59 protein-coding genes and 2 pseudogenes (2 of these 61 only partly in view) are annotated in these 55,161 nt (G+C 72.2%); 33 read left to right on the forward strand and 28 right to left on the reverse strand.

Annotated elements, in window-relative coordinates:
• The 10 genes from ABD993_RS11865 to ABD993_RS11910 form a co-directional block, all read left to right on the forward strand.
• On the forward strand, nt 1-1,250 hold the 3' portion of the coding sequence (locus ABD993_RS11865; protein WP_345415949.1) for an FHA domain-containing protein. Its footprint begins 31 nt before the window's first position; only the last 1,250 of its 1,281 coding nucleotides appear in the window; its start codon lies off the left edge, out of view; its stop codon occupies nt 1,248-1,250.
• Nucleotides 1,251-1,347: 97 nt separating this feature from the next.
• The gene (locus ABD993_RS11870) at nt 1,348-1,806 is read left to right on the forward strand and encodes an FHA domain-containing protein FhaB/FipA (RefSeq protein WP_345415952.1); all 459 of its coding nucleotides are present in this window, start codon (nt 1,348-1,350) and stop codon (nt 1,804-1,806) included.
• The gene (locus ABD993_RS11875) at nt 1,803-3,146 is read left to right on the forward strand and encodes a PP2C family protein-serine/threonine phosphatase (RefSeq protein ID WP_345415955.1); all 1,344 of its coding nucleotides are present in this window, start codon (nt 1,803-1,805) and stop codon (nt 3,144-3,146) included. The genes ABD993_RS11870 and ABD993_RS11875 overlap by 4 nt, the downstream gene beginning before the upstream one ends.
• Nucleotides 3,146-4,594 (forward strand): FtsW/RodA/SpoVE family cell cycle protein, encoded by a 1,449-nt coding sequence (locus ABD993_RS11880; RefSeq protein WP_345415958.1) that lies wholly within the window; start codon nt 3,146-3,148, stop codon nt 4,592-4,594. Before ABD993_RS11875 ends, ABD993_RS11880 begins: the two co-directional genes overlap by 1 nt.
• Nucleotides 4,591-6,060 carry a peptidoglycan D,D-transpeptidase FtsI family protein gene (locus ABD993_RS11885; RefSeq protein WP_345415961.1) on the forward strand — a complete coding sequence of 490 codons (1,470 nt, stop codon included), beginning with the start codon at nt 4,591-4,593 and terminating at the stop codon, nt 6,058-6,060. Before ABD993_RS11880 ends, ABD993_RS11885 begins: the two co-directional genes overlap by 4 nt.
• Nucleotides 6,057-7,916, forward strand: coding sequence for a serine/threonine-protein kinase (locus ABD993_RS36685; protein ID WP_425568965.1), 1,860 nt, complete (start codon nt 6,057-6,059; stop codon nt 7,914-7,916). Before ABD993_RS11885 ends, ABD993_RS36685 begins: the two co-directional genes overlap by 4 nt.
• 127 nt (nt 7,917-8,043) lie before the next feature.
• Complete coding sequence (gene pknB / locus ABD993_RS11895) at nt 8,044-9,978, forward strand: Stk1 family PASTA domain-containing Ser/Thr kinase (protein ID WP_345415964.1); 1,935 nt, start codon at nt 8,044-8,046, stop codon at nt 9,976-9,978.
• Complete coding sequence (locus tag ABD993_RS11900; protein WP_345415967.1) at nt 9,978-10,619, forward strand: aminodeoxychorismate/anthranilate synthase component II; 642 nt, start codon at nt 9,978-9,980, stop codon at nt 10,617-10,619. Before pknB ends, ABD993_RS11900 begins: the two co-directional genes overlap by 1 nt.
• A 113-nt stretch (nt 10,620-10,732) precedes the next feature.
• Nucleotides 10,733-10,993 (forward strand): cell division protein CrgA, encoded by a 261-nt coding sequence (gene crgA / locus ABD993_RS11905; RefSeq protein ID WP_345415970.1) that lies wholly within the window; start codon nt 10,733-10,735, stop codon nt 10,991-10,993.
• A 129-nt stretch (nt 10,994-11,122) separates the two neighbouring features.
• Nucleotides 11,123-11,560 (forward strand): PH domain-containing protein, encoded by a 438-nt coding sequence (locus ABD993_RS11910; RefSeq protein ID WP_345415973.1) that lies wholly within the window; start codon nt 11,123-11,125, stop codon nt 11,558-11,560.
• A gap of 226 nt (nt 11,561-11,786) precedes the next feature.
• Here ABD993_RS11910 and ABD993_RS11915 read toward each other — a convergent pair whose 3' ends face one another.
• The gene (locus ABD993_RS11915; RefSeq protein WP_345415976.1) at nt 11,787-12,644 is read right to left on the reverse strand and encodes a rhomboid family intramembrane serine protease; all 858 of its coding nucleotides are present in this window, start codon (nt 12,642-12,644) and stop codon (nt 11,787-11,789) included.
• Nucleotides 12,645-12,655: 11 nt separating this feature from the next.
• Nucleotides 12,656-13,195, reverse strand: coding sequence for a peptidylprolyl isomerase (locus ABD993_RS11920; RefSeq protein ID WP_345415979.1), 540 nt, complete (start codon nt 13,193-13,195; stop codon nt 12,656-12,658).
• Nucleotides 13,196-13,248: 53 nt separating this feature from the next.
• Here ABD993_RS11920 and ABD993_RS11925 point away from each other — a divergent pair, with 53 nt between their 5' ends.
• A complete protein-coding gene (locus tag ABD993_RS11925; RefSeq protein WP_345415982.1) occupies nt 13,249-13,752 on the forward strand; it encodes a hypothetical protein in 504 nt (167 codons plus the stop codon).
• Here ABD993_RS11925 and ABD993_RS11930 read toward each other — a convergent pair.
• Nucleotides 13,743-14,852 carry an alpha/beta hydrolase gene (locus ABD993_RS11930; RefSeq protein ID WP_345415985.1) on the reverse strand — a complete coding sequence of 370 codons (1,110 nt, stop codon included), beginning with the start codon at nt 14,850-14,852 and terminating at the stop codon, nt 13,743-13,745. The two genes, ABD993_RS11925 and ABD993_RS11930, sit on opposite strands and share 10 nt — an antisense overlap.
• Nucleotides 14,853-15,140: 288 nt before the next feature.
• Here ABD993_RS11930 and ABD993_RS11935 point away from each other — a divergent pair, with 288 nt between their 5' ends.
• Nucleotides 15,141-15,839: a hypothetical protein gene (locus ABD993_RS11935; protein WP_345415988.1), complete on the forward strand. Its 699-nt coding sequence runs from the start codon at nt 15,141-15,143 to the stop codon at nt 15,837-15,839.
• Nucleotides 15,840-15,940: 101 nt separating this feature from the next.
• Here the strand turns inward: ABD993_RS11935 and ABD993_RS11940 are convergent, their stop codons facing one another.
• The 3 genes from ABD993_RS11940 to ABD993_RS11950 form a co-directional block, all read right to left on the reverse strand.
• On the reverse strand, nt 15,941-16,588 hold the full coding sequence (locus ABD993_RS11940) for a metal-dependent transcriptional regulator (RefSeq protein ID WP_345415991.1): 648 nt from the start codon (nt 16,586-16,588) through the stop codon (nt 15,941-15,943).
• Between the two features lie 19 nt (nt 16,589-16,607).
• Nucleotides 16,608-17,087 carry a DUF4188 domain-containing protein gene (locus ABD993_RS11945; protein ID WP_345415994.1) on the reverse strand — a complete coding sequence of 160 codons (480 nt, stop codon included), beginning with the start codon at nt 17,085-17,087 and terminating at the stop codon, nt 16,608-16,610.
• A 99-nt stretch (nt 17,088-17,186) separates the two neighbouring features.
• Nucleotides 17,187-17,786, reverse strand: a complete 600-nt coding sequence (locus ABD993_RS11950) for a L,D-transpeptidase (RefSeq protein WP_345415997.1) — start codon at nt 17,784-17,786, stop codon at nt 17,187-17,189.
• Between the two features lie 362 nt (nt 17,787-18,148).
• Here ABD993_RS11950 and ABD993_RS11955 point away from each other — a divergent pair, with 362 nt between their 5' ends.
• Nucleotides 18,149-18,799 carry a maleylpyruvate isomerase family mycothiol-dependent enzyme gene (locus ABD993_RS11955; protein WP_345415999.1) on the forward strand — a complete coding sequence of 217 codons (651 nt, stop codon included), beginning with the start codon at nt 18,149-18,151 and terminating at the stop codon, nt 18,797-18,799.
• On the opposite strand, the gene ABD993_RS11960 is transcribed toward ABD993_RS11955, so the two are convergent.
• From ABD993_RS11960 to ABD993_RS11970, 3 genes are all read right to left on the reverse strand, one after another.
• Nucleotides 18,794-19,021, reverse strand: coding sequence for a hypothetical protein (locus ABD993_RS11960; RefSeq protein ID WP_345416000.1), 228 nt, complete (start codon nt 19,019-19,021; stop codon nt 18,794-18,796). The two genes, ABD993_RS11955 and ABD993_RS11960, sit on opposite strands and share 6 nt — an antisense overlap.
• 75 nt (nt 19,022-19,096) lie before the next feature.
• On the reverse strand, nt 19,097-19,492 hold the full coding sequence (locus ABD993_RS11965; protein WP_345416003.1) for a hypothetical protein: 396 nt from the start codon (nt 19,490-19,492) through the stop codon (nt 19,097-19,099).
• Between the two features lie 9 nt (nt 19,493-19,501).
• Complete coding sequence (locus ABD993_RS11970) at nt 19,502-20,827, reverse strand: APC family permease (protein ID WP_345416005.1); 1,326 nt, start codon at nt 20,825-20,827, stop codon at nt 19,502-19,504.
• A 142-nt stretch (nt 20,828-20,969) separates the two neighbouring features.
• Between ABD993_RS11970 and ABD993_RS11975 the strand changes: the two genes are divergently transcribed.
• The 4 genes from ABD993_RS11975 to ABD993_RS11990 all read left to right on the forward strand — a co-directional run bounded on the left by ABD993_RS11975 (nt 20,970) and on the right by ABD993_RS11990 (nt 23,794).
• On the forward strand, nt 20,970-21,176 hold the full coding sequence (locus ABD993_RS11975) for a hypothetical protein (protein WP_345416008.1): 207 nt from the start codon (nt 20,970-20,972) through the stop codon (nt 21,174-21,176).
• Complete coding sequence (locus ABD993_RS11980; RefSeq protein ID WP_345416011.1) at nt 21,173-22,195, forward strand: alpha/beta fold hydrolase; 1,023 nt, start codon at nt 21,173-21,175, stop codon at nt 22,193-22,195. Before ABD993_RS11975 ends, ABD993_RS11980 begins: the two co-directional genes overlap by 4 nt.
• Before the next feature lie 79 nt (nt 22,196-22,274).
• Nucleotides 22,275-22,910 carry a class I SAM-dependent methyltransferase gene (locus tag ABD993_RS11985; protein WP_345416014.1) on the forward strand — a complete coding sequence of 212 codons (636 nt, stop codon included), beginning with the start codon at nt 22,275-22,277 and terminating at the stop codon, nt 22,908-22,910.
• 95 nt (nt 22,911-23,005) lie between these two features.
• Nucleotides 23,006-23,794: a TauD/TfdA dioxygenase family protein gene (locus tag ABD993_RS11990; protein ID WP_345416017.1), complete on the forward strand. Its 789-nt coding sequence runs from the start codon at nt 23,006-23,008 to the stop codon at nt 23,792-23,794.
• Here ABD993_RS11990 and ABD993_RS11995 read toward each other — a convergent pair.
• From ABD993_RS11995 to ABD993_RS12015, 5 genes are read right to left on the reverse strand one after another with little or no spacing between them, the layout of a single operon-like run.
• Complete coding sequence (locus tag ABD993_RS11995; protein WP_345416020.1) at nt 23,791-24,813, reverse strand: D-alanine--D-alanine ligase family protein; 1,023 nt, start codon at nt 24,811-24,813, stop codon at nt 23,791-23,793. The two genes, ABD993_RS11990 and ABD993_RS11995, sit on opposite strands and share 4 nt — an antisense overlap.
• On the reverse strand, nt 24,813-26,162 hold the full coding sequence (locus tag ABD993_RS12000) for an ATP-grasp domain-containing protein (protein WP_345416023.1): 1,350 nt from the start codon (nt 26,160-26,162) through the stop codon (nt 24,813-24,815). Before ABD993_RS12000 ends, ABD993_RS11995 begins: the two co-directional genes overlap by 1 nt.
• Nucleotides 26,159-26,941 carry an O-methyltransferase gene (locus ABD993_RS12005; protein WP_345416026.1) on the reverse strand — a complete coding sequence of 261 codons (783 nt, stop codon included), beginning with the start codon at nt 26,939-26,941 and terminating at the stop codon, nt 26,159-26,161. Before ABD993_RS12005 ends, ABD993_RS12000 begins: the two co-directional genes overlap by 4 nt.
• Nucleotides 26,938-28,140: a sedoheptulose 7-phosphate cyclase gene (locus ABD993_RS12010; protein WP_345416029.1), complete on the reverse strand. Its 1,203-nt coding sequence runs from the start codon at nt 28,138-28,140 to the stop codon at nt 26,938-26,940. Before ABD993_RS12010 ends, ABD993_RS12005 begins: the two co-directional genes overlap by 4 nt.
• A 41-nt stretch (nt 28,141-28,181) precedes the next feature.
• Nucleotides 28,182-28,844, reverse strand: a complete 663-nt coding sequence (locus tag ABD993_RS12015; RefSeq protein ID WP_345416031.1) for an HAD family hydrolase — start codon at nt 28,842-28,844, stop codon at nt 28,182-28,184.
• A 661-nt stretch (nt 28,845-29,505) separates the two neighbouring features.
• Between ABD993_RS12015 and ABD993_RS12020 the strand changes: the two genes are divergently transcribed.
• Together ABD993_RS12020 and ABD993_RS12025 are read left to right on the forward strand one after the other, a co-directional pair.
• The gene (locus tag ABD993_RS12020; protein WP_345416033.1) at nt 29,506-29,859 is read left to right on the forward strand and encodes a sporulation protein; all 354 of its coding nucleotides are present in this window, start codon (nt 29,506-29,508) and stop codon (nt 29,857-29,859) included.
• Nucleotides 29,859-30,104 carry an SHOCT domain-containing protein gene (locus ABD993_RS12025; RefSeq protein ID WP_345416036.1) on the forward strand — a complete coding sequence of 82 codons (246 nt, stop codon included), beginning with the start codon at nt 29,859-29,861 and terminating at the stop codon, nt 30,102-30,104. Before ABD993_RS12020 ends, ABD993_RS12025 begins: the two co-directional genes overlap by 1 nt.
• 4 nt (nt 30,105-30,108) lie before the next feature.
• Here ABD993_RS12025 and ABD993_RS12030 read toward each other — a convergent pair whose 3' ends face one another.
• From ABD993_RS12030 to ABD993_RS12050, 5 genes are all read right to left on the reverse strand, one after another.
• On the reverse strand, nt 30,109-30,423 hold the full coding sequence (locus ABD993_RS12030; protein ID WP_345416039.1) for a histidine kinase: 315 nt from the start codon (nt 30,421-30,423) through the stop codon (nt 30,109-30,111).
• A 510-nt stretch (nt 30,424-30,933) separates the two neighbouring features.
• A complete protein-coding gene (locus ABD993_RS12035; protein ID WP_345416041.1) occupies nt 30,934-31,203 on the reverse strand; it encodes an ANTAR domain-containing protein in 270 nt (89 codons plus the stop codon).
• 88 nt (nt 31,204-31,291) lie between these two features.
• Nucleotides 31,292-31,693, reverse strand: coding sequence for a hypothetical protein (locus ABD993_RS12040; protein ID WP_345416044.1), 402 nt, complete (start codon nt 31,691-31,693; stop codon nt 31,292-31,294).
• Nucleotides 31,690-32,040 (reverse strand): hypothetical protein, encoded by a 351-nt coding sequence (locus ABD993_RS12045; RefSeq protein ID WP_345416047.1) that lies wholly within the window; start codon nt 32,038-32,040, stop codon nt 31,690-31,692. Before ABD993_RS12045 ends, ABD993_RS12040 begins: the two co-directional genes overlap by 4 nt.
• A 33-nt stretch (nt 32,041-32,073) precedes the next feature.
• Complete coding sequence (locus tag ABD993_RS12050; RefSeq protein WP_345416050.1) at nt 32,074-32,349, reverse strand: hypothetical protein; 276 nt, start codon at nt 32,347-32,349, stop codon at nt 32,074-32,076.
• Nucleotides 32,350-32,605: 256 nt separating this feature from the next.
• On the opposite strand from ABD993_RS12050, the gene ABD993_RS12055 reads away from it, so the two are divergent.
• Complete coding sequence (locus ABD993_RS12055) at nt 32,606-34,231, forward strand: SulP family inorganic anion transporter (protein ID WP_345416053.1); 1,626 nt, start codon at nt 32,606-32,608, stop codon at nt 34,229-34,231.
• A gap of 48 nt (nt 34,232-34,279) precedes the next feature.
• On the opposite strand, the gene ABD993_RS12060 is transcribed toward ABD993_RS12055, so the two are convergent.
• The 4 genes from ABD993_RS12060 to ABD993_RS12075 all read right to left on the reverse strand — a co-directional run bounded on the left by ABD993_RS12060 (nt 34,280) and on the right by ABD993_RS12075 (nt 37,797).
• On the reverse strand, nt 34,280-35,200 hold the full coding sequence (locus tag ABD993_RS12060; protein ID WP_345416056.1) for an NAD-dependent epimerase/dehydratase family protein: 921 nt from the start codon (nt 35,198-35,200) through the stop codon (nt 34,280-34,282).
• A 10-nt stretch (nt 35,201-35,210) separates the two neighbouring features.
• Nucleotides 35,211-36,053 carry a DUF6597 domain-containing transcriptional factor gene (locus ABD993_RS12065; protein WP_345416059.1) on the reverse strand — a complete coding sequence of 281 codons (843 nt, stop codon included), beginning with the start codon at nt 36,051-36,053 and terminating at the stop codon, nt 35,211-35,213.
• Nucleotides 36,054-36,244: 191 nt separating this feature from the next.
• Nucleotides 36,245-36,913: a class I SAM-dependent DNA methyltransferase gene (locus ABD993_RS12070; RefSeq protein ID WP_345416062.1), complete on the reverse strand. Its 669-nt coding sequence runs from the start codon at nt 36,911-36,913 to the stop codon at nt 36,245-36,247.
• A 104-nt stretch (nt 36,914-37,017) separates the two neighbouring features.
• Nucleotides 37,018-37,797: a methylenetetrahydrofolate reductase gene (locus tag ABD993_RS12075; protein ID WP_345416065.1), complete on the reverse strand. Its 780-nt coding sequence runs from the start codon at nt 37,795-37,797 to the stop codon at nt 37,018-37,020.
• 796 nt (nt 37,798-38,593) lie between these two features.
• Here ABD993_RS12075 and ABD993_RS36690 point away from each other — a divergent pair.
• The 3 genes and pseudogenes from ABD993_RS36690 to ABD993_RS12090 form a co-directional block, all read left to right on the forward strand.
• Nucleotides 38,594-38,743 (forward strand): annotated as a pseudogene (locus tag ABD993_RS36690) (SDR family NAD(P)-dependent oxidoreductase); the annotation flags it as partial.
• A gap of 106 nt (nt 38,744-38,849) precedes the next feature.
• Nucleotides 38,850-39,140, forward strand: coding sequence for a hypothetical protein (locus tag ABD993_RS12085; protein ID WP_345416070.1), 291 nt, complete (start codon nt 38,850-38,852; stop codon nt 39,138-39,140).
• A gap of 114 nt (nt 39,141-39,254) precedes the next feature.
• Complete coding sequence (locus ABD993_RS12090; RefSeq protein WP_345416072.1) at nt 39,255-41,147, forward strand: helix-turn-helix domain-containing protein; 1,893 nt, start codon at nt 39,255-39,257, stop codon at nt 41,145-41,147.
• A 17-nt stretch (nt 41,148-41,164) separates the two neighbouring features.
• On the opposite strand, the gene ABD993_RS12095 is transcribed toward ABD993_RS12090, so the two are convergent.
• Both ABD993_RS12095 and ABD993_RS12100 read right to left on the reverse strand, forming a co-directional pair.
• On the reverse strand, nt 41,165-41,569 hold the full coding sequence (locus ABD993_RS12095; RefSeq protein ID WP_345416075.1) for a nuclear transport factor 2 family protein: 405 nt from the start codon (nt 41,567-41,569) through the stop codon (nt 41,165-41,167).
• On the reverse strand, nt 41,553-43,343 hold the full coding sequence (locus ABD993_RS12100) for a CocE/NonD family hydrolase (RefSeq protein ID WP_345416078.1): 1,791 nt from the start codon (nt 43,341-43,343) through the stop codon (nt 41,553-41,555). The genes ABD993_RS12095 and ABD993_RS12100 overlap by 17 nt, the downstream gene beginning before the upstream one ends.
• A 248-nt stretch (nt 43,344-43,591) precedes the next feature.
• Between ABD993_RS12100 and ABD993_RS12105 the strand changes: the two genes are divergently transcribed.
• The 10 genes from ABD993_RS12105 to ABD993_RS12150 all read left to right on the forward strand — a co-directional run bounded on the left by ABD993_RS12105 (nt 43,592) and on the right by ABD993_RS12150 (nt 53,638).
• Entirely contained in the window at nt 43,592-44,374 is a 783-nt protein-coding gene (locus ABD993_RS12105; RefSeq protein WP_345416081.1) for an SDR family NAD(P)-dependent oxidoreductase, read from the forward strand.
• 82 nt (nt 44,375-44,456) lie between these two features.
• A complete protein-coding gene (locus tag ABD993_RS12110; protein WP_345416083.1) occupies nt 44,457-45,413 on the forward strand; it encodes a cyclase family protein in 957 nt (318 codons plus the stop codon).
• Nucleotides 45,410-47,101 carry a class I adenylate-forming enzyme family protein gene (locus ABD993_RS12115; RefSeq protein ID WP_345416085.1) on the forward strand — a complete coding sequence of 564 codons (1,692 nt, stop codon included), beginning with the start codon at nt 45,410-45,412 and terminating at the stop codon, nt 47,099-47,101. Before ABD993_RS12110 ends, ABD993_RS12115 begins: the two co-directional genes overlap by 4 nt.
• An 8-nt stretch (nt 47,102-47,109) precedes the next feature.
• A complete protein-coding gene (locus ABD993_RS12120; RefSeq protein ID WP_345416087.1) occupies nt 47,110-48,144 on the forward strand; it encodes an NADPH:quinone oxidoreductase family protein in 1,035 nt (344 codons plus the stop codon).
• Between the two features lie 145 nt (nt 48,145-48,289).
• Nucleotides 48,290-49,522 carry an MFS transporter gene (locus tag ABD993_RS12125; RefSeq protein ID WP_345416090.1) on the forward strand — a complete coding sequence of 411 codons (1,233 nt, stop codon included), beginning with the start codon at nt 48,290-48,292 and terminating at the stop codon, nt 49,520-49,522.
• Between the two features lie 157 nt (nt 49,523-49,679).
• Entirely contained in the window at nt 49,680-50,714 is a 1,035-nt protein-coding gene (locus tag ABD993_RS12130; protein WP_345416093.1) for an ABC transporter substrate-binding protein, read from the forward strand.
• A 41-nt stretch (nt 50,715-50,755) separates the two neighbouring features.
• Nucleotides 50,756-51,490 (forward strand): ABC transporter permease, encoded by a 735-nt coding sequence (locus ABD993_RS12135; RefSeq protein ID WP_345416096.1) that lies wholly within the window; start codon nt 50,756-50,758, stop codon nt 51,488-51,490.
• A complete protein-coding gene (locus tag ABD993_RS12140; RefSeq protein ID WP_345416099.1) occupies nt 51,487-52,266 on the forward strand; it encodes an ABC transporter permease in 780 nt (259 codons plus the stop codon). Before ABD993_RS12135 ends, ABD993_RS12140 begins: the two co-directional genes overlap by 4 nt.
• 142 nt (nt 52,267-52,408) lie before the next feature.
• Nucleotides 52,409-53,170: an ABC transporter ATP-binding protein gene (locus ABD993_RS12145; protein ID WP_345416102.1), complete on the forward strand. Its 762-nt coding sequence runs from the start codon at nt 52,409-52,411 to the stop codon at nt 53,168-53,170.
• A 54-nt stretch (nt 53,171-53,224) separates the two neighbouring features.
• Nucleotides 53,225-53,638 (forward strand): cupin domain-containing protein, encoded by a 414-nt coding sequence (locus tag ABD993_RS12150; RefSeq protein ID WP_345416105.1) that lies wholly within the window; start codon nt 53,225-53,227, stop codon nt 53,636-53,638.
• A gap of 224 nt (nt 53,639-53,862) precedes the next feature.
• Here ABD993_RS12150 and ABD993_RS12155 read toward each other — a convergent pair.
• The 3 genes and pseudogenes from ABD993_RS12155 to ABD993_RS36695 form a co-directional block, all read right to left on the reverse strand.
• Nucleotides 53,863-54,270: pseudogene (locus ABD993_RS12155) on the reverse strand (cytochrome P450); the annotation flags it as partial.
• Between the two features lie 142 nt (nt 54,271-54,412).
• On the reverse strand, nt 54,413-54,841 hold the full coding sequence (locus tag ABD993_RS12160; protein ID WP_345416108.1) for a tyrosine-type recombinase/integrase: 429 nt from the start codon (nt 54,839-54,841) through the stop codon (nt 54,413-54,415).
• Between the two features lie 251 nt (nt 54,842-55,092).
• Nucleotides 55,093-55,161: the 3' end of a cold-shock protein gene (locus tag ABD993_RS36695; protein ID WP_425568970.1), read on the reverse strand. 867 nt of this gene lie beyond the right edge of the window; the window shows 69 of its 936 coding nt (coding positions 868-936); its start codon lies off the right edge, out of view; it ends in the stop codon at nt 55,093-55,095.

Consider the following 55,161-nt stretch of genomic DNA (forward strand, 5'->3'; position numbering starts at 1 on the left):
TGCAAGGGATGGTGGGAGACGCATTCGCACGGGTCTTCGGCGGCAGCGTCGTTCCCCAGGAGGTCGCACAGGCGCTGCTGAGGGAGGCCGAGGACCATCTCCGGCAGCTGGCGGGGGGTCGGGTGCTCGCACCCAACCGCTACACCGTCCAGCTCAGCCCCGCCGATCTGGACCGCATGGCGGGCGACACCGCGGGGGTCACCGACTCGTTGTCCGCACACGTCGCCGCACAACTCGCCGACCAGGGCTGGGACACCTACGGCGAGGTCGTAGTCTTCCTGGAGCGCTCCGAAGCGCTGCACACGGGACAGTTCCGCACCCGCTCGGCCGTCGACCCCGACGCCTCCCGTCGGATCGCCGTACCAGAACGCAACGCAGAGGATGCACCCATGAGCCAGCAACCGGGCCACCCCGAGGAGAACGGGCAGTACGGCTACGACCGTGGCGCCGCCCCCTACGGCCAGCAGACCTACGCCCCCCAGCAGGGTGAGCAGGGTCAGCAGGGCTGGAACGGCCAGGGCCAGCAGCCCGGCTACGACCAGCAGGGCTACGGCCAGCAGCAGCCCGGGTACGACCAGCAGGGCTACGGCCAGCAGGGCGGCTACCCGCAGCAGGGCGGCTACGACCAGCAGGGCTACCAGGGCGGCCAGCAGCCCGGCTACGGCCAGCAGGGCTACGACCAGCAGGGCTACCAGCAGGGCGGCTACCAGCAGCCCGGCTACGGCCAGCAGGGGTACGACCAGGGCTACGACGGCGGGCAGCAGCAGTACGGCCAGCCCCAGGGCTACGCGCAGCCCGGCTACGGCCAGCCGCAGTACGGCCAGCCCGGCTACGACCAGGGCTACCAGCAGCCGGGCTACGGCCAGCAGCAGTACGACCAGGGCTACGACGGCGGCTACGACCAGCAGCAGGGCTACGGCCAGCAGCAGGGGTGGGGCGGCCAGCCCGGCTACGGCCAGCAGCTGCAGGCCTCGCTGACCCTGGACGACGGCTCCGGCCGCAGCTACCAGCTCACCGAGGGCACCCACGTCATCGGCCGCGGCCAGGACTCCAACTTCCGCCTCCCGGACACCGGCGTGTCCCGGCGGCACCTGGAGATCTCCTGGGACGGGCGCGGCGCCACGCTGTCGGACCTCGGCTCCACCAACGGGACCACGGTCAACGGCAACCCGGTGCAGCAGTGGCAGCTGACGGACGGCGACGTCGTCCGCGTCGGCCACTCGAGCCTGGTCTTCCGCACCCAGGGCTGACACCCCGGGAAGACGCCTGCACGGGGTCGGTACTCTCGACCGACCCTGTCGTCGTCCTGCCCGGAAACCCGCCCGACCGAGAAGGAGTGCCCGGCACGTGCCCGAGTTGGTGCTGCAGCTGACCAGAGCGGGATTCCTCGCCCTGCTCTGGCTGTTCGTGCTGGTCGCCCTGCGGGTCGTGCGGTCGGACCTCTACGCGGCCTCCGGGCTGCGCGCGGTGCTGCCGGGAGGCGGGCGGGTGACCGCCAGGGCCGGGCGCAGCCGCACGGCACGGCAGCTGATCGTCACGCAGGGCCCGCTCGCGGGTACCCGGATCACGCTGGACGCGCGGCCGATCCTGATCGGCAGGGCGGACGACTCGACCCTCAAGCTGGACGACGACTACGCCTCCACCAGGCACGCACGGATCAGCCAGCAGGGCGAGGAGTGGTACGTCGAGGACCTCGGGTCGACGAACGGCACCTACCTGGACCGGGCTAAGGTCACCGGACCCACGCGGGTGCCGCTGGGAGCCCCTGTCCGTATCGGCAAGACGGTGATCGAGCTGCGCTCATGACGCTTGTCCTGCGCTACTCCGCCCGCAGTGATCGCGGGCTCGTCCGGCAGAACAACCAGGACGCGGTCTACGCCGGGCCGCGGTTGCTCGCGCTCGCCGACGGCATGGGCGGCCACGCCGCGGGCGAGGTCGCCTCGTCCCTGGTGATCTCCGCGCTGGCCCCGTTGGACGAGGACCAGCCCGGGGACGACCTGCTCGCCGAGCTGCGCGAGGCCACGTTCGAGGGCAACGCCGCCATCACCCGGCACGTCGCCCAGTCACCGGACCTCGAGGGCATGGGCACCACGCTCACCGCGGTGCTGTTCGCGGGCACCCGGCTCGGCCTGGTGCACGTCGGCGACTCCCGCTGCTACCAGCTGCGGGACGGGCGCTTCACCCAGATCACGAAGGACGACACGTTCGTCCAGTCGCTGATCGACGAGGGTCGCATCACCGAGGACGAGGCCCACACCCACCCGCAGCGCTCGCTGCTGCTGCGCGCCATCACCGGCGCCGAGGTCGAGCCGTCGCTCACCATCCGCGAGTCCCGCGCCGGGGACCGCTACCTGCTCTGTTCGGACGGGCTGTCCGGGCCGGTCAGCGACGAGACCCTCGCCGAGACCCTGCGGACCTACCACGATCCCCGCGAGTGTGCGGACCGGCTGATCGAGCTGGCCCTGCGCGGCGGCGGGCCGGACAACATCACCTGCATCGTGGCGGACGTGCTGGACGTCGACTACGGCGACGACGCCCCGATCATCGGCGGCGCGGCCGGGGACGGCAGCGACGACGGCTACGTCAGCCCGGACACCTCCGCGGGCCGCGCGTCGGCCACCACGCTGCCGCGGGCGCTGCCCCGCCGCGTCGAACCCGTCTCCCCCGGCGAGCCGGACGGGCCCCATCGCCGCACCGCCGTGCGGATCGGCCTGGCCGTGGCCGCGTTGCTCGTGGTGCTGGTCGTCGGAGGGTTCCTGGCCCGCAGCTGGGTCATGCAGCAGTACTACGTCGGCACCGAGAACGAGTCGGTGGTGATCTACCAGGGGGTGCGCGGCAGCGTGCTGGGCGTCCCGCTGCAGACCGTCGCCGAGCGCTCGGACATCGTGCTCTCCGACCTCCCCGAGGACGCCCGCAACAACGTCCGCGCCGGCATCCCCGCCAGCGACGGGCTGGACGGCGCGCACGCCACGATGCAGCGCCTCGAGGCCCGCCTGCTCCCCTTCTGCCCGGACCCCGCCGCCGTCGCCCCCGCCACCCCGGTCGACCCGAACGCACCGGTGGACCCGAACGCTCCCCCCGTCGACAGCACGCCGCTCCCGACCGTGACCCCCGAGCCGGGGATCACCTGCCGGCCGGCGAGCTGATGGCGGCGCCCGAGATCAGCCGGACGACCGGCGGGAAGGACGCCCCCACACTCCCCACGGGGCGCACCATCGAGCTCCTGCTGCTGGTGTTCTCGGTCGTCATCGTGACCGGCGCGCTGGTGTTGGTGGAGGCGAACCAGGAGCAGGAGCTCACGCCCACGCTGCTCTACGTCGGGCTGGCGTACCTCGTGGCGCTGAGCCTGGCGCACCTCGCCGTGCGCCGGTTCGCGCCCTACGCGGACCCGCTGATCCTGCCCTCGGTCGGCCTGCTCAACGGGCTGGGCCTGGTGATGATCCACCGGCTGGACCTCGCCGACCAGGACCGGGCCGCGCTGCTGGGCCAGGAGACGCCGGACTCGCTGGTGTTCCGGCAGATCCTCTGGACCGGGCTGGGCATCGCGCTGTTCATCGCGGTGCTGTGGTGGGTCTCCGACCACCGCACGCTGGCGCGCTACGGCTTCACCTGCGGGCTCGCGGGACTCGTGCTGCTGGCCCTGCCGGGCGTGCTGCCGTCCTCGATCTCCGAGGTCAACGGGGCCAAGCTGTGGATCCGGATCGGCGGGGCGGGCATCCAGCCCGGGGAGTTCGCCAAGATCCTGCTGATCATCTTCTTCGCGGCGTTCCTCGTGCAGAAGCGGGACCTGTTCTCCACCGCGGGCCGCCGGTTCCTCGGCATGGAGCTGCCGCGCGCCCGCGACCTCGCCCCGCTCATCGTGGCGTGGGGCCTGTCGGTGGCGATCCTGGTGTTCGAGCGGGACCTCGGTTCGTCGCTGCTGATCTTCGGCATGGTGCTGGTGCTGCTCTACGCGGCCACCGAGCGGGTGTCGTGGATGCTCATCGGCATCGCCTTCTTCATCGGCGGCGCGTTCATCGCCTACCAGCTCTTCGGGCACGTCCAGGTGCGTGTGCAGGTGTGGCTGGACCCCTTCAGCGACTACGAGAACCGCGGCTACCAGATCGCGCAGGCCCTGTTCGGGCTCGGCACCGGCGGCGTCGGCGGCACGGGGCTGGGCGCGGGCCGCCCGGACCTGGTGCCCTTCGCCGAGAGCGACTTCATCTTCTCCTCACTCGGCGAGGAGCTCGGGCTGATCGGGCTGGCCGCGATCCTGGTGATCTACCTGGTGCTGATCACCCGCGGTCTGCGCAGCGCGCTCGCGGTGCGGGACAGCTTCGGCAAGCTGCTGGCCACCGGGCTGGCGTTCTCGGTGGCGCTGCAGATCTTCGTGGTCATCGGCGGGGTCACCAAGCTGATCCCGCTGACCGGCCTGACGCTGCCGTTCCTGTCCTACGGCGGGTCGTCGCTGCTGGCGAACTACGCGCTCGTCGCGCTGTTGCTGCGGATCTCCAACGCGGCGCGCGCGCCGTTGACCCGGCGCCCCGCAGCTCCGGCCGTGCCGATCGCGGACGCAGGCACCGAGCTCGTCGAGCGGCCGGTGGTGAAGCCGTGAACACCCCGATCCGGCGCATCGCCGTCGCGGTGATGGCGCTCATCCTGCTGCTGCTGGGCAACCTGACCTACGTGCAGGTCGTCCAGGCCGGGCAGTACCGAGACGATCCCCGCAACCAGCGCGTGCTGCTCGCCGAGTACGCCCGCAAGCGGGGCCAGATCTCCGCGGACGGGCAGGTGCTGGCGCAGAGCGTCGAGACGGACGACCGGCTCCGCTACCAGCGCCAGTACTCCGACGGGCCCGCCTACTCGCCGCTGACCGGCTACTACTCGGTGATCTACAGCTCCAGCGGGATCGAGCGCTACGCCGATCCGGTGCTCAACGGCAGCGACGACCGGCTGTTCGCGCGCAGGCTCTCCGACCTGATCACCGGGCGGGACCCGGCGGGCGGGAACGTGGTGCTGACCGTGAAGCCCGCGGTGCAGGAGCGGGCCTACAAGGCCATGACGGACAAGGGCTTCCAGGGCTCGGTGGTGGCCATCGCACCGAAGACCGGGGAGATCCTGGCGATGGTCTCCACGCCGTCGTTCGACCCGAACCCGTTGGCCAGCCACAGCTCCAGCACCCAGCAGCAGGCCTGGCGCGAGGCCAACGCCGCCGAGCCGCCCACGCTGACCAACCGCGCGATCAACGAGACCTACCCGCCCGGCTCCACGTTCAAGCTGGTGGACACCGCGGCCGCGCTCCAGAACGGATACACCCCGGACAGCCAGCTCACCGCGGCCCCGAACATCACGCTGACCAACACGAACACCACGCTGGAGAACTACGCGGGCACCCAGTGCGGCACGGGGCAGACGGCGTCGCTGCGCGAGGCGCTCGCCCGCTCGTGCAACACGGCGTTCGCGCAGCTCGGCGGGGAGCTCGGGGCGGACAAGATCCGCGCCCAGGCGGACGCCTTCGGCATCGGCCGCTCGGACCTCGCGGTGCCCATGCCGGTCACCGCCTCCGGGGTGGGCGACATGCCGGACACGGCCTCGGTGCAGCAGTCCTCCATCGGGCAGCGGGACGTGCGGCTCACCCCGCTGCAGAACGCGATGATCGTCGCCTCCATCGCCAACGGCGGCCAGACCATGGCCCCGCACCTGGTCAAGGAGGTGCAGGGTCCGGACCTGGACGTCATCGACACTACCGAGCCGGACCGGATCGGGCAGTCCATGCCCGCAGGCGTCGCGGCCACGCTGACGGACCTGATGTTGGGCTCCGAGGCCCGCACCTCCGGCGGCGGCAAGATCACCGGGGTGCAGATCGCGTCCAAGACGGGCACGGCCGAGCACGGCACCGATCCGAAGAACACCCCGCCGCACGCCTGGTACGTGGCGTTCGCGCCCGCGGAGAACCCGCAGGTGGCGGTGGCGGTGCTCGTCGAGAACGGCGGCGACCGGGCCCTCGAGGCCACCGGCGGCTCGGTGGCGGCCCCGATCGGCCGAGCGGTCATCGCGGAGGCGCTGCGGGGCGGGCGATGACGGCAGGCGGACCGGGCGGGCGGGCGGGCTCGGTGCCGGGCGGCCTGGCGGCGGGCGGCCGGATCGCCGGGCGCTACGAGCTGGAGCGCCGGATCGCCGTCGGCGGTATGGGCGAGGTGTGGGAGGCCGTCGACGAACGGCTGGGTCGCAACGTCGCCGTCAAGGTGCTGCGGGCCGAGCTCTCGGACGACGACGAGTTCCTGCACCGCTTCCGGATCGAGGCGCGCACGGTCGCCTCGCTGAACCACTCCGGCGTCGCCGCGATCCACGACTACGGCGAGGACGAGGTCTCCGCGGACGGGCGGCGCACCGCGTACCTCGTCATGGAGCTGGTGCGCGGCGAGCCGCTGTCCGCGGTGATCGCCCGCGGCCCGCTGGAGCCCGCCGAGACGCTGCGGATCATGGAGCAGGCGGCGCACTCGCTGTACGCGGCCCACGAGCGCGGGTTCGTGCACCGGGACGTGAAGCCCGGCAACATCCTGATCCGGGTCGACGGCACGGTGAAGCTGACCGACTTCGGCATCGCCAAGGCCGCCAACGCCGTTCCCGTCACCCGGACGGGAATGGTGATGGGCACCGCCCACTACATCGCTCCCGAGCAGGCCAGCGGCGGGGAGGCGGGCCCGGAGGGGGACGTCTACTCGCTCGGCATCGTCGGCTACGAGTGCCTGGCCGGGCACCGGCCGTTCCGCGCCGAGAACGCCGTCGCGGTCGCGATGATGCAGGTCCGGGACGCACCGCCGCCGCTGCCGAACACCGTGCCGCCGAAGATCCGGCAGCTGATCGAGACGATTCTGGTCAAGGACCCGGCGCAGCGCTACGCGGACGGCGCCGAGCTCGCCGCCGCCGTCGCCGCGATCCGCCGGGACCTGGCCGTGCCCACCCCCGCCCGGATGGCGGCCCAGGGGCTGCGCCTGCCCGGCACGGAGGACTCCGCCGAGCCGGAGCCCGGCCCGACCGGGCACCGCCGCAGTCGCAGGGAGCGGCGCCGCAAGGGGCGCTCGGACAGCCGCGGGACCGCGCGCACCACGACCCCCGGCTCCGGGTCGGGTGCATCGCCGGTCGCCGCCTCCGGGGCACCGGGCGCCGCCGCGCCCGCCACCGAGGCGCCGGAGACCGGTCCGCGCCCCGGCGGGCCCGGCACCGGCGGTTCGGCCGCGACCGGACCGCGCACCGGCGGCACCGGGCCGCGCCCGGAGACCGACAGCGGCCGGTCCGCCCGCACGGCCCGCCCGCGCACCGGCCCCTCCGCCGCCGCCCCGTCGACCCCGGTCGACGGGTCGCCGGAGCGGGGCGGACCCGCACCCCGCGTGCCGGACGGTGCGGGGCCCGGCGGCACCCCGTCCGGCGGCTCGGCAGGCCCCTCGAGCCCCGGCGGCACCGGACCCGGCGGCACGGCCCCCGGTGGCACGGGGTCCCGGCGTGGGCTCGTCTCCGACCCGAACGGCCCCGACCGCCCCCCGCGCCCCGTCCGCCCGGCCTTTCACGACGCCCCGCCCGCGCCCCCGACCGAACCCCTGCGACTGGTGGCCAAGCCGGCCCGCAGCACCGGCGGCACGGCGCTGCTGGTGGCGTTCGTCCTGCTCATCGTGGCCGCGATCGTGGTGGCGGCGTTGACGGTCCCCCGCCTGTTCGGGGACCGGCCCGCCACCACCGACACCGTGACGACCACCACACCGACCCCGGCCGCCGCCGCGCTGGAGCCGGCTCCGGAATCGGCGGCACACCCGGGCGCCGCGGCGGGTACCGTGACGCGCCGGATGGTCGTCCTCGCCCGTTCGGCGGAACCGGGCGAGCCGGACGGTCGCATGATCACGATCGACAACACGCCCCACACCACGGAGGAGGTCCGGTGAGCCCTCGGAGCCGCCGAGTCGGCGCAGCGCGGGGGTGGGTGCGGCGCACGGGCGTCCCCCAGCCGGGCATGATGGGCGCTGTCCACCGCCTCCCCAGGGCCCCCCGCACCCACAGGAACCGGACCCGATGACCACCCCCAAGCTGCTCTCCGAGCGCTACCAGCTGGGCGACACGCTCGGCTACGGCGGCATGTCCGAGGTCCACTTCGGGACGGACACCCGGCTCGGCCGGGACGTGGCCATCAAGGTCCTGCGCGCCGACCTCGCGCGGGACCCGCAGTTCCAGCTCCGGTTCCGCCGCGAGGCGCAGAACGCCGCGGCGCTCAACCACCCGGCGATCGTCGCGGTGTACGACACCGGTGAGACCCAGAGCGAGTTCGGCCCGCTGCCGTACATCGTCATGGAGTACGTGGACGGGCAGACCCTGCGCGAGATCGTGAAGGGCTCCGGGCCGCTCTCGCAGCAGCGCGTCATCGAGGTCATGGCGGACGTGTGCGCGGCGCTGGACTTCAGCCACCGGCACAACATCATCCACCGGGACGTCAAGCCCGCGAACATCATGATCACTCGCGGCGGCGCCGTGAAGGTGATGGACTTCGGCATCGCCCGCGCCCTGGGCGAGGGGCAGAACGTCACGCAGACCGCGGCCGTGATCGGCACCGCGCAGTACCTCTCCCCGGAGCAGGCTCGCGGCGAGGCCGTGGACGCCCGGTCGGACGTCTACGCCGCGGGCTGCGTCGTCTTCGAGCTGCTCACGGGCGAGCCGCCGTTCACCGGGGACACCCCGGTCGCGGTGGCCTACCAGCACGTGCGGGAGGACCCGCGGCGCCCGTCGGACGTCAACCCGAACATCCCCCCGGCACTGGACGCCGTGGTGCTCAAGGCACTGAGCAAGAACCCGGCCAACCGGTACCAGTCCGCCGCCGAGATGCGGGCGGACCTGATCCGGGTGCGCAACGGGCAGCAGCCCCTCGCGCCGATGGTGATGAGCGAGGACGAGCGCACGGCGCTGCTCGCCGAGCAGACCGCGGCCACCCGCCGGATCTCCGGTGGCGGTGGCAGGCACGCGGGCGGGCCGCCCGTGCAGTCCTGGGAGGACGAGGAGCCGCCGAAGCGCACCGGTCGCACGATCGGGATCGTGGTCGCCGTGCTCGCCGTGCTGGGCCTGCTCGGTTTCGTGGGGTACCAGATGTTCGGCGGGCCCGCCCAGCCGCAGCAGGTCGCGGTGCCGAACGTCGCAGGCCAGGACCCCGACGCCGCGCGCGCCGCCATCTCGAACGCGGGCCTGCTGGTCGACCTGCGCCAGGAGCCGTCCGAGGTCGCGCAGACCAACAAGGTCACCCGCACCGACCCCGGCGCGGGCGCCTCGGTCGCCGAGCGCAGCCGGGTCACGATCTACGTCGGCACCGGGCCCGCGTCGGCCACCGTCCCCGCGTTGACCGGCAAGACGGTCCAGGAGGCGCAGGCGCTGCTGGAGACCCGCGGCCTCAAGCTGGGCGAGCAGACCACCCAGGAGACCTCGGACTCCAGCCAGGTCGGCAAGATCATCCAGTCGACCCCGGCCGCGGGTGTGGACGCGCCGGGCGGCAGCGCGGTCGCCGTCGTCGTCGGCACGAAACAGACCACGGTCTCCGTGCCGGACGTGACCGGCCAGACCGAGGACCAAGCCAAGCAGACGCTGTCGCAGTCCGGGTTCACCCAGGTCCAGACCCAGAACGTGGACGGCGGTGGCCAGGAGGGCACCGTGGTCGGGACGAACCCGTCCCCGGGCACCAAGGTCGCGCCCGGCACCACGGTCACCCTGCAGATCAGCCGGGGCAACCAGATCCAGGTGCCGAACGTCGTGGGCAAGTCCGCGTCGGACGCCGTGCAGCAGCTGAACGCGGCGGGCATCCGGAACTACAACCTGCAGGCTCAGCAGGTCCAGGACTCCTCGCAGAACAACACGGTGCTGTCGACCAGCCCCTCGGCGGGCCAGTCCATGGACCCGGAGGACGAGATCACCGTGGTCGTCGGCCGGACGAACGGCGGCGGCTCCGGCGGATTCCTGGGGAACAACTGATGCGCGTCCTGGTCGTCGACAACTACGACAGCTTCGTCTACAACCTCGTCCAGTACCTCGCGCAGCTCGGCGTGGAGCCGGTCGTGGTGCGCAACGACGAGCTCACCGAGGACCTCACCGAGCTCGGCGAGGTGGGCGCGGTGCTGGTCAGCCCCGGTCCGGGCACGCCGGAGGAGGCGGGCCGAAGCATCGAGGTGATCAAGGCCGCGGGCGAGCGCAACCTCCCGCTGCTCGGCGTGTGCCTCGGCCACCAGGCGATCGGCGTGGCCTGGGGCGGGATCGTGGAGCGGGCGCCCGAGCTGTTGCACGGCAAGACGTCGAAGGTCCAGCACGAGGGTGTCGGCGTGCTGCGCGGGCTGCCCACGCCGTTCACGGCGACCCGGTACCACTCGCTGTCCATCCGCCCGGGCTCGCTGCCGGTGGAGCTCGAGGTCACCGGCCGCACCGACTCGGGCCTGATCATGGCCGTGCGGCACAAGGACCTGCCCATCGAGGGCGTGCAGTTCCATCCGGAGTCGGTCCTCACCGAGGGCGGTCACCGGATGCTGGCGAACTGGCTGGCCACCGCGGGCCACGAGGTGCCCGAGGAGATCGTGGCGCGCCTCGGCGCCGAGGTGGCAGTCCTCACCGAGCGGGTCTAGACCCCCCGATCCGCACGAACGGCACTCTTGTGCGGACCTAGCGCACAAGAGTGCCGTTCGTGCATTGGTACGGTGGGCGGGTCCCTCGTCCGCCTGCGTTCCCCGAGGTCCCGATGCCCAAGTCGAAGGTCCGCAAGAAGGCCGCCTACATCCCGCCGTCCACGGACCGGCGTCCGGTGAAGGTCAAGGGGCCGACCCATCCCGCCTACGTGGCGATCATGCTCGGCGTCGGCCTGCTGGGTCTGGCCTGGCTGATCACGGACTATCTGGGCCGGGACGCGATCCCGTTCATGGGCACGCTCGGCGGGTTCAACTTCCTCATCGGCTTCGGCTTGATCGTCGTCGCCCTGTTGATGTCGATGCGCTGGCGCTGATTCGATCTTGATGTCACTCAGGGTGATCCTGGGGAAACGCCCCTCCGGATCGCGCTGACCAGCACTAATCACAAGCATGTGATTCATCCCCACTGTGGACAAGGCCTGTGGACAACTCTCACAGCTACGATGGGTGACCACCAGTGGGCGCCCGCGCGCGGACTCGTCGCGCTCGCCTGGATCCTCTTCGCCGGGGCCCTCGCCTGGTTCGTGCTGCTGCTGAGCAGCGGCGCGGACCCCACCGGGAGGCTGCTGGCCGGGGTCGCGGCCCTCGGGCTCGGGTTCCTGGCCCTGCACGGGACCGTGGTCCGGCCGCGGCTCGCCGTGCACCGGCACGGCCTCGAGATCCGCGGGATCACCGGGACGCGGACGGTGGACTGGCCCGCGGTCCGTCGGGTGCGGGTGCTGCGCTACCGCCGGTTCGGCCGCGAGTCGAGCCAGCTGGAGGTGGACGTGCTCGTCGGCGGCGAGGAGCGGCTGGCGGTGTTCGGCAGGCTCGACCTGAACGCCGACCCGGAGGACGTCGCGGCGATCGTGCAGCCCTACCTCCCGACCCGCTCTCCCTGATCGGCCCAACGGGTTCTCACCCAACGCACACACGTGGGCACCGACCGGGGTATCGCCGCACGCCCGATCCGCTTCCTAGGCTCGGTGGGCCACCAGGAGAAGGAGCTCACCATGATCGCCAGGACGCCGATGCGCGGGACCGACGGCTGCTCGACCGGATGCGGCTGCAGCAAGCCGGAGTGAGCGTGCTCCGGGGACCGACGATGCTCCCCGGGACGCAGCTCCGCTAGACGAACGAGACCGCCGCGGCGCGGGTCGCGATCACGCCGACCACGACGACGGCCAGCAACACCAGCGCGGAGACCTGCAGCAGGGTGCGATTGCGCACCGCGGGGACGTGCACGAGCCCGGCGGTGGCGGCGGCACCGAGCACGAGCCCGCCCAGGTGCCCGACGAGCGAGATCCCCGGCACCACCACGCTGATCACGAGGTTCACCGCGACCAGGCCCACGATCTGCCCCATCGGGGCGCGGAGCCTGCGCGCGACCACGAACAGCGCGCCCATCAGCCCGAACACCGCGCCGGACGCACCCGCCACGGCGGAGTTCGGGGCGGAGAACAGCATCGCCGCGGCCGAGCCGCCCAGCAGCGAGACCAGGTACACGGCCAGGAACCGCCCGCGGCCGAGGATCGGTTCGAGCTCCCGGCCGAGCCACCACAGCGCCATCATGTTGAAGACGAGGTGCAGCGGTCCGTAGTGCAGGAAACCCGCGGTCAGCGGGCGCCACCAGTCCCCGCTCGCGACCAGGCCAGGCACCAGCACCCACTCGCGGAACAGCGCGGAGCGGTCGTTGGAGCCGATGCTGCCCGCCTGGGCGGCGGTGAGCACGAACAGCGCCACGTTCAGCGCGACGAGCACCGGGACGACGACCGGTCGCCGCCCGGGTTCGGCCCCCGCCACCGTCGTGCCCCGCCGGAACCCCTGTCGGCCCGCGTGGACGCAGTCCACGCACTGGTAGCCGACCGAGGCGTCCCGCAGGCACTCCGGACAGGCGGGTCGACCGCAGCGGGTGCAGCTCAGACCGGTCGGCCGGTCCGGGTGCCGCACACAGCCCGGCGGCCCCGCCTGGTCGGGGTGGGTCACGTTCTCGAGCCTCAGTCGACGTCGATGTGCTGGATCACGATGTCCGTCAGCGGCCGGTCGGTCCGGTCCGTGGACGTGGCCGCGATCGCGTCGACCACCGCGCGGGACTCCGCGTCGGCGACCTCACCGAAGATGGTGTGGCGGCGGTTGAGGTGGGGGGTGGGGCCCACGGTGATGAAGAACTGGGAGCCGTTGGTGCCGGGCCCCGCGTTCGCCATCGCCAGCAGGTACGGGCGGTCGAACTTGAGCTCGGGGTGGAACTCGTCCCCGAACTGGTAGCCCGGGCCGCCGCGGCCGGTGCCGGTGGGGTCCCCGCCCTGGAGCATGAACCCGCCGATGACGCGGTGGAAGACCGAGCCGTCGTAGAACGGCCCGGAGTCGCCGCCGGAGGCGTTGGGCTGCGAGTACTCCTTCTTGCCGGTCGCGAGACCGACGAAGTTCTCCACCGTCTTGGGGGCGTGGTCCGGGAAGAGGTTGATCCGGATGTCGCCCTCGGACGTCCGCAGCGTCGCGGTCTGCTTCGAGTTGCCTGGTGCAGTCACGTACCCCATCGTGCCAGGGTCGAAGGTGGACGCCACCCGGCACACACCACTTCGGAGGCAGCATGAGCACCACCAGCGCCCTGACCCGCGCCCGCGACCACGCCGGAGCGGCCTTGAGCTCGCTCGGCGAGGCGGCCGAGGAGCTGGCCCACGAGGCGAAGGACCTGCTCGACCGCGAGCTGCCGGTGATCGCCGAGAAGGCGGCGGGCACGGCCGGGGCTCTCGCGGGCCGGGCCGAGGTCGTCGCGGGCGAGCTCGCGAGCCGCGCCGGCAGCACCGCGGGCGAGCTCGCGAGCCGCGCCGAGGATCTGCACGTGGCGGACCGGATCACCGAGGTCCGCCGCGAGCTGGCCGCCCGGATCGACCCCGACGGGCCGTCGACGAGGCGCTGGTGGTGGATCGGGGCGGGCGTGCTGGTCACGATCGCGTCGGTGGTCGGCTGGCTCGTGCTCTCCCGGCGCCCCCAGGAGGTCCCGGTCGCCGAGCCGCCCGCCACCACCCCGCCCGGCGTCGTCGACCTGGAGGCGGAGACCCCCGAGCACGCGGCGCGCAACGGTCACAGCTGAGCGGTCAGGAACTCCGTGACGAGCTGCTCGTAGCGCTCGGGATCGGCGTTCCACGAGGCCGTGTGCTCCACCCCGGCCACCTCCACGAGCCGGATCGGCCAGTCCAGGGCGGGTCCGGCGGCGGCGAGGGCCCGGGTGGGCCCGATCGGCACCGCCGTGTCCGGGGTGCTGTGCACGATCAGCGTGGGCGGGCGCCGGGCGGGCGGGTGGCGGAGCAGGTCGAAGTCGTCGAAGTCGATGCCGATGCGACGGCGGGCGGAGACCGTCGCGATCGGCACCAGCTGCGGCGGGAGCAGCCGGTTGCGGGCCTGCCTGCGCAGCGTCGCCCGCCAGTCGACGAGCGGGGCGTCCCACACCTGCGCGACGACGAGGTCCGCGGCGGCTGAGCGGTCCAGGAAGGCCCCCGTGATGGCCGCGCCCATGGACCACGCCGCGACCACGACACGTCGCGCACCGTGCTCCTGGGCCCACCGCACGGCGGCCTCCATGTCCTCCCACTCGGAGTCGCCGAGATGGAAGTGGCCGTCCGGGCTGGCCGGGGCGTCGTCGTCGTTGCGGTAGCTGATGACCAGGGTCGGCAGACCGAGGGCGTGGAGGACGGGCAGCACCCGCAGGGCCTCGCGCCGCCTGCCCCCGCGGCCGTGCACCGCGATCACCCAGGTGTCCCGGTCGCCGGGGACGTGCCAGGCCGGGGCGGGTCCCAGCGGCGTGGGGATCGCGACCTCGGTGAAGGGCAGGCCCCGGGACGCGGGATCCGGGTCGAACGGCCCGGCGTCGACGACGGCGGGTCCCTCCGGTGGCACCGGCCCCTGCAGCAGGGTGCGGTGCACGCCGCGGCGGTCCTCGCGCACGATCGGGCCCACGACCGCGAGCCCCTGGTCCCACCGCAGGCCCCAGACGCCCGGCTGCCGGACGAGCCTGCTCGTGGCGAGCGTGACGCCGCCGCGGTCGGCGTGCAGCACCCGCTCCGGGTAGGCGGCCACGCGGGCGGGGTCCAACAGGACCGTCGCGTAGTGGCGGCCGACCCCCAGCGCCCCGGCGGCGCCCAGCATGCCCAACCCCGCGCCCACACCGGCCGCGGCCAGTCCCCGTCCCCGCACACGCCGATCATCCGGGAGGCGGGGGCCCGCGTCGAGTGCCCGGCACCGTCCGTGGGACGGGGTGCGCCGCCCCGACGGGGCCTTCGTGACACGACCGTGATCGTGCGCGCGTCAAGCACCACGTGGTCGCCCGTCCCGGTGAACCCGGTGTGACCTGCATCTTCTTTCCTACCGCATCGGGTGAACACCCCGCCCGGGGCACAACCGGGGTGCCACACCCTCGTTCAACCCCCAGATCGTCTCCCCAGCTTCACACGATCTCCCCCGATCGAGAGGACCTTCCCAGTCATGAGCAGTCTCGCGAGGCGCACTGTGCGCACCTCGGTCACCGTCGCCGGGATCGCCGCCCTGGGCGCGGGCTTCGCAGGCCAGGCGTTCGCCGCCGACCTGCCCGAGCTCCCCGCCACCCCCGAGCTGCCCACCGAGCTCCCCGCCGCGCCGGACGCCTCCGCGCTGCAGAACCCCGCGCTGCCCGAGGCCCCGGCCCTGCCGGAGGCCGTCGACGTCCCGGGGATCATCACCTTCGAGGCGCCGAACATGACCTTCGACAACACCTCCGAGGTCCCGGCGACCGCCACCCCGGCGGACGCGGCCCCGGCGCGGGGTGTCGCCGAGGGTGCGGGGGCCAAGGCCCTGTCGACCCCGTCCTCGGTGCCGACCGCCTCGCACGAGGCCGCCGAGGCCCCGGCGCTGCCCGGCCTGCCTGCGCTGCCCACCGCCCCCGAGCTGCCCACGGCCCCCGAGCTGCCCGGAGCCCCCGAGGTGAACGGCGACTTCGCGAGCCCCCTCGGCTCGATTCCGCTGGCGGGTCCTGAGCTGCCCGCCGCCCCGGCCGCGCCGGAGCTGCCCGGAGCCCCGGGGCTGCCCGCGCTGCCGACCGAGCTGCCCTCGACCACCGGTCAGGACATCGACACCACCCACGAGGCGGCGCCCGACGCCGCCACCCCCGTCGACCTCGCGTCGGCGATCGCGTCGCTCGCCGGCTGACGCACCCCGGACCTCGTCCGCTCCCCGCGCCCCGGTCCCCGACACCGGGCGCACCCATTCCGAGACGCCGGTCGCCCCCAGGGCGGCCGGCGTCTCGGCGTCTACCGCACGATGCGGCCGTGTACCAGCCCGGTGAGCAGGGGCGCGAGCGCGACCCGTTCGCCCGCGATGCTGATCCACCGCGAGCCGCCGTAGGGCTCCTGCTCCCCCACCTCGATCACGACGCCGGGGCGCAGGCCGCGGTCGCCGAGGTAGCGCAGCGCGTCGCTCCGCCGGTCCGAGACGCGCTCGATCCGGAACCGGCAGTCCTGCGGCGCCGACGCCAGCGGCTGGCCCCAGCTCTCGTCGTGGGAGCCCGCGGGGGACGGGATCGGGTCGCCGTGCGGGTCGTGCGTGGGGTGGCCGAGGGCCGCGTCGATCCGGGCCTCGAGGCGGTCGCTGAGCGCGTGCTCGAGCTGCTCGGCCTCCTCGTGCACCTCGTCCCACGGCATGTCCAGGGCGTTGACCAGGAACGTCTCCAGCAGCCGGTGCCTGCGGACGACGCGCAGCGCGGCCCGCTCACCGGCCTCGGTCAGGGTGAGCGTGCGGCCGCGGTGGACCAGCTCGCCGTCCGCCAGCCGCTTGACCATCGCGGAGACCGACGGCGAGGACACCTGCAGCTCCTTCGCGAGCAGCCCGGTGGTGACGGTCTCCCCGCGGGTGGACAGCAGGAAGATCGTCTTGAGGTAGTCCTCGACTGCGGGTGTCATGGTCCCCACGAGGACGATGTTAGCCCGGCCTCACCGCGTCGGCCTCGATGCGCAGGCGCGCGGCCTCCGTCCGTGCGGTGACCGGTACCCGTTCGGTGGCCGCGGCCAGTCCCATCGCCGGGGTCCCGACGTAGATGCTCTCGGCCCGGTCCACCCGGAAGGTCTCGTGCCACACCCCGACGACGCCGGGCGCCCTGCGGGCCCGCCGGTTGAACGCGGTCCACGCGGGCCGGTGCAGCGCGTCGCGGTCCGACGCGTAGGCGTAGAGCTCGTCCACCGAGTCCCAGTACTGGATCACCGTGGGCCCGTTCGAGCCCAGGACCACCCGGAACCCCAGCATCCCCGACTCCGGGTCCGTCGCCGGCTCCCGCAGCATCCCCGGCATCGCGAGGAACGTGGGCAGCCACTGGTCGATCCGCCACCACCGGTTGATCGTCATGCCGATGAGGAAGACCACGAGCTCGCCCTCGTGCCGATGGGTCGTCCGTCCGCCGTCCATGTCGCTCCCATCAGTGGGTACTTTGACTCTCCAATAGTGGGGAGTGTCGCTATCCACTGTCAAGAGCGGACGACCCCGCCGGATCGCGGCGGGCTCGTCTCAGGCGGCAGGGGCGGGGGCGGGGGCGGGCTGCGGGTTGCGCGCGGCCATCTCCTCCGACGCCCGAACGACCTGCACCTTGTCGCCGATCTGCAGGAAGTTGAACCAGGCCTCGGCGTCGACGGGCTCGAGGTGGATGCAGCCCGCGGACGACCGGTTCGGGCTGCCGGAGTGGAACGCGATGCCGCCGTCTTCGAAGAACACCGACCACGGCATCGGCGCGGGGTCGCCGTTGGGCAGCCGGGACTCCTGGCTGAGGTGGTCCTTCTCCTTGCGGTAGACGCGTAGCGAGTGGCCGATCGGGGTCTCCTGGCCGTTGCCCCCGGAGGCGATCTTCACCGGGCCCCGGACGACCGCGCCGTTCTCGATCAGCCAGGCCTGCTGCGACTCGAGGTCCACGCACGACCGCGCGGACACCGAGCACGGCGTGCCCGCCACCAGCGGCTCGGCCCACGCGGCCGTCGCGGCGGGCGAGGGGCCGGGCGCCTGGGCGAGCGCGGGGCCCGCCACCAGTGCCGCCCCCACGCCGGCGGCCGCGACCACGATCGCGGCGACCGTCCTGCGGGTGCCCGTCCGGGTCCCGAACCGCCGTGTACCCACAGCCCACTCCCTGCGTCGTTCCGTGATCGCTTGGTCACTTTACGTGAGATACCGCGCGTGACCGCGCACCCCTCCAACGCCCACACGGGGAGCGAGGGAACGGGGCGGCCGTCACCGGTCGTCGTCGAGCGCCGAACGGAGCCACGAAACGGTCCGATCAGGCGAAAGCGGCGCGATCCGCCCAGTGGCCGGGCAGTCCCTCGCCACCCCGGGACTCGGCGACGGCGGGGCGTCGGTCAGACCGGGGAGACCTCGCGCACGAGCTGCGCGGTCTGCCTGACGATCTCGGTGCGGTGCTCGTCGACGTGCATCCCCCGGTCGGAGCCGGGCACCCGTTCTCGACATGTGGTTCGCTCCCCGTCATGGACCCCATCGCCGAGTGGACCCACGCGCACGAGCGCGTGATCGAGCTCGTCTCGGCCGCGCCGGACCCGTCGGTGCGGGTGCCCGCCTGTCCCGACTGGACCGTGCGGGACTTGTTCTCCCACATGGTCGGCCTGGGCGCGGACGTCGTGGCCGGGGACGAGCCGGACGATCACAACGAGCGTTGGACCGCCGCTCAGGTCGCGACCCGGCGGGACCGCACGGTCGCCGAGCTGGTCGCGGAGTGGCGCGCGGTCGCGGACCCGTTGCGGGGGTGGATGCGCGACCACGGCCCGCGCCCGCTGGCGGACGTGATCATCCACGAGCAGGACCTGCGCGGCGCCCTGGGTGTGCCCGGCGCACAGGACACGCCGGGCTTGCACGCGATCCGGGAGCGCTTCGTCGGGCGGCTGACGCTGCCCACGGACGAGCCGTCCGTGGCGCTGGTGGGCGACACGTGGTCGTGGACGCCCGTCGGCGGGGTCGACGACGCCCCGGTCCTGCTGCGCGCGAGCGACTTCGACCTGACCCGGGCCCTGATGAGCAGGCGCTCGGCGGCCCAGCTGAAGTCCTGGACCGAGCGCGGCGACCTCACGCCCCACCTTTCGGCCTTCACCTCGCTGGGCCCGCTCCCGGACACCGACCTATGAGCCGTCCCGCAGGCTGAGCACCACGCGCATGACGTGCTCCACCGCGGCCTCGAACAACGCCCCGCGCAGCTCCCCGCGGTCCGCCAGGTTCTGCGAGGCGAACTGCAGCATGTGCTCCGGCCCCACCCGCCGCACGACCAGCGCCGCGAGCTCGTCGAGGTCCAGACCCGGGTTGTCCAGTCGGGTCAGGGCGAACTCGACGATCAGCTCCTCCTCCGTCACACGCCCTCCCCTCGGTCCCGCCCAGTCTCCCGTGCCCCGCCCCGGTGGGGAAGCGATCTGCGCGACACTCCGGGATCACCGCGCGCGGAGCAGCCACCGGGCGCCCGCCCGACCCAGCAGCAGGACGACGATCAGCAGCGAGACCGAGAAGAAGCCGCCCAGGCTGACCCGGTCGGAGAAGACCAGGTCCACGGCTTCGAGCACCAGGAACTTGCTCCCGAACGCCACGGCCCACAGCCCGACCCCCGCCACCACCTTGCCCAGCGGAGTCTCCGCCGCCGTGAAGCGCGCCTTCACCCGGTCCTTCGCGAGCACGACGACCGCCAGGATCCCGGTGAGCAGCGCGGCCGTGAGCAGCGAGACGCTGAACGACTCGGTGATCACCTGCGGCAGGTACTGCGCGAACAGGTTGAGCACCACCACGGCGACCAGCAGGTCCAGCACCACCGCCGCGACCCGCTGATCGACCATGCGTGAAGACTAGGAGACCCGCCGCCTGCTGAACCGGGCGATCAGGTACAGCACCGACCCGACGACGACGTACGCGCCGCCCAGCAGCCAGATGTCGCCCGTCTGCTGGGTCAGCAGCACGATGCTGGCCAGGATCGCGATGACCGGCACGACGAGCGGCACGGAGAAGTGCTCGTGCCCAACCCGGTCCTTCTTCAGCACGATGCAGGACACGTTCGTCGCGATGAACACGACCAGCAACAACAGCACCGTGGTATCCGCCAGCTGCCCGATGTTGCCCACGAAGCTCATCCCGATGGTCGCCGCGCCCACGAAGAGGATGGCCACCCACGGCGTGCGTCGGGTCGGCGCCACGTTGCCGAAGAAGGAGGGCAGCAGACCCTCCTCGGCCAGGCCGTAGGTCGCCCGACTGGCCATCACCATGAACAGCAGCGCGCCGTTCGCGATCGCGACCAGCGCGACCAGCGAGAACAGCCACTCGGGGATCGGCAGGCCGGAGGCGTTGACGACCTCGAGGAGCGGGCCGCTGGAGCTCGCCATCGTGGTGGGGTCGACGACGATCGCCGCCCCGAGCGCGATGAGCAGGTAGACCACGCCCGCCGTGATGATCGCGCCGAACAGCGCCCGCGGGTAGGCCCTCGACGGCTCCTCGACCTCCTCCGCCATGTTGGCGGCGGCCTCGAACCCCAGGAAGGAGAAGAACGCGACGACCGACGCCGCGAACGCGCCCATCAGGATCGGCTCGTCCGGCGAGGGCGTGAGGATGCGCGCGGGGTCGCCGTCGCCGTTGCCGAACACGATGGCCGCCACCACGATCACCAGGATCAGCCCGCTGACCTCGATGCACGTCATGACCACGTTGGCGGACAGCGACTCGCGTACGCCGCGGATGTTGATCGCGATGAGCAGCAGCAGGAAGGCGATCGTCACGGGCACGGACGGGACGTCGACGAGCGCGGCGAGGTAGTCGCCCGCGAAGGCGTTGGCCAACAGCGCGGCCGTGGTGATCCCCGACGCCGCCATCATGAACCCGATGACGAACGTCGGATAAGACTTGTCGAAGGCGCGCTGCACGTACCGGGCCGCCCCGCCCGCCTGCGGGTACTTGGTGATCATCTCCGCGTACGTGCCCGCGGTGAGCAGCGCGACCACCAGCGCGATGACCAGCGGCAGCCACAGCATGCCGCCGACGTCCGCGGCCATCGTCCCGACCAGGGTGTAGATCCCCGCCCCGAGGGTGTCCCCGACGATGAAGAAGAACAGCAGAGTGACGCCGACGGTCCGCTTGAGCTTCGTGTCCTGCGCGGTTCCACCTGTATCGGTCACTTCGGCCATTCGGCATGGTGACACGGATCAGCGCCGCATTCCGGACGAAGCGGGACAGCCGACACGGGCCGCGCGGGCAGGTCGGTGGCCCGCGGAGACAGAGGCGGGGCCTGCCCTACCTCAGAACGCCGGGACACCCCAGGATCGAGGCATGCGATCCGCGCTGTTCCCGCCCCCGGTCCGCGTGCTCGCCGATCCCTGGATCGCGCCGGCGGGCAGGGCCGTCGCCCTCCCGGCGGACGCCGATCTCGCCGCCTACGAGGCCGCGGGGGCGACGGGGTGGCTCGCGGAGGTCGACCTGGGCGACGGGCGGGCGGACGTGCGCGCGGTGATCCGCAACGGCCCGTGGGCCCGATGATCCGGTTCCTGACCGTGCGGGGGCGCCGCGTCGCGTACGAGGTGCGCGGCGCGGGTCCCCCGCTGGTCTGCCCGGCGTGGTGGGTCGGCCACCTGGAGCGGGACCGCGAGGACGCGGCCGCCGCGCGGTTCTGGGCGGCGGTGGGCGAGGGCCGCACCCTCGTCCGCTACGACCGCCCGGGCGTCGGGGTGTCGGACCGGGGCGAGCCCGCGGACCCCAGCCTGGAGGGCGAGGTCGAGGTCCTCGGCGCGGTGGTGGACGAGCTCGGCGCCGAGCGGGTGACGCTGCTCGGCGGCTCGTCCGGCGGCTGCGCGGCGATCGCCTACGCGGCGCGCTCCCCCGAGCGGGTCGAGCGCCTGCTGCTCTACGGCGCCTACGCCGACGGCCCCGCGATCACCCGCCCCGAGGTGCGCGACGCGATCCTGGCGACGGTCCGCTCCCACTGGGGCCTCGGCTCCCGGCTCCTGTCGGACGTCTTCCTCGGCGCGGCCTCCGCGGAGGAGCAGGAACGGTTCGCCCGCTTCCAACGCGCGGCGGCGAGCGCGCAGACCGCGGCGCTGCTGCTCGACCAGGTCTACCGGCACGACGTCCGCACGCTGCTCCCCCAGGTGCAGGCGCCGACGCTGGTCGTCCACCGCCGCGAGGACCGCGCGATCCCCTACCGGCTCGGGCGCGAGGTCGCCGCCGGGATCCCGGGGGCCGCCCTGGTCCCGCTCCCGGGCAGCGCCCACTTCCCCTGGGCGGGGGACGCCGACGCCGTGGTCCGGGCGCTCCGCACGGTCCTGGACGGACCGCGGCCGGACGTGCCGGCCGCCGAGCCCGCAGCCGCACTGCTGTCGCACCGCGAGCGCGAGGTGCTCACGCTGGTCGCCCGGGGTCTGAGCGACCGCGAGATCGCCGAGCAGATGGTCGTCAGCCCGCACACCGTGCACCGGCACGTGGCGAACATCCGCCGCAAGCTCGGCCGGGGATCCCGGACGGCGGCGGTCGCGGAGGCCGCGCGGTTGGGGCTGCTCTGATGGCCGGTCCGGGCCATCTTGCACGCGTGATGGTTTCGGGCGATGCCCGGTCGACGGCCCGCTCCCTACCGTCCTCCCCATGACGACCGCCACCGAGAACCGCACGTGGGCCCGCACCTTCGCGGCGATCTACGACCCGCTCCTGTGGGTCGGGGAGGTCGCGGGCCTGCGCCGTCACCGCCACGACCTCCTCACCCGGGTCCGCGGCCACACCCTGGAGATCGGCGCGGGCACCGGCCTGAACCTCGCCCACTACCCGGCGGACGTCGACCTCGTCGCGGCCGAACCCGATCCCTCGATGCGCGCCCGCCTCCGGGACGCGGCGCGCCGCCACCGGCCCCAGGCGGTGGTGGTCGACGCCAGGGCCGAGGACCTGCCCCTCGCGGACGCGAGCGTCGACACCGTCGTCTCGACCCTGGTCCTCTGCACGGTCGATGCGCCGGACCGGGCGCTGCACGAGATCGCCCGCGTGCTGCGGCCCGGCGGGCAGCTGCTGTTCCTCGAGCACGTGCGGTCGGAGTCGCCGCGGCTCGCACGCAGGCAGGACCGGCTCGCCGGGCCGTGGCAGCGGTTCGCCGTGGGCTGCCGCTGCAACCGCGCGACCCCGGAGCTGATGGAGGCCTGCGGGTTCCGGCTCGACGCCCGCCCCGCCGTGTGGCGGGCGATGCCGGGGATCGTGCACCCGCTCGTGGTCGGGCGGGCCACCGTGGCCTAGAGACCCGGGCGAGGAAGGCGCATGCGGACTCGATCTCCGTCCGGAGCGCACCCGTTCGCCGCGCGAGGTGCGCACCACCGGCTCAGACTGGTGGCGTGCGACTCGAGGTGAGACGACCGATCGGCGCGACCGTCCGCGACCTGGCCGTCGCCGATGCCGGACCCGCGGACCTGGTGGGCCCGCTCGCCGAGCACGGGGTGCTCGTGCTGCCGGACCAGACCGCGGACGACGCGGAGTTCCTCGCGTTCCTGCGCCGGTTCGGCGCCCTGGCCTTCACCGCGGGCGAGACCCCCGTGCCGGACTTCCCGGACCTCAACGTGATCAGCAACGTGATCAGCAACGTCGGGCGGACCACGCCCCCGCGCAGCTCGTTCCACGTGGACACCAGCTACGTCGCCGCGCCGCCCGCGTACACCGCGCTGCGGGCCGTCGCGATCCCCGATGTCGGCGGCGCCACGCAGTTCACCAACCAGTACCGCGCCTACGAGACCCTGCCGGACGGGTGGCGGGCGCGACTGGCGGGCCGCACGATCCGGCACGTCGTCACGGGGGTGGCGCCGCAGGACGCGGGCAGCGAGACCGAGGCCGAGCACCCGGTGTTCCGCAGGCACCCGGTCTCCGGTCGGATCGCGCTCTACCTCTCGACCCCGGCCCGCTGCGTCGCGGTGAGCGGGATGTCCGAGGGGGAGGCCCGCGAGACCGTCGAGTTCCTGTTCGCGCACTCGACCCGCGAGGACAACGTGCTGCAGCACGCCTGGGCGCCCGGCGACGTCGTGATCTGGGACAACGCGGCCGTGCTGCACCGGGCCGACCACTCCGGCGTGGTCGGGGACCGGGTCATGCACCGCGGGATGGTGGCCGGGAGCGTGCCGGTCCCGGCCTAACCCAGCGTGTCGGCCCGAGTGTCGGCCACGAACCCGTCGAAGAGCTCCCGGACGCCGATCCCCGCCGCCGCGGCCATCGTCGCGACCACCGAGGTGCGGGCGAACGAGCAGTACAGCCCCGCCTCCAGGAAGAACGGCTCGCCCTGCGGGTCGATCCGGAAGTCGAGCAGGCCGTAGTGCCGACAGCCCAGGGCCCGGTAGCACGCGCGGGCCGCCGCCCAGACGGCCTCGGTGACCGGGTCGGTCGGGTCGACGATCCACGCGTGGGTCGGGTCCTTCGCGACGAGCCGCAGGTCGCCGCCGTCGTCACGGGCGAGCTTGTCCGCGGCGAGCCGGACGGGCTTGTCCGCCGGGTCCATCGCGTACTCCTCCAGCGGCAGGCAGACCAGCTCCCCGCCGCGGTCGAGCACCCCGCACCGCACCTCGCGCCCGAGCGGCACGAACTCCTCGACCAGCGCCGCGGGCGAGTGGGCGAACGCCTCCTCCAGCGCCTGCCCGAGCTCGGCCGGGTCGCGCACGAACGTCAGGCCCACGGAGTTGTCGGCGTCGACCGGCTTGACGACCAGGGGCAGCCCGATCGAGGTCTCCTCGCCGGGGCGCAGCACCTCCCCCGCCGGGACCGCGACGCCCGCGGCGGCGACCACCGCGCGCGCCCTGGCCTTGTCCGCTCCCAGCGCCATGACGTCCGGTGGGTTGCCGAGGTAGGGGATGCCGAGCAGGTCGAACAGGCCGCGGTAGCGGGTCATGCCCGGCAGGCAGAACATCTGCGGCACGACGACGTCGATGCCGGCCCGGCTGAGGAATGCGACGGCGTCGGCGAGCGGCACGGCCCGCGCCGCCGCGATCGCCGACGGGCTCAGGTCGGCGGGGAACCGCCAGGTCCCGTCCGGCGCCACGACGGCGACAAGGGCCTCGTGACCACCGGATGTCACCTCCAGGCAGTCCGCGGCGTAGAGCCGGGACAGGTCGGCGAAGAACTCGTCGACGGCCGAGCCGACGAGGTGCAGTACGCGCGCCATCAGTCCCCCGCCGGTTCGACGAGCTTGCCGATGTTGAAGTCGATCTTCACCCAGCGCCTCCCGCGGCGCAGCGCACCCAGCAGCAGCGTGGTGATCTGCAGGTGCGGGAGCAGCAGGAACGGCAGCGGGTCCCACGCCTCCAGCAGCGCCTCCTTGCCTCGCCACACGATCCGCGCCCGTTCGACCACCGTGGTCGGATGCCGGACCAGCAGCGCCAGCTCGTGGTGCAGCCAGTAGGTCGGGCGGCTGCGCGCCGTCGGCAGCACGGTGGGGACGTCGGCGTCCAGGTAGGCCGCCGCGACCCCGGGGTGGTCGTAGAACATGGTGATCGCGGAGTGCGTGCGCGGGTTGCACTCCAGGGCGTAGAGGCGCCCGTCGGGTGTCTCCATGAGATCGAAGGAGAGCTGCCCGGTGGCGCCGATCGCCCCGACGAACCGCCGCACCCACTCCTCGATCGCCGGGTGCTCGACCATCGCGTAGTTGAGCTGGAAGCCGGACGACGGGCAGCAGCAGTGGAGCTGCACGCGCCCGTCGCGCACGGTGCTGTGCGTGCAGTACTCCGTGCCCTCGACGTACTCCTGCAGGATCCAGGGGGTGTCCTCGGAGATCGGCAGCGACCACGCGAACCGCTCGGTCTCCTCGCGGGTGGGCCGCGGCAGCCGGGTGAGGTCCATCCGGCGCACCGGGTCGTAGGCGATGCTCTTGGCCACGTAGTGGCGCCCGGGCGGGCAGGCGAAGTCGACGATCTGCCGCGGGTCGGTGATCCGGTGCGTGTCCGGCACGGACAGCCCGAGCCCGGCAGCGGTCTCGGCGAAGCGGTGCTTGTCGTCCAGCATCGCCACCGTCTCCGCGTCCGGGTGCACCACCTCGCAGAAGGGCTCCAGCGCGCGTCTGGCTTCGGCGTCGAACCGGCTGGCCAGTGGGCTGCAGACGGGGACGTAGACGTCCGCCCCCTCCGCCTCGGCGATCTCGACGAGGCGTTCCACGTAGTCCGGCGCGTCCGGGGCGGGGACCGTGTGGAAGGCCGCGACGGCCCGGGAGAAGCGGTGCGCGCCGAACCGGTACCTGGCCTGCTCCACGAGCACGACGCGGTGCCCCGCCTTGTGGAAGGCCCGTGCCAACGCGAGCGCCTTCGTCATCTTGCCGCCGCTGACCAGCACCGTCAGCGGCCGCTCCGGGGTCTCCCGCCGTTCCCGCCGCACCGCGCCGACCAGCGCCGCCGCGCCGGTGACCAGCAGGTCCACCGGCAGGGCGGCGGTGAGCAGGGCGAGCGCGCCGAGCGTGCGGGCGGTGGCCCGGGCGGCGGGTGCCGTGGGCCTGGCGCGGGTGTCCTCCAGCAGCCTGGTCACGTCGCCCTCCGGATCAGCGTGACGCCGTCGCGCAGCGGGACGATCACCTGCTCGACGCGGGGGTCCTCGGCGACGGTCCGGTTGAACGCCGCGATGGCCTCGCCGTTCGCAGTGGCCTCGCCGGTCCACGGCTGCCCCTGCATGAGCGTGTTGTCCACGCACACCGTGCCGCCCTCGGCCAAGAGCCCGGTGCTCAGCACCGTGTCGAGGTAGTCCGCGTACCCGGCCTTGTCCGCGTCGATGAACACCAGGTCGAAGGACTCACCCGCCAGCGCGGCGAGGGTGGTCGCGGCCGGGCCGACCCGCACGTCGATCCGGGCGCCCGCCGCGGAGGCGGCGAAGCACTCCCGAGCCACGCGGGCCGGGAAGGGATCGAGCTCGCAGGCCACCAGCACGCCGTCCGCGGGCAGGGCCTCGGCCATCGCCAACGCCGAGTACCCGGTGAACATGCCGATCTCCAGCACCCGCCGCGCGCCGGTCATCTGCACCAGGAACCGCAGGAAACCGCCCTCGACGTGCCCGGACAGCATCTCCTGCTCCAGCGGCACTCCCCCCGCGAGCGCCGCCCAGTCCTCCTCCCGGGTCCGGCGCTCCAGGGCGTCGAGCGCCGCGGACGCCGGGGTCGTGCACCGGTCGAGGTAGGGATCGAGGCCCGCGGCGAGGTCGCGGGCCCGGCGCAGGTCCGGGTCGTCGTGCCGTCCCACGAGCTCGTCGAGCAGGCCGGCCAGGATCGTCGTGGGGGTGACGGGGCGGGCCGGGCGGATCTCGGTCGAGCTCATCGCGACCACATCGCGACGCCCTCGGTCGCCGTCGGGTAGCCGGCCACGATCTCGCGGTGCGCGGCGAGGGTCTCGTGCAGCTCCTCCGACGTCACGTCGTTGAGGAAGACGCACGTACCGATCGGGTGCGGGACCGCCGCGCGCAGCAGACCGCCACGGGTCTGCACGATCGAGGCGGTGGCCGCATCGAGCAGCTCGGGGGTGAGGTACGGGCTGTCGACGGACAGGCCGAGCCCACTGAACAGCGTGTGGACACGGTCCCGCTCGCCCTGGGTGAGCAGCCCGCGGCGCTCGGCGAGGGTGGCCGAGAACGCCATGTCGACGCTGATCGCGTGGCCGTGCAACATCGGGGTCGGCGGCGCCAGCTCCAACGTCGGGCTCCAGGTGTGCCCGTAGGCGATGACCCGGTCGAGGTCGAGCTCGTGCAGGTTCGTGTGCTCGAGCTCCAGCATCGTGCGGATCGCGTCGTAGGTGCCGCGGTGGGCGACCTCGCGCAGCTCCGGGCCGCCGTCGCGGTGGCCGAAGCCCGTGGCCAGCAGGTCCTCGCCGTACTTCTCCAGCAGGTCGAACAGGCCGGCGTTCGCCACCGTGGCGATCTTGACCAGCTCCGCCATGCCGTTGCGCACCTGCGGCTCGGGCAGCGTCCCGAGGAAGGAGAAGTCCAACAACACCTCACGCGAGGCGTGGAAGGCGCCGAGCCGGTTCTTGTGCTTGCCGTGGTTGACCGCGACCTTCATCGCGACGCTGGCGTCGATCAGGCCGATCAGCGTCGTCGGGATGCGGACGTACGGCGTCCCGCGCTTGTAGGAGGCGCAGGCGAACCCGGTGACGTCGGTGGTCAGCCCACCCCCGACGACGAGCACCGGCTCGGTCCGCAGCAGCCCGAACTCGGCGAAGCCGTCGACGATCCGTTCGAGGGTGCGCAGGCTCTTCGCGGTCTCGGCGATCGTCAGCGCGATGGTGGTGAGCGCGATCCCGTGGTGGTCGAAGTAGGCGCGCATCCGATCGCCGTAGATCTCGTGGACGGTCTCGTCGACGACCATCAGGCAACGGCCCCGCTCCCGGTACAGGTCTGCGAGCTGCGGGTTCTCCGGCGCGAAGACGCCGTCGACGTAGCGCAGGGTGAAGTCGATCGGCTCCCAGCTCTGGACGCGGAAGTCCGTCTCGGTCGCGGTCAGCACGGCACGGGGGGTGGTCACAGGCTTCTCCGGTTCGATGAGGGGGACGGGAACGGACCGACTCACCGGCCGCTCACCCGATCGACGAGGTCCCCGGCGTCCAGCCGGTCGACGCGGCCGGTCGCGGCCGGGAAGTCGTGTCCCTCGGTGTTGGCGTTGGGGAACGCGATGCAGGCCAGGCCTGCGGCGGTCGCGGACTCGACCCCGCCGCGGTTGTCCTCGATCGCCACGCACGCGCCGGGTTCCTCGCCGAGCACGGACAACGCGTGCCGGTAGGCGGCGGGATCGGGCTTGACCTCGTCGACGGTCGTGTTGTCCACGACCAGGTCGAAGTTCTCCCGGTCCAGCTTCAGCCCGGTGAGCAGCGCCTCGACGTTCTCCGGCGAGGTGGTGGTGACCAGCCCGACGCGCACCCCGGCGGAGCGCGCGGCCTCGACGGTCTCGACGACGCCGGGCCGCGGGGTCAGCGCGGCGGTCGCCAGGGTCTGCTGGAACAGCTCGGACTTGGTCCGGTGCACGGCGTCCGCGTCGACCTCGACGCCGGCGCGCTCGGCCTGGTCGGCGATGCGCTGCCGACCGCCGCTGGACTCGAGGAGGGTCGCGTACTCGTCGCGGGACCAGGACCAGTCGAGGCCGTGCTGGGCGAAGGCGCGGTTGAAGGCGTCGCGTTGGAGCTCGGAGGTGTCGGCGAGCGTGCTGATCGAGCCGAACAGGACTGCGGGCATGACGGAACCTCTCACGGTGACGTGATGGAAGGGGTGCGCAGAGGGCGCGAGGATCGGTCCGTCGAACGGGGGCGAGCGGAACCGGGGCGACCCGCACGGCGGGCCGGCGATGCAGGCGCGCGGACGCTGATGGGAGCAGCGGCGCGGCAGGGGTCCGGGACTCCGGAATCCGGGTCAGATCAGCGCCGACCTCCCTCGGGTGACCTCGTGCCCGCCCCGGCGGGGCGGCGACACCGTGATCCCAGTATCGGGCTTCGGTGGGAGGCGGCAACTCGACTCCGCACCCGCGGCCGATCGGAGACGGCGGGTCCTCCGGCCCTACGACGGGTGACGGCGGCCGGGCACGGTGCCGCGGGCGTCGGGCGGTCGCTGACCGGGCCGGGAGAGGTACACATGGCGGAGCGGACTCCTCCGTGGAGCCGGCGGCGGCTGTTCCGGTCGGAGCACCGAGGGACGCTGCGCCGGGGGGGTGCCGTCACGGCGCCCGTCGTTCCGCCGCGGACCGGCACGTCCGATGGTCGCGCGGTGAGCCCGTTCCGGCCGCGGGCGGCGTCCACCGTGGATCCGGGCACGTCGGCGGTCCCGGCCGGGCCCTCCGACCCTGCCCCCGTGGCGCGGGCGGTGTGACCGTCGACGAGGCAGGCCGAGGGAAGGGGTCGAGATGGACATCGCCGAGATGACCGAGGACGCGGAGCGGCTCATGCTCGCCAACCGGGTGTTCGCCGAGCCGGTGACCGTCGACGGGACGACGATCATCACCGCGGCCCGGGTCGGCGGCGGCGGGGGGTCGGGCTCCGGACCGGCGGAGGACGGCGGACAGGGCGAGGGCAACGGCGGCGGGCTGGGCTTCACCGGCAGGCCCGCAGGCGCGTACGTCATCGCCGACGGCGTGGTGAGCTGGAAGCCCGCCGTCGACGTGAACCGAGCGGTGACGGTCGCGGGCGTCGTGCTGGTGGCGGCGCTGGCCACGGTCCGGGCGCTGTGGGCGCGGCGCGGGCTGGGCAGGCGGTCGTGATGCCCTGGTGGGGCGGCCCGATGGGCGGCTGGGGGTACGCCCTGATGGGCTTCGGTTCCCTGGCGCTGTGGGCACTGTTGCTCATCGCGGTCGTGGTGGGCGTCCGCGCGGTGCGCCGCGACCGGCCCGCTGCGGACGAGCGGACGTCGCCCCAGCAACTCCTCGCCGAGCGCTACGCCCGCGGTGAGATCGACGAGGACGAGTACCACCGCCGACTGGACACCCTGACCCACGGGCACACGTAGCCGCTCAGTGCTCGTCCTCGCGGCTCCGCCACAGGCCGAAGACGGCGCTGCGGACCGCGGCGATGATGCCGTCGACCTCGCACGCCAGGGTGGCGAGGCGCCGGGCCTCCGCATCCCCGACCCGCGCGGCCACGCCGTGCAGGTCCAGCCCCAGGCCGAACAGGGGTTGGATGACCCGGTCGTTGAGCTCGTCGGCGATCCGGGCGCGCTCGTCGAGCACGGCGCCGAGGACGTCCTCGCCGTACCGCTCGGTCGGGTCGGTGACCCGGACGCCGCGGTGAGGAGCAGAACCGGGTGAGACCCTGCCGTCGTTGTCCATTGCGACTCAGCACTCCGAAGATGTGTATGACTTCGCGACGGGGAAGCGTCGGCCTGGGATGGGTTCGCCTGCCACCTCTCGGTGGCCGCGGCGACGGTCGGACCCGGACAGCGCCGGGCACGGGCGGTCCACGAGCACCGGGAGACGGACGTCGATCAGCCGCACCCCTCCACGCGGCTGTGGCGACGAGTCCGCACACCGGTCGCCCGTGCGATACCGACGCGGCCTCGTGAACGATCACCGTGGCGGAGCCCGGCCCCGGTAGCGACTGCAGCTGGGCCAGTGGGTGCCGTCGACGGCTCCGCACTCCTCACATTCCTCACGGTCCCGGTGTCGGCGCGAGGGGGCTGCGTTCTCGATCGTGTGCGAAGACACCACAGTCGCCCTCCCGGAGGCACGCCCGCCGTGGCGGGGGCGTCACCGGGGCTTTGGGGTGACTGGCTTATCGGCGCCGACGACTGTAGTGCCGGCCAGCCCGGCCGGTCCATCCCTTTCCCTGCCGCGCAACCGTCAGTGGTCGGGATCGGGCCCGAGCATGGACGTCGTATCCAGGGACCGGTCCATGACCTGCCGAGCCACGTCGCCGACCTTGAGGTTGTGGGCACGGGCGTAGCGGCGCAGCCGCAGGTAGACCTCCTCGGGGTCCAGCCCGGCGCGTTCGCTCAGCGCGCCCTTGGCCTGTTCGACGATGACCCGGTTGAGGAGCGCCTGCTGGATGCGCTCCGCGATCCGGTGCGTCTCGTCGAGGGTGCGGTCCTGGAGCAGGGCGACGCTGGCCACGTCGGCCAGCGCCTGCCCGGCGAGCAGATCGGCGGCGCGGAGGTCCCCGGAAGCCGCGCGGAGGAGGCTGACCGCGCCCAGCGTCTGGTCACGGCAGCGCGTGCGCCCCCCGGAAACCGTACTGCTCCGCCGCGGCGGCGAACCGCGGCCAGCGCCCCACACCGTCCGCCAGATCCGCGGCGTGGACCTGGCGGGCGGTGCGGAAGCTCTCCGTGCAGGGGCCCTGCCCGGATCGCAGCTCGACGAGCGCCAGCTGATGGGCGGCCTCGCTGGTCGAGGACATCACCTCCAGCCCACCGCGCTGGTCGGCCAGCACCAGGCCCGCCGCGTCGATCTCCAGCAGGACCACGCAGTCCCGGATCAGCTCGTCGAGCACGTCGAGCAGGTCGAAGTCCCGGACCAGGGTCGCGGTCAGGCGCACCAGCGCACCCAGCAGCCCGTCGTCCCGGCCGTTCGAGACGGGGACCGGGTCCGCCGGCACCCGGTTCACGACACGTCCCGATCCCGGCCCTCGCCGTTCTCGTCGGAGCCCTCAGCCCGGTCGAGCGGGTGGAACCGGAGCCGGCGGGCCAGCACGTCGGCCAGCTCGCGTCCCGAGCCGAACGCCACCGCCCGCAACCACGCCAGCGCCGCGGCCGCGCCGATCCCGCCCTGCTCGGTGATCACCCCGGTGGCCTGGTGCACGTCCCGGTGGTCGACCCAGGCGAACGGGTGCTCGGTCCCGGTGACGAGGTCACCCCAGGCGCCCGCGTCGGCGGGGCCGTCGGTCGGGAGCCCGTCTCCCGAACCGGGCCCGCCGGCGAGCGGGTCGGGAGACGTCGACGGTGTGCGACCCATCCGGGCCCCCTCAATGCCGCCCTCGAGCAGCCCTCACACCGCCATGTCCGCCGCGCGGAGCGCGGTGGTGAGCGCAGAGGTTCCGAGCTCCCCGGTGTCCCGGTAGCAGTCCAACACACCCGACCGGTCGGCACCCACCTGGAGCGGGAACACGACCATGCCGCGCGCACCGATGCCTGCGGCCGCACGGGCGGACATCGGCGGCGGCGGTGCCCTGCTCCGTCGGACCCGCCGCACCCGGTGGGCGACGGCGCGGATCAGGCCGTCGCCGTGATCGCACTGACGGTGCTCCTCAGCGTCCTCGCCCACGACCTCAGCGCAGCACCCCTGGCACGCCGGTACGGCGAGGCTGCCAAGGCCTCTCGAGTCACCGCTCCCGATCCTCACTCCGACATACCGGTCCGGGGGCTACCGCGCAGACGCGGAGCCCTCGAGGCCGGCCGATCCCCGCCCGGCTCGCTGGGAGGGTGACCTCGTGTCCGCCCGGGCGGGGCGGGGCACCGTGGTCCCGGTGTCGGACGCGGCGACTCGACTCCGTCCCGTCCGACACCCCTAGGGTCGATGGGTGCGCTGGTTCGGGCAGGGTCTGGAGTTCCGCCGCGACCGCCTCCTGCCCGACGTCCTGGCCGGTGCCACCCTCGCCGCGCTCGCGGTGCCCGAGGTGCTGGGGTACGCGCGGATCGCGGGCATGCCGGTCGAGACGGGCCTCTACACCCTGCTGGCGCCCGCGGTCGTGTTCGCGGTGCTCGGGGCGTCCCGCCATCTCGTGGTGGGCGCCGACTCCGCCACCGCGGCGATGCTGGCCGCCGGCTTGGCGGGACTGGCCGCCACCGGCACCGACCGGTACGTCGCGCTCGCCGGGACCACGGCGCTGGTCGTGGCCCTGCTCCTCATCGGGGCCAGGCTGCTGCGGCTGGGGGCGCTGGCGAACTTCCTGTCCCGCACCGTGCTCGTCGGCTTCCTCACCGGGGTCGGGCTCGAGGTGGCCGTGGGCCAGCTCGGCGAGATGCTCGGCCTGTCGGTCGCCGCCGGGGACACACCGGGCCGGCTGGTCGAGATCGCGAGCAGGCTCGGGGAGGTCGATCCCGTCGCGATCGGGGTCGCCGGGAGCGTGGTCGTCGTGATCCTCGTCCTGCACCGGATCACCCCTCGGCTGCCCGGGGCGCTCCTCGCGCTGGTCGCCGCGATCGTGGTGTCCGCCGTCGTCGGGCTCGACACCCCGCAGGTCGGGCCCGTCCCGTCCGGTCTGCCCGTGCCGACCCTGCCGGCCCTCGGCCCCGGCGACCTCCGTGCCGTGCTCCCCACCGCCTTGTCGATGCTGGTGGTCATCCTCGCCCAGTCCGCCGCCACCGCCCGCTCGTACGCCGCCCGCCACGACGAGGACGCGGACACCGACACCGACGTCGTCGGGCTCGCAGGCGCGAACCTGGCCTCGGCGTTCACCGGGACGTTCGTCGTCAACGGCAGTCCCACCAAGACCCAGATGGTCGACTCGGCGGGCGGCCGCAGCCAGCTGGCCCCGCTGGTGGCGGCGACCCTGGCGGTCGTCGTGGTGGTGCTGCTGACCTCACCCCTGGAGCTCCTCCCGCTGGCCGCGCTGGCCGCGGTGGTGTTCGTGATCGGCGTCGAGCTGGTCGACCTCGTCGGGCTCCGTCGGCTGTGGAGGGTGCGGCGCTGGGAGTGGGCGCTGGCGGTGGCGGCGGCGGTCGCGGTCGTGCTGTTGGGCGTCGGCCCCGGCATCGTCGTGGCCATCGCCCTGTCCATCGCCGACCACCTCCGGCACAGCTACACCCCGCACAGCAGCGTGCTGCGCAAGGGCGCCGACGGGCACTGGCGCTCCGAGCCGGTCGCGCCCGGCCTGCGCACCGTCGACGGCCTGGTGACCTACCGCTTCGGCAGCGGCCTCTACTTCGCCAACGCCTCGCACCTCGCCGCGGACGTGGCGACGCTGACCGCGGGGCCACGGGTGCGCTGGTTCTGCCTCGACGCCGCCGCGATCGGCGACGTCGACTACACCGCCGGGACCGTCCTGGCGCGGGTGCGCGAGCAGCTCGAGGCCCACGGGACCAGGCTCGTGCTCTCCAACGTGATCCCCCCGGTGCGCAACCAGCTGCAGCGCTACGGCCTCGGCTCGATCCCCTGCTACGCCACCTCGGGCGAGGTCCTGGACCGCTTCACGGCCGAGGGCTGAGCGACGGTCCCGCCTCGCGGAAGGCTGCGTGGCGAAGCGCTCGTCGTGCTAGGCGTCGTGGTCGCGCAGCCAGGCGACGTAGTCCGCCACGGCCCGCTCGACGTCGTACTCCGGGACGAAGCCCGTGTCCCGCTGGAGCCGGGTGATGTCGAGGTGGCCACCGGGCTCCCCGCCCGGGGGCAGCGTCAGGGTCGCGCCGGGGATGGCGTCGTTGATCGCGTCGACCACCTCGGTGTAGCGGACGAGCCGCCCGCTGGAGACGTTGTAGACGGTGTGCTCGAGCCGCTCGGCCACCATGAGCAGCGCGATCGCCCGGCCGCAGTCCTTCACGTAGCAGAGGTCGGTGGCGTCGCCCGACCGGGCGGGTGGGCGCGGCGGCGTCAGGTCGGGGTCCTCGCCGCGGACGGCGGCCGTGAGAAGCCGGGGCAGCGCGAAGAACGGGTTGTCGCCCAGCCCCAGGGGACCCCAGACGGTGCCGATGCGCAGGTTCACCGTGCCCGGTACGGCCAAGGTGGTCCACAGCTCCGCGGTCCGTTTGAACACCGGGATCTGGTGCGCGGCGACCGTCGGGAGCGGGGCGTCCTCCCGCCACGGGCTGTCGGCGACGCCCGCATACGCGGCGATGCTGCTCGCCACGGCGAACCGCCGCACCCCCCAGGCCCGTGCGGCGGCCAGCGCGTTGAGCAGCGCGGTGGACTCGGCCCGCAGGTAGTCGACGGGATCCGGGGTGTCCCACGGCGCGGCGGCGAGGTGCACGACACCGCTGATCGCGTGCCGCTCCCCGAGGTGGAGGAACGCGCCGGCATCGGTGGTGTCCAGCGGCTCGACGACGACGCCGTCGGAGTCGGCCAGGAAGTCGGGCAGCCGGGTGGTGCGGTGCGCGGTGAGCACGACGGACTCGCCCAGATCGAGCAGCGCCCGTGCGGTGTGCGACCCGATCGAACCCAGGCCGCCGGTCACGAGGATCATGCTCGCGACGCTAGGCCGGGCGGGCCCGCCGCTCTTGTACGGAACGGCCATCCCGCCATCGGCGCAGCATCGGCAGGTAGGCCGCCGCGTGGTCGTGATCGTCCGCACCGGCGCAGGCCGCGCGATACTGGGCGAGGAACACCCCCGGCGTCTCGCCCGTGAGCCTGCGGCACTCGCGGGACAGGTGGGCCTGGTCGTGAAAGCCCGCCTCGACGGCCCAGCCTGCGAGGTCACCGGGCTCGCCCCGGTCGACCGCCGCCTGGACGCGCGCGGTGAAGCCCCGGAAGCGCAGCAGCCGCTGCAGCTCCTTCGGGCCCACTCCGGCCGCGGCGCGACACCGCCGCCGCAACTGGCGGTCCGAGATCCCCCACCCGGCCGGGAGCGCGCCCGAGCGCCACGGCATCAGCCGCCGGACGACGTCGTCCACCAGCGGATCGGTCTCCGTGGCCGTCGCTGCGAGAAAGGCCTGCAGCCGGTCGAGCGCCACCTGCGGGGACGGCGCGGCACCGAGCCGGTCGGTGAGCCGGGCCTCGTCTCCCCAGAGCTCACCCGTCGCGAGGTCCTCGTCGACGAGGTGCTCGGCAGGCAACCCGGCGAGCCCGCCGAGCACCCCGGGCCGCAACCGCAGCCCGACGACGGTGCCACCTGCGGGGATCTCCCGGTGCGTCGCCGCCGTCAGCGGACCCAGCAGCCGGGGCGCCGCACCGAGCACACACCGCACCTCGGCCCCGCCGTGCGGCACGTACCGCTGGGCGAGGGGGGCCTCCCCCACCTGCTGGATCCACACCGACGAGACCAGTGGCGCGAGCGCGGGAACAGGCGCCCGCTCCAGGAAGGACGATCCGGCGGCCACCCGACCATGATGGCGCCCCGGACTCAGCTGCACAGCCCCCGAGGGAGATCGGGATCCTTCGGCCGGGACGGTCCCGTCCACAGAGCCGAGCGACCCGCCGGCGCTGAACGGGGCGACTCCGGCGTCCCACTCGATCGGTGTTCTGCTGGATGCCTGGCACACTGCCCCGGCTCGCGCCCGCGACGGGCCCCTCAGCCGTTGCGCCGGGCGACGAGGACGACGCCGGGTCCGACCTGGTCGTCGGCGGGCAGGCGCAGCTCGGCGGTGAGCCGCAGACCGGTCCGCTCGACCAGCGCCACCAGCTGCTCGGGTCGCCACCGGTGGGTCGTCCATCGCACCGGTACCCCGCCGTACGCCTCGGTGCGCTGCAGGTCTCCGTCGCCGACGTGGGTGGCGATGATCAGCAGGCCCCCCGGCACCAACGCGGCGGCGAAGCGGGCCAGCACCTCGGCGAGGATGTCGCGGGGCAGGTTGAACAGCGACCACCACCCCATCAGCCCACCCCAGGACTCCGCCGCGAGCTCGAGCTCGGTCGCGGACGCGACATCGAAGGTGCACTGCGGGTGGAGCCGCCGCGCGTGCTCGATCATCCGCGGCGAGAGGTCCACCCCCGAGACGTCGAGCCCGCGCTCGGCCAGGTAGGCCGTGACCGTGCCCGGGCCGCAGCCGACGTCCAGAACGGGCCCCAGCCCGGCGACCGAGTCCGCGAAGACGTCCATCGCGGCCCGCAGCCACGGCTGCGTACGGACATCGCCCAGACCCGTCGTGGCCACCATCTCCACGTAGTTGTCGGCCACGCGGTCGTAGGAGTCGCGGACGACCTCGAGATCGGCGGGCTGCGACATCGGGCGCGCACTCATGGCGCGACCTTAGCCAGACCATCACCACCGGTCCGGTGCTCGTGCCCTCGTCGACACCGTCACCGGAGCAGGCGCGGCCCGGGCCGTCTACATCAGCCTCACGGTCAGAGCAGGCGCTCCAGCTGGATCGCCACCTGCCGGTACCTGCTGACGGGGACGAAGTGAACGCCGTCGCAGGCTCCGCTGTCCCTCAGCGCCACGACCTGCTCGCACGCGGCGGCCACGCCCGCATCCGGGTCGGCGGCGACCCGCTCGACCAGGGCGTCGGGGATCTCGATGTCCGGCACGCTCGCCCGCAGCCGGGTCGCCATCCCGGCGCTCGCCAGCACCATGACGCCGGCGTAGACCGGCTGGTCCGTCGGGTTCTCCTCGCGCCACCGCACGAACTCGTCGACGGAGAAGCCGACCTGCAGGAAGACGAAGTCCGCCTCCCGCTTCCACGACGCGAGCCTGCGGCGGCTCCCCGACGTGACCCCGATCCCGAAGGGCTCGACCCCGGCGAACTCCCGCCGTCCGGTCACCGCCCGGGCCTCCTCGATCATCGTCCGCACCGTGAGCCCGCCCGCCCGGTCGCCCGCCGTCGGCTTGTCCCCGGCGACGAACAGGAACCGGTCGACCCCGTACGCCGCCGCCGTGAGCAGGTCGCGCTGGAACCCGAGCAGGTTGCGGTCCCGCGAGTTGAGACAGGCGATGCTCCGCCGCCCCATCGCGTGCACCTCGTTCGCCACGGCGATGCTCGAGACCGTGGCCCGGCCGATGTGGTTGTCCGGGATCAGGAAGTCGTCGACGACGGGCGCCAGCATGCCGATCTGGTGGCGCGCCCGCGTCAGGTCCGGCCTGGTCGGCGGCTCGATCTCACACACGACGGAGAAGTGGCGGCTCACGGTGTCACCGTAGTGACCGACGTACGTGAGACGGCCGCGGTCGTCCTCGCCTGCCTCGTGGGGTTCGCGGTTCCGCAGCCGTCGCCCAGTGTCGGGCGACCGGCGGACAGCAGGGTCATCCCCCATCAACCGGTCGCGGGACATGAAGAACGCCCAGCTCAGAGGACTGTCATGACAGACGGAACGAATCCTTCACCACGACCCGGAGGAGGCCACCATGACCGTGTTCGCCAAGTCTGTCGCAGTCGTCGTCGCCGCCACCGCACTCAGCGGGCTGGGAGTGGGCGTCGCCGCTGCGGCGACACCGACGACCGGGCCCACCGACACCCGTCCACGTGGTGGTGACCGAAGCAGGCCGGACGATCTGGAGCGGCACGGAGAGCGGAGCAGCGCCGAGCGTCCTCATCCCACTGGCGTAGACCTGCTCGCGGCCTCACGACCTCCGGCCGCGAGGTGCCGGTCCGACCCACCGTGGGGACGGGACTGGCGTGCTGGTGGACGGCCCGTGTGGCACGCCCTTCGCCGAGGACTTCTCAGCGGGGTCGTCCTGTCTCGACCACGGACGGACCACGCCGGCGACCACCGGGTGAATCGAGACGGCTCAGCCCGGTCCCGACGGGCTGGAGGCATTCCGCGGGTCAGAGCGTCGGTTCTCGCAGCTGCTCCGCCTGCACGGCGGGGCCCACCCGCCGACCCCGATGATCATCGCGGTACTCCGACGGCCCGTCCTGATCACCGGTGCGGCCGCGGCATCGTCAAGGGCCACTTCTTCGGCCTCAAGCACGTGCTGAGGGCCATGATCGACGAAGGCCACGGCGCGATCGTCAACACCTCGTCCATGGCCGGGGTCATCGCCTCCGCCGGGCTGGGCGTGTACACGGCGTCCAAGCACGCGGTCATCGGTCTGACTCGGGTCGCCGCGGCCGAGGCGGCACCGGAAGGCGTCCGGGTGAACGCGATCTGCCCGGGCCCGGTCAACACCCGCATGATGCGCGAGATCGAGGCGGGCATGTCCCCCGACGACATCACCGGCGTCCAGGCCCAGTTCTGGCATGACCGGTTTCCGACGCGGGGGAATCGACGTGGGAGGGGTCGGCGCCGTTGCCTCGCTCCGCCACCACCCCGACGAATCCGACGACTGGCTCGACTGCTGTCGCGTCGAAGGCCTGGAGATCGACGGCACCACCCCCGCCTTCTGGTGGTCGTTCAGCGTCGTCATCCTCGACCTCGTCGAGGAGCTGGAGCCGGACATCTCCGAGTTCGGAGTGGGCGCGATCGCCGCGGCGAGGACCTCAGCGGCGAAGTCTGGCGGCGGATCCGCCGGATCCGGGCTGTTAATCTAGGAAGCCCACGTAGCACCACTCGCCCCTCAGGTGGGCGCGTTCGCTCTGCTGTGGGTTCTGACGAGCATCATCACGTGGGTGCAGGCGGGTGGGACGGGGATCGAGGGGCGCGACGTGGCTGATTCCCTGGCGTCTCATGCGGGCTGGGTGCGAGCATCCACCGATCTCCTCCGGGCCCTGAACAGCGAGGAGAGCCAGGACGCCCTGCTGCATCGCGTGGCGCGCCATGCCTGTGAGCTCCTCGACACCGACGCCTGCTCGGTGATGGTGGTCGACGACGAGCACCCGGACGGGCGCGAGCGGCTGGTGGTCCGGGCGAGCCACGCCCTCACCGAGAACTACCGGCACCACCTCCAGCATCTGCACCCGTTGCTGGTCCGACCGGACGACCCGGATCTCGACCTGCCCGCGACGCAGGCATTTCGCGAGGGCCGCACCGTCGTCCTCTCCGACGTGCGCGAGTGGCGCAGCGCGTGGCGCCCGTCCCCGATCGCCGAGGGCATCCGGTCGGTGCTGGCCATGCCGCTCGGCGTCGACGGCGTGTACACGGGCGTGCTGATCGGTTACACGACCATGGTCCGCCGCTTCACCCCTGCCGATCTCGCCTTGGCGGAGCTGATGGCCCAGTACGTCGCCGTCGTACTCCGGTCGGTCGCCCGGCGGGACGCAGAGGTGCGGACCATCGACCAGCTGCGGGTTGCCAACGACCGGTTGACCGCGGTCGTCGGCAGCCTGCGCCGGGAGCGAGAGCGGCGGGAGTGGGCGGAGAGGCAAGACCGCAAGCTGATGCGGCTGCTCCTCGACGATGTCGGGCTCGACGGCGTCCTGACGGCACTCGCGGAGGCGTTGGCCGCCTCCGTCGTCCTGGAGGATCCCGAGGACGGGAGCGTCATCGGCAGACATCCGGCCGCAGCCGAACGCCTGCCCGTGACGAAGGACGAGATCGGGCGCGAGCTGCTCGCCGGCCTCGCCACGGTCGACGAGCATCGCGAGCCGGCACTGGTGCGAGGCCCTCGGGGAGAGAGTGCGTGGGTCGTACCGGTGGCTGTCGCCGGCGAGCTCGTGGCTCGCCTGTGGGTGATCGAGCCGGCGGCCGGACCCGGTGACCACGGCGGGGCCCGGGACCGATCGGTGATCGAACGCTTCTCGCTGCTCGTGGCCTTCGAGTTGCTCAAGCGGCGCTACGCCGTCGACACCGAGCTCCGGCTGACCCGCGATCTCGCGGTCGAGCTGGTCGGCGGTGCTGCCGACACACGTGGCCTCATCGAGCGCGCTCGCGCCCTCGGCCACGATCTGTCGGCACCGCACGTCGTCGTGAGGGTCCCGTTGCGGGAGGACCGGATCCCGGCCTTCCGCCGAGCCGCCACCCTGCACACCACCCTGACGGCACGGCTCGGCGTGGACGTGCTCGTGGGAGAGCAGGACGGAGCCCTCGTCGTCCTCGTCCCCGAAGACGACGGGCGGCGGGCCTCGCTGGTCAAGGCGCTGTCCGAACTCGCCGTACGAGCCGCGCCGGAATCCGTCGGCGGACTCGGTCTGCACCCGGGGGCGCCGATTCTCGTGGGCCCGACGGTGCACGCGGTCGAGGACTACCCGTCGAGCTGGCGGACCGTGCGTGGCGCTGCGGCGCTCGCCGCCGAGCGGCCCGCGAGCGGGATCCTCGATCTGGAGGACCTCGGCGTCGCTGCGTTGCTCCTCGACGCCGGGACGCCGGAGAGCCTCCGTCGGCTCGCCGACCGCAGGCTCGGCCCGCTCGAGGACTACGACCGATCGCGTGACTCCCGGCTCGTGGACACGCTCCGAACCTGGTTGGGCGCGGGTTGCTCGACCGCGGAGACCGCCCGGATCATGCATCTCCATCCGCACACGGTCAGCTATCGGCTCCGTCGGGTCGCCGAGCTCAGCGGGCTGGACCCGCAGCACACCGACGGGGTCTTCGAGCTACGGGTGGCGGTGATGGTTCGGGCCGTCCAGCAGGCCACGAAGCTCGTCACGGTCCATCCCTGACGACTGTCGCTGTGCCCTCAGGAGAGCGAACCGAGCACGTAGTCGCGTGTCTCGAGGATCTCGCCGGCGCGGATCCGCATGACGAAGCAGCAGCGCAGGTGCGGAGGCGGCGCCGCGCCGTCGCCGTCGGCGACGTAGGCGAATTCCGCGACGATCACCTCGGGGTCGGGGGTGTCGTGGATGGTGATGTCCTCGGCGCGGAACCCGCGGAAGCGTGGGGCCCCGTAGCGCTCCGGAACGTGCGCGAAGTGCTCTCGGAGCGCTGCGCGACCCCGCAGTGGCTCGTCGGGCGCTCCGAAGTAGACGACGTACGCGTCCTCCGCATAGAGCGTCGCGAGGCGGTCCACCTGGGACGCGTCGCCTGCGATCAGCCTGCCGACACCGTCCACCAGGCTGCGGAACACGTCATGGGCGGCCGGCATCGTCGCCTCCCGGAGCGCGGCGGTCGTCGGTGCCCCGGAGATGGGCGAACCAATCGAGCCGGGGTGTGCCCTCTCGGCGTGGGATCACCGGAACCAGCAGGTAGGAGGGGCGGTCCAGGGCGAAGTGCAGGGTGTTGGTCGTGTCAAACACGGCGGACGGCCGGTCGGCCGGGTGGGTGTGGGAGAAGGGGCTGACGCCGGTCAGGGCGGTACCGGAGTGCGGGACGTAGTGGGGCGCGTTGCCGTAGTCGCGGCCCAGCACCGTCAGGCCGAGCCGGTAGCCGCGGGGGATGACGATGCAGGTCGGCCAGATCTCCACGTCGAGCTCGACGATCTCATCGGGTACGAGCGGCTGCGATTCGTCGTGGCGGTGGTAGGGCCGGTAGGGCAGGGAGCGCTCGGGGTCGAGCTTGCGGTGCGAGGCCCGCAGCCAGCCGAGGGTGAGGGGCACCTGGGGGTCGTTCGTCCCGATGAAGGTGGTCTCGACGCCTGCGGGGTCGAACAGCCGAACGGCGAGGAAGACGTCCGCATCGGTCGTCGCCGAGGACAGGTGCAGCCTCGCGGCGAGCGGGCCGGTCACCTCGGTCTCCTCGGAGAAGGCCGCGGTCAGGAAGGTGACGCCCGGCCCGGTCGTCCGGTACTCGATCGAGGGCCCGCCGGCAGGCTCGGGAGAGAGGGTGCGGCCGTTCGGGTCGAGATGGTATCTACGCCACTCGGTGCCGGTCAGCGGCCACTGCGTCTCGGCGCGGCTGACGAACCGTTCCCCGGGGTGACGCACCTTGAGCTCGATGGGCGGCTGCTGCTCCCAGCCTGTCTCCTCGCCCTTGAGGAAGTGGCCCAGGAACCGCTTCTGCAGGGCGACACCCTCGTCGGTGTAGAAGGGCGAGAAATGGGTGCCGCCATGCATCTCCAGCCACTTCCGGGAGGAGCCCGCAGCGAGGAAGCCCTCGATGTTCCCCCGCAGGTGAAGCCCTGCCCCACCCCAGTTCCCCGAGGAGAGGACGGGGACGTCGATCGCCGCGAAGTCGGCTCGCCGGGACCTGTAGTACTCGTCGTCGAGCCGGTGGGCGAGGACCTGCTCGGCGAGCTCGACCCGGTTCGCGGCCAGGGTGTCGTCGTCCAGCGTCTCCGGCCCCGCGACGTACTCGCCGGTCACCGGGCTGACCGGGCCGCGCTTGCCGACACCGTGCTGGACGGCGGCGATCTGGTTCGGGAACCAGGGGCCCAGCCCGAAGTCCGACCCGATTCCCCCGTGCCGGTACGCGTCCCGGTAGAAGTCGGCGGCACCCTCCCACACGCAGATCGCGGCGAGATGAGGCGGCCGCAGGCTCGCGGCCTGCCACTGGGCCATCGCGAAGTAGGAGATCCCGAGGATCCCGACCCTGCCGTTGCTCCAGTCCCGGGTGCCCGCCCACTCGACGCAGTCGCACAGGTCGGCGGCCTCACGGGCGGAGAGGATGTCGAGCACGCCCTCGGAGCGACCCGCGCCCCGTGAGTCGATCCGGACGCACACGTAGCCGTCCGGAACCCACTTCTCGGGATCGACGAGCTCCCAGACCTGGTAGCGGTTGCTGGTGCCCTCGGCCACCTCGGGATACGCATCGATCATCTGCTGCCATGCGCTGGCATATCCCTCCTGGAACGCCAGGCCCTTGCCGTACGGCCCGTGGGACAACACCACCGGGTACGCCCCGGGCTCGGACGGCCGGAAGACGTCGGCACGCAGGACGACACCGTCGTCCATGGTGATCGGCACGTCCCAGTCGATGGTCATACCTGCGGGAGGGATGTCGGACGTCATGCGACGTTGCCTTTCGTCGACGGCTACGCGGGTCATCGTCGGCGTGCAGCGGTCAGGCCGACTATGGCTCGACGCCCAAGAACACGCGGGCATTCTTGGGCGGTCGACGCACCCGCGGGCGGCGCTTGCTCACTATGGTTCGCCGGGAGCCCGCAGCCCCAGCTGTGCGTGCTCACTCAGATCCACCCCGACGTGGCGGTGGGCTCAAGGAGGCGGCACTCGTGATTCAGCAGAACGGCCGGATCGCCGTGGTGACGGGGGCCAACAGGGGCATCGGACGGGCCATCGCCCGCGGCTACGCCGAAGCCGGCTACGCCGTCGTCGTGACGGCTCGTGATCCGGACAGCCTCGACGACCTGGTGGAGGAGATCCGCGGCCTGCGGGGGACCGCGCTCGCTCTGGCCTGCGACGTCGGTGACGAGGCATCGGTTGCCGCTCTGGGGGAGACGGTGCCGGAGATGATCGGGACACCCCACACCGTCGTCGCCAATGCCGGCATCGGCGGGCCCACCGCTCCGATGCACGAGATCGGGCTCGCGGACTGGCGGGGGTGCCTGCGCACGAACCTCGACGGCGTATTCCTCACGTTCCGCGCGTTCCTGCCGGCCATGATCGAGCGCGGAGAGGGCAGCCTGATCGCGATCTCGTCGGTCACGGGGAAGCGCCCGCTGCACGGCCGCACCCCGTACGCGGCCGCGAAGATGGCAGTGATCGGCCTGGTGCGAACGCTGGCGACCGAGGTCGGTGCCCATGGCATCAGGGTGAACGCCGTGTGCCCGGGCGCCGTCGCGGGGCCGCGGCTCGACGAGGTCGTCCGCAACCAGGCGCTCACCCGCGGCATCAGCGAGGACGCCGTGCGGAAGGAGTTCTCCTCGGGCTCGCCGCTCGGCCGGTTCGTCGAGCCGCACGAGGTCGCCCGGACGTGCACCTTCCTCTCCTCACCCGCCGCCGCATCGATCACCGGGGAGGACGTGAACGTCAACGCCGGGATGGCGATGTACTGATCGCCGATCCGGCGGGGCGGTATCGGCGAGCGGGTCGTCGGTGCCGCCGATCTTCGACATCAAGACGAGGGAGCCCATTTCGATGACCGCCGTGGTGCCGAACATTCACAGCGTGCGCGAGTTAGCCGAGCGCTACAACACCTGGGGCAAATGGGGTGCCGACGATCAGCTCGGCGCGCTCAACCACGTCACCCCGGAGAAGGTCCGCGCCTCCGCGAGCCTGGTGCGCAAGGGCCGGGTGTTCTCCCTGGCCCTCCCGCTGGACGAGACCGGCCCACAGACCGGCTCGTTCGGCCGCTACAACCCGTTGCACCACATGCTGTGGGACGGGGGAGACATCGTCGCGGGCGCCCAGGACCACATCCAGGAGGTCCGCTACACCGACGACGCGGCGTACATCGTCCTGCAGTCCTCGACCCAGTGGGACGCTCTCGCCCACATCTTCCACGACGGGAAGATGTACAACGGGCTCGGTCCGGAGCACGTGACCAGCCGGGGGGCAGCGAAGAACGGGATCATCAACACGCGGGACCGGATGGTGGGCCGCGGGGTGCTGCTGGACATCGCGCGGTGGAAGGGCAAGACGTGGCTCGAACCCGGTGAGGCCATCCAGGACACCGACCTGGAGGCGTGCGCGCGAGCGCAAGGCGTCGAGGTGGGCGAGGGCGACTTCGTGCTGGTGCGGACGGGGCAGATCGCCGAGCGCCGTCATCTCGGCAGCTGGGGTGACTATGCCGCCGGTCCCGCCCCCGGCCTGGGGATCAGCTCCGCCGACTTCTTCTGCCCGCGCGACGTCGCGGCGGTCATCACCGACACGTGGGGCGCCGAGGTGCAGCCCAACGAGACACCGGACGTCTTCCAGCCGCTGCACATCATCCTGATCGTCAACGCCGGCATCCTGCTGGGGGAGATCTGGGACCTCGAGGAGCTCGCCGACGACTGTGCCGAGGACGGTGTGTACGAGTTCCAGCTCGTCGCACCCCCGCTGACCATCACCGGCGCCGTCGGCTCCCCGGTCAACCCGCAGGCGATCAAGTGAGCACGGCCGCCGCCGCAGGGGGCACCACGTCCGTCTACGACGAACGTCCCTGGCTCGAGCGGTACGACAGGGGGCAGCCCCACGACATCCACCCGACGTTCACCGATGCGCTGCAGATGTTCCGCGCGGCGGTCGAGCGCAGTCCCGACAGCGACGCCGTCCGCTACTTCGACGGCCGCATCACCTACCGGGAGCTCGACGAGGCCACCGACGCGTTCGCGTCGGCACTGCTCGCGGACGGCTTCACCCGCGGTGAACGGGTGGGCCTGTTCCTGCAGAACATCCCCCAGTTCGTCATCGCGCTGGTGGGGACGTGGAAGGCCGGCGGGATCGCGGTGCTGATCAACCCGATGAACCGCGAGCGGGAACTGGAACTCCTGCTGACCGACTCCGGGGCTACCGTCCTCGTCTGTCTGCAGAGCCTGCACACCGACATCGCCGCCTCGGTACTGCCGCGGACGTCGGTTCGCACCGTCGTGACGACGTCGGAGCTGGACTTCCAGTCGTCGGACGATCCGCGCGCCTTCGCGTCCTCGGTCCGCCGCGAGTGCCCTGGTACGACGGACCTGCTGGAGCTCCTCGACCACCACCGCGGCTGCCACCCGCAGGCGATCGGATTCGCCACCGGTGACACGGCGTTCCTCACCTACACCTCGGGCACGACAGGGCCGCCGAAGGGCGCAATGAACACGCACGGCAACGTCGTGTTCGGCTCCCACGTGTTCCGGCAGTGGTGTGACCTCGACGCCGACGACGTGGTGCTCGGAGTGGCACCGCTGTTCCACATCACCGGGCTCATCGGGCATCTCACGCTCGCCCAGCTCCTCGGAGCCCCGCTGGTCCTGCTTCACCGTTTCGAACCCGCACTCGCGATCGAGACCATCCGCTCACAGCGCCCCACGTTCACCGTCGGGTCGGTCACGGTCTTCATCGCGTTGATGAACTGCCCCGAGGCCGACCGGGAGGCGCTGTCCTCGTTGACCAAGATCTGGTCGGGAGGCGCGCCGATCCCGCCGGCGGTCGTCACCGCGTTCGCCTCGACGTTCGGCCACTACATCCACAACATCTACGGCCTGACCGAGACCACGTCGGCTACGCATGCCGTGCCCCTGTCCGGGAGCGCGCCGGTCGATGAGGCGTCGGGCGCCCTGTCCGTCGGGCCTCCGGTGTTCAACACGGTCGTGCGGATTCTCGACGAGCAGGGGCGGGAGCTCCCGCCGGGCGAGATCGGGGAGATCGTCACCTCCGGCCCCCAGGTCGTGCCGGGCTACTGGAACAAGCCGGAGGAGAGCGCCAGGGCACTGCCCGGCGGGCGCCTCCACACGGGCGATGTCGGCTACATGGACGCGGACGGCTGGTTCTACATCGTCGACCGGAAGAAGGACCAGATCAACGCCGCCGGCTACAAGGTGTGGCCACGCGAGGTCGAGGACGTGCTCTACGAGCACGACGCGGTCCGCGAGGCCGCCGTCGTCGGGGTGAGGGATCCGTACCGCGGGGAGACGGTCAAGGCATTCGTCAGCCTTCGCCCCGGTACCGAGGTCTCCGAGGACGAGCTCATCGAGTTCTGCCGCCGGCGGATGGCCGCCTACAAGTACCCCCGGGTGATCGAGTTCATGGCCGAGATCCCCAAGACGGCGTCGGGCAAGGTCCTGCGCCGGCTGCTCCGCGACGGCACCGCGAGCTGAGGACGACCATGCGCGCAGTACGAGTGCTCTCCCGGGGCGGGCCCGCCGCCCTGGTCGTCGACGACATCGAGGAACCGAAGCCCGACGACGACGCGGTGCTCATCGACGTCGTCGCGGCCGGGGTGAACTTCCCGGACCTCCTCCTCAGCCAGGGCACCTATCAGATCCGACCGGACCTGCCCTTCGTCCTCGGTGGCGAGCTCGCAGGCGTCGTCGTCGCGGCACCGGCCGCCTCCGGCTTCCGTCCCGGCGACCGTGTCGCGGCGACGACCACCACGGGCGCCTTCGCCGAGATGGCAGCGGTCGATGCGGCCACGGTGTACCGGCTGCCGCCCGAGATCGGTTTCGCCGCCGGAGCCTGTCTGCCCATGAACTACCTGACGATGTCCTTCGCGCTGCGCGACCGGGGACAGCTGCGGGCAGGGGAGTCCGTCCTCGTGCACGGAGCGGCCGGAGGCCTGGGGAGCGCGGCCGTTCAGCTGTGCGCCGCGCTCGGGGCACGGGTGTACTCCGTCGTCTCCACGGCGGCGAAGGCCGAGTTCGTGCGGAAGGCCGGATCGCACGAGGTGGTCCCGGTGGAGGGCTTCAAGGACGCGATCATGGACCTCACCGGGGGCTCCGGCGTCGACATGGTCGTCGACCCGGTCGGCGGCAGCCGGTTCCTCGACTCGCTGCGGTGCCTCGCGCCGCTGGGGCGGCTCCTGGTGCTCGGGTTCACGGCCGGCGAGATCCCGACGGTGAAGGTGAACCGGCTGCTCCTCAACAACATCGACGTCCGCGGCGTCGGCTGGGGCGCCTACGCCGACCGGGTCACGGGTGCCTACGGTCGGCACTGGGACCATCTCGTCCCCATGCTGGAGCGTGGGCTCATCACACCTCCCATCGACAGGGTGTACCCGCTCGACCAGGCCGCGGACGCCATCGGCCGGCTCGCCTCCCGGGAGGTGCTGGGCAAGGTGGTCGTCGCTGTGCGGTCGGACCTGGAGCAACCGCCGACGGCCCGAGGGCACAGCAACGGGCCCGTCCCGTCGGGCCACCTCTGAGAGCCGCGCGCGAGCTCGGGATACGCCGCTCGCGAGCACGTCACATACCTCGATCTCATCCGAGATCCTGATCCGGAAGGTACACATCGTGGTGACCACCGAACCGCCGGAGGCGGGCTTGTCCGATCCTGGTACGGGGCGAGGCGTGAACACCGGACAGGCCGATCGCCGGACGGAGTTCCGGCGCGGGTGGCGAAGCCTCGCTGCCGCCACCCTGGGGACCGGCGTCGGGGTGACCGTCATCTCGACCTACACCGGCGGTCTCGTGGTCAACGCCTTCGGCGCCGAGTTCGGCTGGACCCGATCCCAGCTCTCCTCCTTGCAGCTCGTCGGCTCGGTGGTGCTGATCATGACTGCCCCTGTCGTCGGCTGGATGGTCGATCGCTGGGGCGTGCGGTGGCCAGGCGGCATCGCCCTCGCTGCCCTGGGAGGGGGCTACCTCCTCCTCTCGACGAGCGGTTCGTCCTTTCTGACCTACGCGACCCTGTACACGGTGGTGGTCGTCCTCGCGTCACCGTCCACACCGGTCTCGTTCACCCGAGCGGTCAACGAACGCTTCGACCGGGCACGAGGAGCCGCGCTGGGCATCTCGCTCACCTTCGCAGGCGTCGTCGTGTTCCTCATCCCGGCGGTGCTGGGAACGGTGCTGGCCTCCGACTGGCGCACGGGCTACCGCCTGCTCGGCGGCGCCATCGTGGGATGCGCCGTCGTCGTCGTGCTCCTCATGCCACGATCGTCGACGGGCTCTCGCACGAGCACGCAGGAGCAGCCGGCGCAGCAGACGACGAGGAACGGCATCCTGCCGTTCGTGCGCCGACCACTGTTCCTCAGGCTGTCAGCGACATATCTGGTACTGACGTTGGGCATCGGGTGGATACCGCTGCTGCTGGTCGCCCTCCTCCGCGACGGCGGGGTGTCCGCCGGAGCAGCCGCCCAGACCGCCAGCCTGATCGGGTTGACACTGATCGGCGCCCGCTTCGGCGTCGGGATGCTCGTGGACCGCTTCTTCGCTCCCCGGGTCGGCGCACTCCTCCTGGTGGCCGCCGCGGCTGGTCTGGTCGCGCTCTGGCTGGGAGGCCCCGCGTTCGGGGCCGCGGCAGCGGTGTCGGTCGGCCTGGCCCTCGGCGCGGAAGTCGACCTGCTCGGCAACCTGACGTCGCGCTACTACCCGGCAGCGTTGTACGGCCGGCTCTTCGGCCTGTTCTACGCGGTGATGGTGCTCGGACTCGGGGTCAGCCCGGTCCTCATCACGGCGTTGCGCGACGCCACGGGGAGCTACAACCTCCCGATCGCGGTATCGGCCGGCCTGATCCTGCTCGCCGCGGTGTCTCTCGCCACGGCGCCGCGATTCGACACGGAAGCGGTCGTGCACGGATAGGTCGGACCCGTCCGGAGAGCCCAGGGTAGGAGCTCACCGTTCTCGCTGTGCAACAACAGCCTGCTGAATGGCGCCGAAGCCGGCGCACTGCCCGTCACTTCGTCCTAGTGGTCGCCAGTCCGTCGGCCCAACGGCTGACGGCGACAAAGGAGTAACAATGAGCCGTCAAGAGGCACGGACCAGCATCCGCGGCACCGGGTCACGAGTGCGCAAGTCGGCGGTCGCGCTCGTCGCCGCCACGGTCATCGCTGCCGTCGCCGGGTGCGGAAGCGGTGGGGCGGACAAGCCGCCTGCAGCGGCAGGCACCTCCCGCCCTGCCGAGATGACCGATGTCGGCGTGGCCGCATCGGCCATCGCCGGCGTCGCGAACCTGTTCCTGGCGCAGGAGAGCGATCTGTTCAAGGCCGAGAACCTGAACGTGGAGCCCGATTTCGTCAAGTTCACACCGGACATCGTCGCGGCGGTCGTGGGTGGCAGCGATGCGTTCGGACACATCAACACAGCGACGCTACTGCAGGCCCTCGAGGCCAACGTCCCCATCCAGATAGTCTCCCCCGGCTACGTCGGAGAGGCCGCGGAATCGGGGATCTACGTCGCGAAGGGCAGCACCATCACGTCCATCAGGGACCTGGAGGGAAAGCGCATCGGTGTCGCGGGGCTGAAGAACATCCAGCAGATCGCGATCATGGCCACCGCCGGCGAGGCCGGCGCAGACCCCACGAAGTTCGAGTTCGTCGAGATCGCCGTGCCGACCATGGTGACGGCGGTCGAGAGGGGGCAGGTCGACGCCGTGGCGCTGCCCGAACCGTTCGTGACGCTGGCCGGCGGTCAACTGACCGAAGTCGTCGACAACATGTACGAGGGGTTCGGTTCCCACCCGCTCATCACCTACTACATCACGAGCGACAGGTATGCCGCGGATCATCCCGAGGTCGTGCGCGCCTTCGGCAATGCGATGGTCGAAGCGCAGGACCTCGCCCAGCAGAACCCCGACCGTGTACGCAAGGCGGTAGCCGGCTACACCGAGATCCCCGAGGACGTGGTCGGAAGGATGGCGCTTCCCAGTTGGACCACCAACCTGCAGCCCGCAACCCTCGAACGGCAGGCGGAGTTCCTGGTCGAGTACGGGTTCCTGAAGCAGATGCCTGCCGATCTGGACAAGCTCTTCGCCTCGGCCCAGGGCCAGCAGTGACATCGAGGGGCGCGATCCGATGGGTCGATCCGATCGGCGCCGTGCTGCTTCTGACCGCGATGTGGGAGGCCGCGAGCCGCTTCGGCGTGGTGCCTGCGCGGGACTTCCCACCCGCGACCGTCATCCTGAAGACCTTCCTGGAGGACGTCCAGACCTCGAGCCTGCTGAACAGCGTCAAGGAATCCCTCTCGGCATGGGCGCTGGGCCTGGCGATCGTGACCGTCACGGCGGTCCCGATCGGACTCGCCGTCGGTAGCCTCCGCGTCCTGGATCGAGCCACGCAACTGCTGATCGAACTCGTCCGGCCGATCCCGACCGTCGCCCTGCTTCCGCTGCTGATCCTCCTTTACGGCACCGGTCTGCAGCTCGCCCTGGTGCTGGTAGTCCTCGCCGCGTTCTGGCCGCTGCTCATCCAAACCATCTACGGCGTTCGGGACGTGGACCCGGTCACCCTCGATACCGGGCGATCCTATGGTTTGGGCGGCGTTCGGCAGTACTGGCACATCGTCATCCCGAGCTCCCTGCCCTACGTGGCGACGGGAATGCGGCTCGCCGCGACGATTGCGCTCGTGGTCGCCATCGCCGCCTCGCTCATCGCCGGTGGGAGCGGGCTCGGGGCGGCGATCTCGAACGCCGCCGGCAGCGGCGCATCCGATCTGATGTACGCACGCATTCTCGTTGCCGGGCTGCTCGGCCTTGCGGTGACCACCGTGTTCCTCCGCCTCGAACGGCGCCTGCTGCGCTGGCATCACTCGCACCGCGAGGTCCCCGCATGACACGCGCACTGTCCCGCTTCGCACTCCCGCTGGCGCTGCCGGTCACCATGGCCGTGGTGTGGTGGTTCGCCAGCAGCGGCAGTACCTCGGTGTACTACCCCCCGCTTCGAGACGACGTCCGCGCATTCGCCGACGCATGGCTCTTCGACCAGGTGGACAGCGATCTCGTCCCGAGCATGATCCGCTTCGCGACGGGGTTCGGGATCGCGGTCGTCCTCGGCATCACGATGGGCACTGCGCTGGGAATCTCAGCGCGCGCACGGAGAGCCCTCTCGCCGGTGACCGAGTTCTTTCGCGCGATGCCGATCGCCGCGCTCGTCCCGGCCGGGTTGATCATGCTGGGCGCCGGGGCCCGTATGGAGGCCGCACTGATCGCGTTCGGCAGCACCTGGCCGATACTCCTCAGCACAACCGACGGGGTCCGCGCAACGGACCCCGCGATGGTCGAGATGGGCCGGAGCTACGGCCTGTCGCGGGCGGCGCGAGTCAGACGGGTGATCATTCCCTCCGCCCTTCCGCAAGTCTTCGCCGGGCTCCGGATCGCTCTCGCACTCGCGCTGCAGGTCATGATCATCGCGAACATGCTCTCGGGCACCAACGGCCTCGGCTATGTCGTCCTCGAAGCACAACGCACGTTCAACATTCCCGGCATGTGGGCAGGGATCCTCGCGCTCGCCCTGCTGGGCCTGACGGTGAATCTGGTCTTCGTCGCTGTCGAGCATCGGGTACTGGCGTGGCACCGGGGTTGGCGTGCTGCGGAACTGCGAAACGATTAGGCAAGGGCCAACTCTCGGGATGCCGAACAGCGAGCACGAAGGAACCTCTATGACTCAGCAACGATCGGCACCGGGCAGACTCCGCGGAGAGGCGCTGCCGGACCACGACGCACCAGCGGTTCTGGAGGCCAGAGGTGTCGCGATGACCTACGGCTCCGGCCCCACGGCAGTCGAGGCCATCAGAGATGTGTCGTTCTCGATCCGCCCGGGTGAGTTCGTGTGCATCGTCGGGCCTTCGGGATGCGGCAAGACGACGCTGCTCAAGTCGATCGCCGGTCTGCTGCGACCGACCCACGGCACAGCCCTCATCCAGGGGCGAGTCGTCGACGGTCCGCCGGAGCAGCTCGCACTCGTCTTTCAGGAGTACACCCGGTCGCTGCTCCCCTGGCTCACGGTTCGCCGCAACGTCGAGCTCCCGTTGAAGGCACGTCGCGAGAAGCGTGACGAATGTGCTTCTCGCACGGTCGACGCTCTACACGCGGTGGGGCTCTCGGGATTCGAGGACAAGTACCCCTGGCAGCTGTCGGGAGGCATGCAGCAGCGCGCGGCGATTGCGCGGGCGATCGCGTACCGGCCTGCGGTCCTGTTGATGGACGAGCCGTTCGCGTCGGTGGACGCTCAGACCCGGGCGGATCTCGAGGATCTGCTCTTGCGGGTGCAGCAGGAGACAGGCGTGACAGTCGTCTTCGTCACCCACGACATCGACGAGGCCGTCTACCTCGGCCACCGGGTGATCGTTCTGTCGGGGCGTCCGACCGTCGTGCGCGAGACGGTCGACGTGCCGATGGGCTGGCCCCGCGACCAGGTGGCGACGAAGGCGGATCCGCGATTCGTCGAGCTGCGCACCCATGTGCTTCGTCAGATCCATCGCGAGCGGACGGAGCACCCGCCGCAGACCCACTGACACGGCACACCCAATCGAGAGGAGAGGTGCGTCATGCATGCATTCGCACTCGACATGGAGCAGGAGTGGGACCCCCGCACACATGTGGAGAAGATCCTGGGGACCGAATCCGAAGGCGACTTCGCCGTCGCTTGCTGGGAAGCGGGACAGGTGAGCCCCTACCACTGTCATCCCCGTGCGACCGAGATCTACTTCTGTCTCCGGGGCGGCGGGGTCATGCGCACCCCCGATCAGACCGTGACGATCACGCCCGGAGCCTTCGTCGTCCACCCGCCGGGAGAACTCCACGAGTACGAGAACGGGCCTGAGCGCACACTGCTGTTCCGCATCAGGTACGGCGCCGACCTGGGCGGGCGCATCCTCAGATGGCGTGGACATCCGGACGTGGAACAGACTCCCGAGGAAGCCGAGTACTTCGCCAACCATCCTTCGGGCCCGACCGTCGACCCGGAGAATCCGACCGCGTAGAGCCTACTCGGAGCGGACCAGCGCGGAACCGACTCGCGACACACGACCGCGGACATCGCACCGCGGGCCAGCATCACCACGGCAGGTCCCGTGACGGACAGACGATCAGCGTGGCTGAGCTGATCACTTTGTCCGAACCTGATCAGGAGCGCTGCGTTCGCGAGGGCCCCGATGACCGCCTGGGCCTCGATCCGGGCGAGGGCCTGTCCGGCGCAGGCGTGGGTGCCGTAGCCGAAGGAGAGATGGTCGACCGGGTTGCGGGTCACGTCGAAACGGTCCGGCTCAGCAAAACGACGCTCGTCGCGGTTGCCCGACCCGTACAGCAGCAGGACCTGGGAACCGGCTGCGATGCGGACACCGTCGATCTCGACGTCGGTGGTCGCCATGCGCCCGAAGCCCTGGACGGGCGCGTCGTAGCGGAGCACCTCGTTGAGAGCGCTCGCCACGCGGCTGGGATCCCCGGTGACGAGGTCCCACTGGTCCGGGTGGGTGCCGAGCAAGTGGACCGCGTTCGCGATGGCGTTGATGGCCTCGTCCGCTGGTGACGCCCCGCCGGCGGACGAGGACGCGGGGGTCGATGTCCGACCAGCGGAGCGCGAGGAGCGCTCGGCGCGGCGCATGCCGGTCACCATTGCGTCCCACACGAGCGTTCCCCAGTCCGGGTCCTTCTCCCATGCAGCGGCCACCAGCGCGGCCGCTTGGGCTGTCGTGGGCGGCTGCGGGTCTGGGGCCGGGGAGCGGGATGCGGGCCAGCTCGGCTGGGTTGGTGGTGTTTCAGCCCCAGCGCTGCGCCGCGGTCATCGCGCCGCGGATGACGAAGTGGATCTTGCGGATGGACGCGGCCGCGAGTGGCTTGCAGACGTGCGGCTTGTACTCGACGGTCTTGCAGCCCTTCTCGGCGCAGTCGTGGGGCGGGTAGCCGGCCGCGGGCGCGCGGCCCGGAGGGCGCTTGTGGTGGACTTCGCGGCAGTCGTGGGGTCCGTCCACCCGGTGCTCGACGAAGGGGCGGCTGAGCCTCTCCAGGACGTGCGTGGTGACCTTCCCGAGCGGCTCGTCGCCGAGGACCGGGTAGATGTGGCGCTCCGCGTAGCCGACGTAGTTCTCGCGGGTCGACTCCTCGAGCTCGTGCGTGTCGAGCCAGGCCTCGATCGTCGTGCGCAGGGAGGCACGGGTCTTGGCGTGGCGCTGCTCGGCGACCAGCAAAGATACTGGTCAGATGTGGTGGAGACGAAGGGAATCGAACCCCCAACCCCCGCCTTGCAAGGAGACCGGCGATGTGAGCTGCGTTGCATTCTGCAGGTCAGCGGGTCATCGCCGTTGCATGGGCTGTCCTGAGTGATGTGAGACGGCGGTAGTTCATTGCCATCGTGAGTGCCATTTGTCCATGGTGGACATACGGGGACGAACGAGTACTCTTCGTCGGGAAGTGATCAGCCATCGGTGGGCCCGCCTCTTCAGAGGCGTTCGACGCGGTCTGCCTGCGGGCCCCGGTCGCTCTGACGCACCGCGTACCGGACCCGGTC

The organism is Pseudonocardia xishanensis (assembly GCF_039541715.1).
Lineage (GTDB): Bacteria > Actinomycetota > Actinomycetes > Mycobacteriales > Pseudonocardiaceae > Pseudonocardia > Pseudonocardia xishanensis.

Bases quoted from the DNA above. Each gene is read 5' to 3' on its own strand.
- ABD993_RS12025 (WP_345416036.1), top strand. From the start codon at position 29,859: ATGCCCTGGTGGGGCGGCCCGATGGGCGGCTGGGGGTACGCCCTGATG.
- ABD993_RS11945 (WP_345415994.1), bottom strand. From the start codon at position 17,087: ATGGACGGCGGACGGACGACCCATCGGCACGAGGGCGAGCTCGTGGTC.
- ABD993_RS12015 (WP_345416031.1), bottom strand. From the start codon at position 28,844: ATGCCCGCAGTCCTGTTCGGCTCGATCAGCACGCTCGCCGACACCTCC.
- ABD993_RS12110 (WP_345416083.1), top strand. From the start codon at position 44,457: ATGACCGCCGTGGTGCCGAACATTCACAGCGTGCGCGAGTTAGCCGAG.
- ABD993_RS11980 (WP_345416011.1), top strand. From the start codon at position 21,173: ATGATCCGGTTCCTGACCGTGCGGGGGCGCCGCGTCGCGTACGAGGTG.
- ABD993_RS11900 (WP_345415967.1), top strand. From the start codon at position 9,978: ATGCGCGTCCTGGTCGTCGACAACTACGACAGCTTCGTCTACAACCTC.
- ABD993_RS12095 (WP_345416075.1), bottom strand. From the start codon at position 41,569: ATGCCGGCCGCCCATGACGTGTTCCGCAGCCTGGTGGACGGTGTCGGC.
- ABD993_RS12045 (WP_345416047.1), bottom strand. From the start codon at position 32,040: ATGGGTCGCACACCGTCGACGTCTCCCGACCCGCTCGCCGGCGGGCCC.
- ABD993_RS11925 (WP_345415982.1), top strand. From the start codon at position 13,249: ATGAGCACCACCAGCGCCCTGACCCGCGCCCGCGACCACGCCGGAGCG.
- ABD993_RS11940 (WP_345415991.1), bottom strand. From the start codon at position 16,588: ATGACACCCGCAGTCGAGGACTACCTCAAGACGATCTTCCTGCTGTCC.
- ABD993_RS12140 (WP_345416099.1), top strand. From the start codon at position 51,487: ATGACACGCGCACTGTCCCGCTTCGCACTCCCGCTGGCGCTGCCGGTC.
- ABD993_RS11935 (WP_345415988.1), top strand. From the start codon at position 15,141: ATGAGCAGTCTCGCGAGGCGCACTGTGCGCACCTCGGTCACCGTCGCC.
- ABD993_RS12020 (WP_345416033.1), top strand. From the start codon at position 29,506: ATGGACATCGCCGAGATGACCGAGGACGCGGAGCGGCTCATGCTCGCC.
- ABD993_RS12060 (WP_345416056.1), bottom strand. From the start codon at position 35,200: ATGATCCTCGTGACCGGCGGCCTGGGTTCGATCGGGTCGCACACCGCA.
- ABD993_RS12005 (WP_345416026.1), bottom strand. From the start codon at position 26,941: ATGAGCTCGACCGAGATCCGCCCGGCCCGCCCCGTCACCCCCACGACG.
- ABD993_RS12085 (WP_345416070.1), top strand. From the start codon at position 38,850: ATGACCGGTTTCCGACGCGGGGGAATCGACGTGGGAGGGGTCGGCGCC.
- ABD993_RS12150 (WP_345416105.1), top strand. From the start codon at position 53,225: ATGGAGCAGGAGTGGGACCCCCGCACACATGTGGAGAAGATCCTGGGG.
- crgA (WP_345415970.1), top strand. From the start codon at position 10,733: ATGCCCAAGTCGAAGGTCCGCAAGAAGGCCGCCTACATCCCGCCGTCC.
- ABD993_RS11955 (WP_345415999.1), top strand. From the start codon at position 18,149: ATGGACCCCATCGCCGAGTGGACCCACGCGCACGAGCGCGTGATCGAG.
- ABD993_RS11965 (WP_345416003.1), bottom strand. From the start codon at position 19,492: ATGGTCGATCAGCGGGTCGCGGCGGTGGTGCTGGACCTGCTGGTCGCC.
- ABD993_RS11910 (WP_345415973.1), top strand. From the start codon at position 11,123: ATGGGTGACCACCAGTGGGCGCCCGCGCGCGGACTCGTCGCGCTCGCC.
- ABD993_RS11880 (WP_345415958.1), top strand. From the start codon at position 3,146: ATGGCGGCGCCCGAGATCAGCCGGACGACCGGCGGGAAGGACGCCCCC.
- ABD993_RS11875 (WP_345415955.1), top strand. From the start codon at position 1,803: ATGACGCTTGTCCTGCGCTACTCCGCCCGCAGTGATCGCGGGCTCGTC.
- ABD993_RS11970 (WP_345416005.1), bottom strand. From the start codon at position 20,827: ATGGCCGAAGTGACCGATACAGGTGGAACCGCGCAGGACACGAAGCTC.
- ABD993_RS11975 (WP_345416008.1), top strand. From the start codon at position 20,970: ATGCGATCCGCGCTGTTCCCGCCCCCGGTCCGCGTGCTCGCCGATCCC.
- ABD993_RS12070 (WP_345416062.1), bottom strand. From the start codon at position 36,913: ATGAGTGCGCGCCCGATGTCGCAGCCCGCCGATCTCGAGGTCGTCCGC.
- ABD993_RS12145 (WP_345416102.1), top strand. From the start codon at position 52,409: ATGACCTACGGCTCCGGCCCCACGGCAGTCGAGGCCATCAGAGATGTG.
- ABD993_RS12100 (WP_345416078.1), bottom strand. From the start codon at position 43,343: ATGACCATCGACTGGGACGTGCCGATCACCATGGACGACGGTGTCGTC.
- ABD993_RS11920 (WP_345415979.1), bottom strand. From the start codon at position 13,195: ATGGGGTACGTGACTGCACCAGGCAACTCGAAGCAGACCGCGACGCTG.
- ABD993_RS12120 (WP_345416087.1), top strand. From the start codon at position 47,110: ATGCGCGCAGTACGAGTGCTCTCCCGGGGCGGGCCCGCCGCCCTGGTC.
- ABD993_RS36685 (WP_425568965.1), top strand. From the start codon at position 6,057: ATGACGGCAGGCGGACCGGGCGGGCGGGCGGGCTCGGTGCCGGGCGGC.
- pknB (WP_345415964.1), top strand. From the start codon at position 8,044: ATGACCACCCCCAAGCTGCTCTCCGAGCGCTACCAGCTGGGCGACACG.
- ABD993_RS12030 (WP_345416039.1), bottom strand. From the start codon at position 30,423: ATGGACAACGACGGCAGGGTCTCACCCGGTTCTGCTCCTCACCGCGGC.
- ABD993_RS12130 (WP_345416093.1), top strand. From the start codon at position 49,680: ATGAGCCGTCAAGAGGCACGGACCAGCATCCGCGGCACCGGGTCACGA.
- ABD993_RS11995 (WP_345416020.1), bottom strand. From the start codon at position 24,813: ATGGCGCGCGTACTGCACCTCGTCGGCTCGGCCGTCGACGAGTTCTTC.
- ABD993_RS11985 (WP_345416014.1), top strand. From the start codon at position 22,275: ATGACGACCGCCACCGAGAACCGCACGTGGGCCCGCACCTTCGCGGCG.